Source organism: Streptomyces sp. NPDC020681 (assembly GCF_044334895.1).
In the GTDB taxonomy this organism is placed as follows: Bacteria; Actinomycetota; Actinomycetes; order Streptomycetales; family Streptomycetaceae; genus Streptomyces.
Map to the genome: position 1 here is coordinate 1 of NZ_JBIRTX010000024.1, position 57,671 is coordinate 57,671.

45 protein-coding genes, 2 tRNA genes and 1 pseudogene (1 of these 48 running past the window's edge) are annotated in these 57,671 nt (G+C 70.6%); 11 read left to right on the plus strand and 37 right to left on the minus strand.

What is annotated here, in order from left to right; genetic code table 11:
* Window positions 1-120: 120 nt before the first annotated feature.
* The 5 genes from ACH4YL_RS35245 to ACH4YL_RS35265 all read right to left on the minus strand — a co-directional run bounded on the left by ACH4YL_RS35245 (window position 121) and on the right by ACH4YL_RS35265 (window position 6,310).
* Window positions 121-1,128 (minus strand): adenosine deaminase, encoded by a 1,008-nt coding sequence (locus ACH4YL_RS35245; protein ID WP_398511602.1) that lies wholly within the window; start codon window positions 1,126-1,128, stop codon window positions 121-123.
* A gap of 16 nt (window positions 1,129-1,144) precedes the next feature.
* Window positions 1,145-2,053, minus strand: coding sequence for a ribonuclease Z (locus ACH4YL_RS35250; RefSeq protein ID WP_398511603.1), 909 nt, complete (start codon window positions 2,051-2,053; stop codon window positions 1,145-1,147).
* A 34-nt stretch (window positions 2,054-2,087) separates the two neighbouring features.
* Window positions 2,088-2,447: a histidine triad nucleotide-binding protein gene (locus ACH4YL_RS35255; RefSeq protein ID WP_398511604.1), complete on the minus strand. Its 360-nt coding sequence runs from the start codon at window positions 2,445-2,447 to the stop codon at window positions 2,088-2,090.
* Between the two features lie 93 nt (window positions 2,448-2,540).
* Entirely contained in the window at window positions 2,541-5,750 is a 3,210-nt protein-coding gene (locus ACH4YL_RS35260; RefSeq protein ID WP_398511605.1) for a S41 family peptidase, read from the minus strand.
* A gap of 47 nt (window positions 5,751-5,797) precedes the next feature.
* The gene (locus tag ACH4YL_RS35265) at window positions 5,798-6,310 is read right to left on the minus strand and encodes a hypothetical protein (protein WP_398511606.1); all 513 of its coding nucleotides are present in this window, start codon (window positions 6,308-6,310) and stop codon (window positions 5,798-5,800) included.
* 74 nt (window positions 6,311-6,384) lie between these two features.
* Here ACH4YL_RS35265 and ACH4YL_RS35270 point away from each other — a divergent pair, with 74 nt between their 5' ends.
* A complete protein-coding gene (locus ACH4YL_RS35270; RefSeq protein WP_398511607.1) occupies window positions 6,385-6,771 on the plus strand; it encodes a hypothetical protein in 387 nt (128 codons plus the stop codon).
* Between the two features lie 14 nt (window positions 6,772-6,785).
* Here the strand turns inward: ACH4YL_RS35270 and ACH4YL_RS35275 are convergent, their stop codons facing one another.
* The 4 genes from ACH4YL_RS35275 to hrcA form a co-directional block, all read right to left on the minus strand.
* Window positions 6,786-7,529, minus strand: a complete 744-nt coding sequence (locus ACH4YL_RS35275; RefSeq protein WP_398511608.1) for a 16S rRNA (uracil(1498)-N(3))-methyltransferase — start codon at window positions 7,527-7,529, stop codon at window positions 6,786-6,788.
* Complete coding sequence (locus tag ACH4YL_RS35280) at window positions 7,529-8,599, minus strand: nitronate monooxygenase (RefSeq protein ID WP_398511609.1); 1,071 nt, start codon at window positions 8,597-8,599, stop codon at window positions 7,529-7,531. Before ACH4YL_RS35280 ends, ACH4YL_RS35275 begins: the two co-directional genes overlap by 1 nt.
* A 105-nt stretch (window positions 8,600-8,704) precedes the next feature.
* Complete coding sequence (gene dnaJ, locus ACH4YL_RS35285) at window positions 8,705-9,844, minus strand: molecular chaperone DnaJ (RefSeq protein ID WP_398511610.1); 1,140 nt, start codon at window positions 9,842-9,844, stop codon at window positions 8,705-8,707.
* Window positions 9,845-10,870, minus strand: a complete 1,026-nt coding sequence (gene hrcA / locus ACH4YL_RS35290; protein WP_398511611.1) for a heat-inducible transcriptional repressor HrcA — start codon at window positions 10,868-10,870, stop codon at window positions 9,845-9,847.
* Between the two features lie 169 nt (window positions 10,871-11,039).
* Here hrcA and ACH4YL_RS35295 point away from each other — a divergent pair, with 169 nt between their 5' ends.
* Together ACH4YL_RS35295 and ACH4YL_RS35300 are read left to right on the plus strand one after the other, a co-directional pair.
* Window positions 11,040-11,771, plus strand: coding sequence for an MBL fold metallo-hydrolase (locus ACH4YL_RS35295; RefSeq protein ID WP_398511612.1), 732 nt, complete (start codon window positions 11,040-11,042; stop codon window positions 11,769-11,771).
* 10 nt (window positions 11,772-11,781) lie between these two features.
* Window positions 11,782-12,591 carry a DUF3097 domain-containing protein gene (locus ACH4YL_RS35300; protein ID WP_398511613.1) on the plus strand — a complete coding sequence of 270 codons (810 nt, stop codon included), beginning with the start codon at window positions 11,782-11,784 and terminating at the stop codon, window positions 12,589-12,591.
* A 231-nt stretch (window positions 12,592-12,822) separates the two neighbouring features.
* On the opposite strand, the gene hemW is transcribed toward ACH4YL_RS35300, so the two are convergent.
* On the minus strand, window positions 12,823-14,055 hold the full coding sequence (gene hemW / locus ACH4YL_RS35305) for a radical SAM family heme chaperone HemW (protein ID WP_398511614.1): 1,233 nt from the start codon (window positions 14,053-14,055) through the stop codon (window positions 12,823-12,825).
* A 51-nt stretch (window positions 14,056-14,106) separates the two neighbouring features.
* Entirely contained in the window at window positions 14,107-16,062 is a 1,956-nt protein-coding gene (locus tag ACH4YL_RS35310) for a SpoIIE family protein phosphatase (protein ID WP_398511669.1), read from the minus strand.
* A 229-nt stretch (window positions 16,063-16,291) separates the two neighbouring features.
* On the opposite strand from ACH4YL_RS35310, the gene ACH4YL_RS35315 reads away from it, so the two are divergent.
* Together ACH4YL_RS35315 and ACH4YL_RS35320 are read left to right on the plus strand one after the other, a co-directional pair.
* Window positions 16,292-20,392 (plus strand): HAMP domain-containing protein, encoded by a 4,101-nt coding sequence (locus ACH4YL_RS35315; RefSeq protein WP_398511670.1) that lies wholly within the window; start codon window positions 16,292-16,294, stop codon window positions 20,390-20,392.
* A gap of 10 nt (window positions 20,393-20,402) precedes the next feature.
* On the plus strand, window positions 20,403-20,987 hold the full coding sequence (locus ACH4YL_RS35320; protein WP_398511615.1) for a two-component system response regulator: 585 nt from the start codon (window positions 20,403-20,405) through the stop codon (window positions 20,985-20,987).
* 247 nt (window positions 20,988-21,234) lie between these two features.
* Here ACH4YL_RS35320 and ACH4YL_RS35325 read toward each other — a convergent pair whose 3' ends face one another.
* Both ACH4YL_RS35325 and lepA read right to left on the minus strand, forming a co-directional pair.
* On the minus strand, window positions 21,235-23,124 hold the full coding sequence (locus tag ACH4YL_RS35325; protein ID WP_398511616.1) for an AMP-dependent synthetase/ligase: 1,890 nt from the start codon (window positions 23,122-23,124) through the stop codon (window positions 21,235-21,237).
* Between the two features lie 332 nt (window positions 23,125-23,456).
* On the minus strand, window positions 23,457-25,322 hold the full coding sequence (gene lepA / locus ACH4YL_RS35330; RefSeq protein ID WP_398511617.1) for a translation elongation factor 4: 1,866 nt from the start codon (window positions 25,320-25,322) through the stop codon (window positions 23,457-23,459).
* 210 nt (window positions 25,323-25,532) lie between these two features.
* On the opposite strand from lepA, the gene rpsT reads away from it, so the two are divergent.
* A complete protein-coding gene (gene rpsT, locus ACH4YL_RS35335) occupies window positions 25,533-25,799 on the plus strand; it encodes a 30S ribosomal protein S20 (protein WP_398511618.1) in 267 nt (88 codons plus the stop codon).
* Between the two features lie 328 nt (window positions 25,800-26,127).
* Here the strand turns inward: rpsT and holA are convergent, their stop codons facing one another.
* Window positions 26,128-27,114, minus strand: coding sequence for a DNA polymerase III subunit delta (gene holA, locus ACH4YL_RS35340; protein WP_398511619.1), 987 nt, complete (start codon window positions 27,112-27,114; stop codon window positions 26,128-26,130).
* Window positions 27,115-27,171: 57 nt separating this feature from the next.
* Here holA and ACH4YL_RS35345 point away from each other — a divergent pair, with 57 nt between their 5' ends.
* Window positions 27,172-27,417 carry a hypothetical protein gene (locus ACH4YL_RS35345; RefSeq protein ID WP_398511620.1) on the plus strand — a complete coding sequence of 82 codons (246 nt, stop codon included), beginning with the start codon at window positions 27,172-27,174 and terminating at the stop codon, window positions 27,415-27,417.
* Here ACH4YL_RS35345 and ACH4YL_RS35350 read toward each other — a convergent pair.
* The 6 genes and pseudogenes from ACH4YL_RS35350 to leuS form a co-directional block, all read right to left on the minus strand.
* Complete coding sequence (locus ACH4YL_RS35350) at window positions 27,414-28,196, minus strand: arylamine N-acetyltransferase (protein WP_398511621.1); 783 nt, start codon at window positions 28,194-28,196, stop codon at window positions 27,414-27,416. The two genes, ACH4YL_RS35345 and ACH4YL_RS35350, sit on opposite strands and share 4 nt — an antisense overlap.
* A gap of 107 nt (window positions 28,197-28,303) precedes the next feature.
* Window positions 28,304-30,895: pseudogene (locus tag ACH4YL_RS35355) on the minus strand (ComEC/Rec2 family competence protein); the annotation flags it as partial.
* Window positions 30,892-31,935, minus strand: coding sequence for a helix-hairpin-helix domain-containing protein (locus ACH4YL_RS35360; protein ID WP_398511622.1), 1,044 nt, complete (start codon window positions 31,933-31,935; stop codon window positions 30,892-30,894). The gene ACH4YL_RS35360 and the pseudogene ACH4YL_RS35355, both read right to left, overlap by 4 nt.
* 130 nt (window positions 31,936-32,065) lie before the next feature.
* Window positions 32,066-32,911 carry a DegV family protein gene (locus ACH4YL_RS35365; protein WP_398511623.1) on the minus strand — a complete coding sequence of 282 codons (846 nt, stop codon included), beginning with the start codon at window positions 32,909-32,911 and terminating at the stop codon, window positions 32,066-32,068.
* A 325-nt stretch (window positions 32,912-33,236) separates the two neighbouring features.
* Window positions 33,237-34,046, minus strand: a complete 810-nt coding sequence (locus ACH4YL_RS35370) for a hypothetical protein (protein WP_398511624.1) — start codon at window positions 34,044-34,046, stop codon at window positions 33,237-33,239.
* Between the two features lie 223 nt (window positions 34,047-34,269).
* Window positions 34,270-37,122: a leucine--tRNA ligase gene (gene leuS / locus ACH4YL_RS35375; RefSeq protein WP_398511625.1), complete on the minus strand. Its 2,853-nt coding sequence runs from the start codon at window positions 37,120-37,122 to the stop codon at window positions 34,270-34,272.
* Window positions 37,123-37,674: 552 nt separating this feature from the next.
* Between leuS and ACH4YL_RS35380 the strand changes: the two genes are divergently transcribed.
* Together ACH4YL_RS35380 and ACH4YL_RS35385 are read left to right on the plus strand one after the other, a co-directional pair.
* Window positions 37,675-39,048, plus strand: a complete 1,374-nt coding sequence (locus ACH4YL_RS35380) for a hypothetical protein (protein ID WP_398511626.1) — start codon at window positions 37,675-37,677, stop codon at window positions 39,046-39,048.
* On the plus strand, window positions 39,045-40,631 hold the full coding sequence (locus ACH4YL_RS35385; protein WP_398511627.1) for a ferredoxin: 1,587 nt from the start codon (window positions 39,045-39,047) through the stop codon (window positions 40,629-40,631). Before ACH4YL_RS35380 ends, ACH4YL_RS35385 begins: the two co-directional genes overlap by 4 nt.
* Before the next feature lie 74 nt (window positions 40,632-40,705).
* Here the strand turns inward: ACH4YL_RS35385 and ACH4YL_RS35390 are convergent.
* The 4 genes from ACH4YL_RS35390 to ACH4YL_RS35405 form a co-directional block, all read right to left on the minus strand.
* A tRNA-Ala gene (locus ACH4YL_RS35390) sits at window positions 40,706-40,778 on the minus strand.
* Between the two features lie 156 nt (window positions 40,779-40,934).
* A complete protein-coding gene (locus ACH4YL_RS35395; protein WP_328400676.1) occupies window positions 40,935-41,168 on the minus strand; it encodes a hypothetical protein in 234 nt (77 codons plus the stop codon).
* A gap of 3 nt (window positions 41,169-41,171) precedes the next feature.
* A complete protein-coding gene (locus tag ACH4YL_RS35400; RefSeq protein ID WP_398511628.1) occupies window positions 41,172-41,342 on the minus strand; it encodes a hypothetical protein in 171 nt (56 codons plus the stop codon).
* Window positions 41,343-41,414: 72 nt separating this feature from the next.
* Complete coding sequence (locus ACH4YL_RS35405; RefSeq protein ID WP_398511629.1) at window positions 41,415-42,887, minus strand: MFS transporter; 1,473 nt, start codon at window positions 42,885-42,887, stop codon at window positions 41,415-41,417.
* 111 nt (window positions 42,888-42,998) lie between these two features.
* On the opposite strand from ACH4YL_RS35405, the gene ACH4YL_RS35410 reads away from it, so the two are divergent.
* Window positions 42,999-43,859, plus strand: a complete 861-nt coding sequence (locus tag ACH4YL_RS35410) for a helix-turn-helix transcriptional regulator (RefSeq protein ID WP_398511671.1) — start codon at window positions 42,999-43,001, stop codon at window positions 43,857-43,859.
* A 49-nt stretch (window positions 43,860-43,908) separates the two neighbouring features.
* On the opposite strand, the gene ACH4YL_RS35415 is transcribed toward ACH4YL_RS35410, so the two are convergent.
* From ACH4YL_RS35415 to ACH4YL_RS35440, 6 genes are all read right to left on the minus strand, one after another.
* Window positions 43,909-43,981 (minus strand) — tRNA-Ala (locus tag ACH4YL_RS35415).
* 147 nt (window positions 43,982-44,128) lie between these two features.
* Window positions 44,129-44,788, minus strand: a complete 660-nt coding sequence (locus ACH4YL_RS35420; protein ID WP_398511672.1) for a histidine phosphatase family protein — start codon at window positions 44,786-44,788, stop codon at window positions 44,129-44,131.
* 29 nt (window positions 44,789-44,817) lie between these two features.
* A complete protein-coding gene (rsfS, locus tag ACH4YL_RS35425) occupies window positions 44,818-45,249 on the minus strand; it encodes a ribosome silencing factor (RefSeq protein ID WP_398511673.1) in 432 nt (143 codons plus the stop codon).
* A gap of 173 nt (window positions 45,250-45,422) precedes the next feature.
* Window positions 45,423-47,132, minus strand: a complete 1,710-nt coding sequence (locus tag ACH4YL_RS35430) for an LCP family protein (RefSeq protein WP_398511630.1) — start codon at window positions 47,130-47,132, stop codon at window positions 45,423-45,425.
* A gap of 19 nt (window positions 47,133-47,151) precedes the next feature.
* A complete protein-coding gene (nadD, locus tag ACH4YL_RS35435; RefSeq protein ID WP_398511631.1) occupies window positions 47,152-47,787 on the minus strand; it encodes a nicotinate-nucleotide adenylyltransferase in 636 nt (211 codons plus the stop codon).
* A 38-nt stretch (window positions 47,788-47,825) separates the two neighbouring features.
* Entirely contained in the window at window positions 47,826-47,987 is a 162-nt protein-coding gene (locus ACH4YL_RS35440) for a hypothetical protein (RefSeq protein ID WP_398511632.1), read from the minus strand.
* Window positions 47,988-48,276: 289 nt separating this feature from the next.
* On the opposite strand from ACH4YL_RS35440, the gene ACH4YL_RS35445 reads away from it, so the two are divergent.
* Window positions 48,277-49,389 (plus strand): M48 family metallopeptidase, encoded by a 1,113-nt coding sequence (locus tag ACH4YL_RS35445; RefSeq protein WP_398511633.1) that lies wholly within the window; start codon window positions 48,277-48,279, stop codon window positions 49,387-49,389.
* Window positions 49,390-49,405: 16 nt separating this feature from the next.
* On the opposite strand, the gene ACH4YL_RS35450 is transcribed toward ACH4YL_RS35445, so the two are convergent.
* From ACH4YL_RS35450 to ACH4YL_RS35480, 7 genes are all read right to left on the minus strand, one after another.
* Window positions 49,406-50,488, minus strand: a complete 1,083-nt coding sequence (locus ACH4YL_RS35450) for a hypothetical protein (protein ID WP_398511634.1) — start codon at window positions 50,486-50,488, stop codon at window positions 49,406-49,408.
* Window positions 50,489-50,600: 112 nt separating this feature from the next.
* Window positions 50,601-51,200, minus strand: coding sequence for a hypothetical protein (locus ACH4YL_RS35455; protein WP_398511635.1), 600 nt, complete (start codon window positions 51,198-51,200; stop codon window positions 50,601-50,603).
* A gap of 135 nt (window positions 51,201-51,335) precedes the next feature.
* Window positions 51,336-52,628, minus strand: a complete 1,293-nt coding sequence (locus ACH4YL_RS35460; RefSeq protein WP_398511636.1) for a glutamate-5-semialdehyde dehydrogenase — start codon at window positions 52,626-52,628, stop codon at window positions 51,336-51,338.
* Window positions 52,629-52,692: 64 nt separating this feature from the next.
* Entirely contained in the window at window positions 52,693-53,229 is a 537-nt protein-coding gene (locus ACH4YL_RS35465) for a hypothetical protein (RefSeq protein ID WP_398511637.1), read from the minus strand.
* Between the two features lie 133 nt (window positions 53,230-53,362).
* Window positions 53,363-54,469: a glutamate 5-kinase gene (proB, locus tag ACH4YL_RS35470; RefSeq protein WP_398511674.1), complete on the minus strand. Its 1,107-nt coding sequence runs from the start codon at window positions 54,467-54,469 to the stop codon at window positions 53,363-53,365.
* Between the two features lie 162 nt (window positions 54,470-54,631).
* The gene (locus tag ACH4YL_RS35475; RefSeq protein WP_398511638.1) at window positions 54,632-56,782 is read right to left on the minus strand and encodes a hypothetical protein; all 2,151 of its coding nucleotides are present in this window, start codon (window positions 56,780-56,782) and stop codon (window positions 54,632-54,634) included.
* 125 nt (window positions 56,783-56,907) lie between these two features.
* A protein-coding gene (locus ACH4YL_RS35480) for an SDR family NAD(P)-dependent oxidoreductase (RefSeq protein WP_398511639.1) crosses the window boundary here: on the minus strand, window positions 56,908-57,671 show its 3' portion. Its footprint extends 736 nt past the window's final position; only the last 764 of its 1,500 coding nucleotides appear in the window; its start codon lies beyond the right edge, outside the window; it ends in the stop codon at window positions 56,908-56,910.

A 57,671-nucleotide genomic window follows, 5' to 3' on the forward strand; every position in this document is an offset into this window, starting at 1 on the left:
TCCTCCACACCTACAACCACCACCGCAGCCACACCGCACTCGAAGGCAAACCACCCATCACCCGCGTGAACAACGCTCCAGGGCAATACACCTAGGGCCTTTCGTCTGGGTCAGGCCGGCTCAGTCCGGGCGCCGGACCTCGAAGTCGTACGCGTCGACCTCCGCCAGCAGCCGTGCCCGGCGCTCCTCGTCGTCGTCCAGGAACGACGCCAGGAAGGAGTTGCGGGCCAGCTCCCGCAGCCGCTCCTCGCCCAGCCCCAGCGCCTCGTGCACCGCGTGGAACGTGTCCCCGACATAGCCGCCGAAGTACGCCGGGTCGTCGGAGTTGACCGTGCACAGCAGTCCCGCGTCGATCATCCGCGGCAGCGGATGCTCCTCCAGGATGTCGACGGCGCGCAGCCGCACGTTCGACAGCGGGCACAGTGTCAGCGGAATCCGGTCTCGCGCAAGACGCTCGACCAGTTCCGGGTCCTCCATGCAGCGCAGCCCGTGATCGACGCGTTCGACGCCGAGGATGTCCAGAGCCTCGCGGATGTACTCCGGCGGGCCCTCCTCGCCGGCGTGCGCCACCTTGCGCAGACCGAGCGCGGCAGCCGCCTCGTACACCTCGCGGAACTTCGACGGCGGATGGCCCGCCTCCGCCGAGTCGAGCCCCACCGCCGTGATCCGGTGCAGATGAGGCTTCGCGGCGTGCAGGGTCTCCAGCGCGGACTCCGCGGACTCGTCGCGCAGGAAGCACATGATCAGCCGGGTCGAGATGCCGTGCCGCTCCTCGCTCGCCTCCAGCGCCCGGCCGAGGCCCTCGATCACCGTGCCGACCGGCACGCCGCGCGCGGTGTGCGCCTGCGGGTCGAAGAAGATCTCGGCGTGCCGCACGCCCTGCTCGGCGGCCCGCTCCAGATAGGCGTCGGCGAGCTCGGCGAAGTCGTCCTCGGTGTGCAGCACGGCCATCAGGCCGTAGTAGAGGTCCAGGAAGGACTGCAGATCCTCGAAGAGATAGGCGCGGCGCAGCTCTTCGGTGTCCTTGTGGGCGAGCTCGACGCTGTTGCGCGCGGCGAGCGCGAAGGCGAGTTCGGGCTCCAGGGTGCCTTCGATGTGCAGATGCAGTTCGGCCTTGGGGAGGGGCATGAGCCGTTCGCCTCGCTCACTGCTGACGTTTGGGCAGGGGCACGCGCAGCAGGTCCTTGGCGACGGTCAGCTCGCCTTCGAACCCGGCGGGGCGCGCCTGCCGCTCGAATTCCTCGGCGTCGTTGTAGCGCTGCGAGAAGTGGGTCAGTACCAGATGCCGCACACCCGCGTCGCGGGCCACGCGCGCGGCCTGTCCGGCGGTCAAGTGGCCGTGGTCCGTGGCCAGTTGTTCGTCCTCGTCGAGGAAGGTGGACTCGATGACGAGCATGTCGCAGCCGTCGGCGAGCGCATGCACGCCGTCGCACAGCCGGGTGTCCATGACGAACGCGAAGCGCTGACCGGGCCGTGCCTCGCTGACGTCCTCCAGCCGCACCCCGTTCACCTCGCCCTCGCGCTGGAGCCGGCCGACGTCCGGGCCCTGGATGCCGCGGGCGGCGAGCGCCTCCGGCAGCATCCGGCGGCCGTCCGGCTCGGTCAGACGGTAGCCGTACGACTCGACGGGGTGCGAGAGCCTGCGCGCCTCGAGTGTGTACGAGGCGGTCTCGGCGAGCACCCCGTCGGCGGCGACGGACGCCTCGGTCAGCCGCACGGTCTCGCGGTACGCGGTCGCGTACCGCAGCCGCTCGAAGAACCGCTGCCCACTGGCCGGATAGTGGGCCGACACCTCGTGCGGGACCCGGTCGAGGTTGATCCGCTGGATCACTCCGGCGAGGCCGAGGGAGTGGTCGCCGTGGAAGTGGGTGACACAGATCCGGTTGATGTCGTGCGCGGCGACCCCGGCGCGCAGCATCTGCCGCTGCGTGCCCTCGCCGGGGTCGAACAGGATGCCTTCACCGTCCCAGCGCAGCAGATAGCCGTTGTGGTTTCGGTGCCGGGTCGGGACCTGGCTGGCGGTGCCGAGCACCACCAGTTCGCGTACGGACAAGATGCGTTGCCTCGTTACAACTCGGTCTGAGGGGTTATCCCGGAGGCCACTCGAGGCCGCGGCCGCCGAGCAGATGGGCGTGGGCGTGGAAGACGGTCTGCCCGGCGCCCGCTCCGGTGTTGAAGACGATGCGGTATCCGGTGCTGTCGGTCTTCTCCTCGGCGGCGACCTCGCCCGCCTCGCGCAGCACGTCGGCGACCAGCTGCGGCGCCGACGAAGCGAGGTCGGCGGCGTCCCGGTAGTGCGCCTTCGGGATGACCAGGACGTGGGTCGGGGCCTGGGGGTTGATGTCACGGAAGGCGAGGACGGTCTCGGTCTCCCGCACGAGGGTGGCCGGTACCTCCCCCCTGACGATCTTGCAGAACAGGCAGTCGGCCTGCGGTTCACCCGCCATGCGTGGGGTCCTCCTCGCGTGTGTCCCTTACGCGCCTCATGCTATCGGCCAACTCCACCCACGCCCCTCGCCCGTCCTGGGCCCCGGGAGCCCTCAGTCGAGCGGATCGAGCGCCGGGGGCGACTTGGGCGGGTTCTCCGTCATGACGGCCAGGCCCATCCTCACTGCCTCGTCCAGTTGTGGATCCCGGCCCGCGGCATGGTCCTGCGGAGCCATCACCACCTCCACGTCCGGATCCACTCCGTGGTTCTCCACCCGCCACTCGTAACCCTCCAGCCAGAACGCGTACTTCGGCTGTGTCACCAGCGTCCCGTCCACCAGCGAGTACCTGCTGTCGATGCCGATCACGCCGCCCCAGGTCCGGGTGCCGACCACCGGGCCGATGCCGAGCGCCTTGATCGCCGCGTTGACGATGTCGCCGTCCGAGCCGGAGAACTCGTTGGCCACCGCGATCACCGGCCCGCGCGGCGCGTCCCGCGGATAGCTGAAGGGCTGCATCCCGCGCGGCAGGTCCCAGCCGACGATCCGGCGGGCCAGCTTCTCGACGACCAGCTGGGAGGTGTGGCCGCCGCGGTTCTCGCGTACGTCCACGACCAGGCCGTCCCGCGCGACCTCGACCCGCAGATCGCGGTGGATCTGGGCCCAGCCGGGCGCCTGCATGTCCGGGACGTGCAGATAGCCGAGCCGGCCGCCGGACTTCTCGTGGACGTAGGCGCGCCTGTCGGCGACCCAGGCGTGGTAGCGCAGCGGTTCCTCGTCGGCGAGCGGCACGACGACCGCGTGCCGCGGATCGCCGCCGCCCGCGGGCGAGACGGTCAGCTCGACCGGCTTACCGGCGGCGCCGACCAGCAGCGGCCCGGGGCCGGTGACCGGGTCCACCGGCCGGCCGTCGACCGCCAGGATCGCGTCGCCCGCGCGGATGGCGACGCCGGGCGCGGCGAGCGGCGAGTGCGCGTGCGGGTCGGACGTCTCGGACGGCAGGATGCGGTCGATGCGCCATGTGCCGTCCGCGGCACGGGAGATGTCCGCGCCGAGGAGGCCCTGGCGTGCGGAGCGCAGGCCGTTGCCGCCGCGCGGGGTGACATAGGCGTGCGAGGTGCCGAGTTCGCCCTGCACCTCCCAGAGCAGATCCATCAGATCGTCGTGGGTCGCCAGGCGCGAGAGCACCGGACGGTAGCGGTCCAGTACGCCGTCCCAGTCGACGCCGCCGAGGTCCGCGCGCCAGAAGTTGTCGCGCATCAGCCGGCCGGCCTCGTCGTACATCTGCCGCCACTCGGCCGCCGGGTCGACGAAGCGGCGTACCCGCGACAGGTCGACCGTGATGTTGGTGTCGCTGTCCTCGTCGCGCGATGCCCTGCGGTCGCTCGGCACGACCTTCAGCTTGCCGTCGGTGTAGAGCAGCACCCGCTTGCCGTCGCCGCTGACGGAGAAGCTGCTCGCGTCCGCGGAGAGCTCCTCGCTGCGCTGCTGGACGAGGTCGTACCGCTCCAGCGCGGTCTTCGGGCCCGGGTCGTCCGGCGTGGCACGGGTCGCGCCGAGGGCGCCGCGCAGCGGGTGGCGCAGCCACAGCAGGCCGTCCTTGGCGGCGCGCAGCGTGGAGTAGCGGGCGGCCTCGACGGGGAAGGGCACTATCCGGTCGGCGAGCCCTTCGAGGTCGATACGGGTGATGGACACACCGTTCTCGTCGTCGTCCTGGGCGCGGTCACGGTCCTTGTCGGCCTCGAAGGCCCTGCCGTGCCGCTGCGGACCGAACGGCGACGGCGTGGTGGCAGCCAGAGTGATCAGATGCGGGCGGCAGCCGCCGACGAAGGCCAGGTCGAAGACGTGTGTGTCATAGACCGGGTCGAAGGCGCGCTCGGACAGGAACGCGAGGTGCTTGCCGTCGAGCGTGAAGGCGGGCTGGTAGTCGCAGAACCGCAGCGGGGTCGCCTCGGAGACGGACAGATCCGCGGTGTTGGCGAGCTTGAGATGGCGCAGCGGCGACGGGCCGGGGTGGGACCAGGCGAGCCAGCCGGAGTCCGGCGAGAAGGCGAGGCCGGTGGCTTCGCCGTGCTCGCTGCGGTCGACCAGGCGTACTTCGCCGGACTCGCGCTCGACGAGCAGGACCCGCCCGTCGTGCGAGGCGACGGCGGCGCGGCTGCCGTCGGGCGCGACGGCCAGGCTCAGCACGCGGCCGAGCTGTCCGGCGCCGAGCCTGCGCGGCGGCGTACCGGGCGCGGGACCGGTGGCGGGCGCGAATTCGAGGGCGTCGTCGCCTTCGGCGTCGGTGACCCAGACGACATGCTCCTCGCCGTCGGCCCGGAAGGTGCGCGGCAGCCTGGCCCGTACGCCGGGCTCCGCGGCCAGCGTGCGGGCGGGCCCTTCGCGGTGGGTGACCCAGTGGATGCCGCCGCGGATCTCCACGGCGCTGCCGCGGCCGGTGTGATCGGGCGCGGCGGTGCCGAGATGGCGGTCGGCGTTGACGGGCCGCGGCCGCAGGTCGGTGCGCTGGCCGCCGAGCCGGATGTCGAGGCGGCGGGGCTCGGCACCGTCGAGGTCGTCGACGATCCACAGTTCTCCTGCGGACGCGTAGACGACGCGGGTGCCGTCGGTGGCGGCGTGCCGTGCGTAGAAGCTGTCCGTGGGGGTGTGCCGCCGCAGACCGGATCCGTCGGGCAGCGACGAGTAGAGCGCTCCGACACCCTCGTGGTCGGAGAGAAACGCGACCCGCTCCCCCACCCACAGTGGGTACTCGACATTGCCGTCGAGCTCCTCGTGCAGGCGGACGAACTCTCCGTCGCCCTGCCCGTCGATCCACAACTTGCCCGCTGTGCCGCCCCGGTAGCGCTTCCAGGCGGCGGCCTCACGGCCCATCGTGGCGGACAGCAGCAGCATGCGCTGCCCGTACGCGACACCGCCGACCGGCCCGTACGGCAGCACGGCAGCGGGCCCGCCGTCGAGCGGCACGGCCCGCGCCCAGGTGCGGCGCAGCGAGGCCTGGCCGTGTGTGCTGAGCGCGAGGACTTCACCGTCCGGGGTCCAGCCGCGTACGGACGTCTTGAGGCTGCCCCAGTACGTCAGCCGGTCCGCGGGACCGCCGTCGACGGGCGCGAGATGCACCTCGGGCGCGCCGGCCCGGCGGGACGTCCAGGCTATGTGCGTGCCGTCGGGCGAGATCCGCGGATGGTCGACGGGCACGCCGTCGGCGCTGACGCGCCAGGCCCGGCCGCCGTCGAGCGGGGCGACCCAGACGTCGTCCTCTGCGGTGAAGGCGATCAACTCGCCGTGGACATGCGGATACCGGAGGTAGGCAGGCTGCGTCACACGGTCACCCTAGGCAGGCCGGTGCCACCCGGTCACGGCTTTGGGGATCACTTGTCGGGCGCGTCGGGCGCCTTTGTCACGGTCTCGGTCACGGTGACCGTGACGGTGGGGCGCGGGCCGCCGGGCCGCGGCGGCGAACTGGTGGGCTTGGCGGTGCAGTTGCCGAGGACGGTGGCCTCGAAGACGACCTTGCGGTCCACCTTGGCCATCAGGTTGCCGCGCACGCAGCTGCCGGAACGTTCCTCCGTCACCTTGCCCTTGAGCGTGATGTCCTGCCCGGAGTCGGTCTCGCCCTGGCAGTCGACGGTGGCGACGCTCGCCTTTGTGGGCGACTTCGTGGCGTTGCCCGCACTGGTGGTGGCGGTACAGCTGAGCCAGCGCACATCGAAGCCGATGCGTTCGAGGGTGCTGGTCCCGGTCTTGTCGGTGGTGACGGCGACGGCGGCGGAGTTCAGCCCGCCGGCCGTCGGCTCGCATGCCGCGATCCCCGCAACTGCCGCTCCGGCGACGGCGATCACGGCGAACCGTCTGTGCCTGAAACTCCGTTCCATTCCCCGCATGGACGGCAGAGTGGCACCCCGCGCCAGGAAGGAAAAGAGTGGTTGCGGCCACCTTTCCACCGTACGGTCGTGGAATGACCAGGAAGCTGATCCGCCCGCGCCGGCTCGTCGTCGACGAGGACACGGTCTATGTGTGGACGGTGCGGCACCGGCACACGTCGGACCGGGGAGCGGTCAGCGACTGCCGCACGCTGCTCGCGGTGCGCCGCGAGGGTACGACGGCGCGGCTGGAGTTCACCTTCCGGCAGGTCAAGGGCCGGTACATCGCGGAGACTTACTTCAGCTCGGGCGACGTCGGCGACACCGCGCAGAACTGGCTGAACCTGTACGAGCCGGGTGTGGTGCGTCGTCTTGTCGACGAGGCGACGACGAGAGGGCTGCTGCCGGCGGCGTACGGAACGACGGAGGTCGACGGCTGGCCGCTGTTCGACGCGGTGGTGGCGGCAGCGTCGGAGGACTAGGGCCGGATCTGGCCCTAGGACCAGCGGCCGGTGCGGCCGAGCAGCAGGGCCGCCGCCGCCGTGCCCGCCGTCGACGTTCGCAGAACACTGCGACCAAGGCGGTACGGCTTTGCTCCCGACTCCGCGAACAGCGCCAGCTCCTCCGGCGAAACGCCGCCTTCCGGGCCGACGACCAGCACGATCGAGCCCTCCGCCGGGAGTTCCGCCGTGGCCAGGGGCTCCGCGCCCTCCTCGTGGAGCACCGCCGCGAAGTCGGCTTTGGCCAGAAGTGCCGCAACCTGCTTGGTCGTTGCTGCGTCCGCGACCTCCGGGAAGCGGAGCCGGCGCGACTGCTTGCCCGCCTCGCGAGCCGTGGCCCGCCACTTGGCGAGGGACTTCGCGCCGCGCTCGCCCTTCCACTGAGTGATGCAGCGCGCCGCGGCCCACGGCACGACTTCGTCCACACCGGTCTCCGTCATGGTCTCGACGGCGAGTTCGCCGCGGTCGCCCTTCGGGAGGGCCTGGACGACGGTGATACGGGGCGAGGGCTCGGGTTCCGTCGGGAACTCGAACGGCTCCACGATCAGCCGGTCCTTGCCCTCCGTCCGCAGGACGACACCGGCCGCACCGCGCCCGTGGCCGTCGGTCAGCACGATGTCCTCGCCGGACTGCAGCCGGCGTACGGACACGGCGTGCCGCCCCTCGGGCCCGTCCAGCGTGAGGACCGAGCCCGGCCCCACGCCATCGAGTGAGTCGACGAGAAAGACGGGCGCGGTCATCAGCTGCCGCCCAGCGCCAACGCGGCGCGCGCGGAGTCCAGTTCGGCGGCCAGCACCTCGACCAGCTGCGCGGCGGGCAGATCGCGCGCCAGCCGGTGGCCCTGTCCGGCCCACAGCGCCATGCCCTGCGGGTCGCCCGACTTGGCCGCCGCCTTGCGCAGGCCGCTCGTCAGATGGTGCACCTGCGGATAGGCGGCCGGGGCGTACCGGCCGTGCTCGCGCATGAAGCGGTTCACCAGCCCGCGGGCCGGCCGCCCGGAGAAGGCGCGGGTGAGTTCGGTGCGTACGAACAGCGGGTTGGTCATGGCCTGCTTGTGCAGCGTGTTGGCGCCGGACTCCGGACAGACCAGGAACGCCGTGCCGAGCTGCGCCCCGACCGCTCCGGCCGCGAGCGCGGCGGCGATCTGACCGCCGCGCATCAGGCCGCCGGCCGCGATGACCGGCAGCTGCACGGCCTCGCGGACCAGCGCAATGAGCGTGAGCAGGCCGACGCCGGTCCCGTCGGCGGCGATGTCGTCACGGTGCGTGCCCTGGTGTCCGCCGGCCTCGATGCCCTGGACGCACAGAGCGTCGGCACCGGCCCACTGCGCGGCCTGCGCCTCTTCGGGCGTGGTGACCGTGACGACGGTGAACGTGCCGGCCTTGGCGAAGGACTTGAGCACATCGCGGCTCGGGCAGCCGAAGGTGAAGGAGACCGCGGCCACCGGGTCGTCGAGGAGGATCGCGAGCTTGGCCTCGTAGCCGTCGTCACGCCCGGAGTCGGGGTCGCCGAGCGGGGTGTCGTACCAGGTGGCCTCACCGGCGAGCTGATGCCGGTAGACCTCGACGGCGGCGGGGTCCGCGGTGTTCGGCTGCGGCATGAAGACATTGACGCCGAAGGGCCGTCCGGTGAGGCCCCGGATCTGTTTGACCTCCTGGTACATACCGTCCGCGGTCTTGTACCCGGCAGCGAGAAACCCCAGCCCACCGGCCTCGGACACGGCCGCTGCGAGCTGAGGGGAGGAGGCACCGCCCGCCATGGGGGCCTGCACGATCGGATACCGGCAAAGATCGGTCAGTGCGGAGGACATGCGTGCATGGTGCCATGCCACTCCGCGCCCATCGAATCCGGAGGCGGGCCGCACTCCGCAAGGGGGTGCGCCCCGCCCTGTCCGGGCACCGGCAGACGCCTCGGGCTACCGACCGTTGAACGCGTCCTTGAGCCGGGAGAACAGGCCCTGCTGACCCGGCTGGAACTGGCCCAGCGGGCGCTCCTCGCCGCGCAGCTTCGCGAACTCACGCAGCAGCCGTTCCTGCTCCGGGTCCAGCTTGGACGGCGTCATCACCTCGACGTGCACGATCAGGTCGCCGCGGCCGCCGCCGCGCAGATGCGTGATGCCGCGCCCGTGCAGCGGGATCGACTGGCCGGACTGCGTGCCGGGACGGATGTCGACCTCCTCGAGGCCGTCGAGCGTCTCCAGCGGCACCTTCGTGCCGAGCGCGCCCGCCGTCATCGGGATCGTCACCGTGCAGTGCAGATCGTCGCCGCGCCGCTGGAACACGGCATGCGGCAGCTCGTGGATCTCCACATAGAGGTCACCGGCGGGCCCGCCGCCGGGGCCGACCTCGCCCTCGCCCGCGAGCTGGATCCGGGTGCCGTTGTCGACGCCTGCCGGGATCTTCACGGTCAGCGTGCGACGGGACCGGACGCGGCCGTCGCCGGCGCACTCCGGGCACGGCGTCGGGACCACGGTCCCGAAACCCTGGCACTGCGGGCACGGCCGCGACGTCATGACCTGGCCCAGGAACGAACGCGTGACCTGGGAGACCTCACCGCGGCCGCGGCACATGTCGCAGGTCTGCGCCGAGGTCCCCGGCGCCGCGCCCTCACCGGAGCAGGTCGTACAGACCACGGCCGTGTCGACCTGGATGTCCTTCGTCGTGCCGAAGGCGGCCTCGTTGAGGTCGATCTCCAGGCGGATCATCGCGTCCTGGCCCCGCCGCGTACGCGACCGCGGGCCCCGCTGCGACGCCGTCCCGAAGAACGCGTCCATGATGTCCGAGAAGTTTCCGAAGCCACCGGCTCCGAAGCCGCCCGCGCCACCGGCGCCGCCGGCCTGGGACAGCGGGTCGCCGCCGAGGTCGTAGACCTGCTTCTTCTGCGGGTCCGACAGCACCTCGTACGCTGCGTTGATCTCCTTGAAGCGCTCCTGAGTCTTCGGGTCCGGATTCACATCCGGGTGAAGCTCACGCGCCAAGCGCCGAAACGCCTTCTTGATCTCGTCCTGAGATGCGTCGCGGCGCACGCCGAGTACGGCGTAGTAGTCCGTGGCCACTTACGACTCCGCCAGGATCTGTCCGACGTAACGTGCCACTGCGCGTACCGCTCCCATCGTTCCGGGGTAGTCCATGCGGGTCGGTCCGACCACGCCGAGTTTGGCTACTGCCTCGTCGCCCGAACCGTAGCCGACCGAGACGACGGACGTGGAGTTGAGGCCCTCATGGGCGTTCTCATGACCAATCCGTACCGTCATGCCCATGCCGCCCGATTCCTTGGCCTCGCCGAGGAGCTTGAGCAGCACCACATGCTCTTCGAGCGCCTCCAGCACCGGCCGGATGGTCAGCGGGAAGTCGTGCCCGAAGCGGGTGAGATTGGCGGTGCCGCCGATCACCAGACGCTCCTCGGTCTCCTCGACCAAGGTCTCGAGCAGCGTGGAGAGCACCGTGGAGACGGCGCCGCGGTCCTCCGGCTCGAAAGAGTCGGGCAGGTCCTGCACCAGCTGCGGCACATCCGCGAACCGGCGTCCGACGACCCGGCTGTTGAGCCGGGCCCGCAGATCGGCGAGCGAGGTGTCGCCGAACGGCGCGGGGCAGTCGATCATGCGCTGCTCGACCCGTCCGGTGTCCGTGATCAGCACGAGCATCAGCCGGGCGGGCGCGAGGGAGAGGAGTTCCACATGCCGGACGGTCGACCGGGTCAGCGAGGGGTACTGGACGACGGCGACCTGTCGGGTCAGCTGCGCCAGCAGCCGTACCGTACGGCCGACGACGTCATCCAGGTCCACCGCTCCGTCCAGGAAGTTCTGGATGGCGCGGCGCTCGGGCGACGACAGCGGCTTGACTCCGGCCAGCTTGTCGACGAACAGGCGATAGCCCTTGTCCGTCGGAATCCGTCCGGCGCTGGTGTGGGGCTGGGCGATGAAGCCCTCCTCCTCCAGCACGGCCATGTCGTTGCGCACGGTGGCCGGTGAGACCCCGAGCTGGTGACGCTCGGTGAGCGCCTTGGAGCCGACGGGCTCCTCGGTGCCGACATAGTCCTGGACGATGGCGCGCAGCACTTCGAGTCTGCGTTCGCTGAGCATCGCGCACACCTCCAGCTGTGGATCCTCGGTGGGGACTGCCTTGGCACTCGATACGTCCGAGTGCCAGCATTTCCCCGTGCCAGTGTACGGCCGTGGGGTAGGCACCTAGCAAGGGCGGCCGGCCACGCTACCGCGCGCTTGTGCTGGTCGTTGCCAGTAGCGTCGCCGTATGGACGTCAGTTGGGAAGACTTCGGCTGGGAGCGGCTGGCCGACGGGGTGGGGCGCCGACGGCTGCCGGTCTGGGACGCGACCATTGGTTTGATCGCCGGCGAGGACGCCGTCCTGATGTACGACACGGGTTCCACGCTCCGCGAGGGCGCCGAGCTCCGCACCCAGGCGCAGGCGCTGCTGGGCGGCCGCCGGGTGACGCATATCGCACTGAGCCATCCGCATTTCGACCATGTGCTGGGGACGGCGGCGTTCGCGGGGGCCGAGGTGTACGGGGCGGTCGGCGTGGCCGATCTCATGCGGCGGGACCGGGACGAGCTCCGGGCCGAGGCCGTCCGGGAGGGTGTCGGCGTGGAGGACGCGGCGGAGGCGACCGATCTGATGGTGACGCCGCAGCATCTCGTCTCCGGCGAGTGGACGCTGGACCTCGGTGGCCGCCAGGTGCTCCTGGCCAACGTCGGCCCCGGCCACACGGGTCACGATCTGGCCGCGCTGGTGCCGGCCAGCGCGGCCGGCCCGGAGGTCGTGTTCTGCGGCGACCTGGTGGAGGAGTCGGGCGAGCCGCAGGCGGGCCCGGACGCGATTCCGTCGCGCTGGCCGGCGGCGCTGGACCGGCTGCTGTCGCTCGGCGGCGAGGACGCGGTGTATGTGCCGGGTCATGGCGCGGTGGTCGACGCGGACTTCGTCCGGGCACAGCGTGAAGCGCTGGCGGAGCGCTTCGGGGTGTCGTAGCGTCGGCCAAATGCGCAGCTACAGCCCGGACCTGACGCCCCCGTGGAAGCGGTCGACACCGGTCCCCGAGGTGCCAGCGGAACCCGATCTGGTCGTGGAGGAGGTCGCCACGGGCTTCTGCGGGGCGGTGATCCGCTGCGAGGCGGGGACCGTGACGCTGGAGGACCGCTTCGGCAAGCACCGGGTGTTCCCCCTGGCCCCGCGCGGCTTCCTGCTGGAGGGCCGGGTGGTGACCCTGGTCCGCGCGTCCACGGCGGCCCCGTCCGCTCCGGCCCGCACGGCCTCGGGTTCGGTCGCGGTCCCCGGCGCGCGGGCCCGGGTGGCGCGGGCGGGCCGCATCTATGTGGAGGGCCGGCACGACGCGGAACTGGTCGAGAAGGTCTGGGGCGACGACCTCCGCATCGAGGGCGTCGTCGTCGAATACCTCTCCGGCATCGACGACCTCCCGTCCATCGTCGCCGACTTCGCCCCGGGTCCCGACGCCCGCCTCGGCGTCCTGGTGGACCACCTGGTCCCGGGGTCGAAGGAGGACCGGATCGCGGCCCGCGTCACGAGCGCCCACGCGCTGGTGGTGGGCCACCCGTACATCGACGTCTGGGAGGCGGTGAAGCCGTCGTCCGTTGGCATCCGGTCCTGGCCGACGGTCCCCCGGGGCGAGGACTGGAAGACGGGCATCTGCCGCGCACTGGGCTGGCCCGAGAACACGGGCGCGGCATGGCAGCACATCCTGTCGCGGGTGACGACGTACAAGGACCTGGAGCCGGAGCTGTTGGGGCGGGTCGAGGAGCTGATCGACTTTGTGACGTCGCCGGCGGGGTGACGGTCCCGGGAGTCTTTCCCCACCACGCCGCTTTCCCGAATCGGGGGCAGATCCCGGCCCCCGGACCACGTCGGCTGCGCGCCGCGGTGGCTGCGGGTCCCGGCCGCCGGAGGCGGCCTTCGCCAGCGCCCTCCCCCGCCGCCGACGGCGCGCAACCACCCACCGGAGGCGGTCACTGAACGTGACCCTGAAACGGGTGGGCGGGTGGGACAGGACGACCGCCGAAGGCGGTCAGTCCACCAGGTCCCGGACCACCGCGTCCGCGAGGAGCCGGCCGCGCAGCGTCAGGACCGCCTGGCCCGTCTCGTACGGGCCAGGCTCGAGCAAGCCGTCCTCCAGGGCCTTGCGCGAGGCCGACAGGCCGGACGGCCGCAGCAGCGACAGCGGTACGCCCTCGATGAGCCGGAGCTCCAGCAGGATCCGCTCCACCCGGCGGTCCTCCAAGGACAGGATTTCCCGCCCCGCCCCCGGTGACCTGCCTTCCGCCAGCGCCGCCGCATACGCCCCCGGGTGCTTCACGTTCCACCACCGCACCCCGCCCACATGGCTGTGCGCGCCGGGTCCCGCGCCCCACCAGTCCGCGCCCCGCCAGTAGAGCTCGTTGTGCAGGCACCGGCCCGCGTCGGTGGTCGCCCAGTTCGAGACCTCGTACCAGGAGTAGCCCGCCTCGGACAGCACCGAGTCCGCGATCAGATACCGGTCCGCGTGCACGTCGTCGTCCGTCATCGGCACCTCACCGCGCCGGATCCGCCGCGCCAGCTGTGTGCCCTCCTCCACGATCAGCGCGTACGCCGACACATGGTCCGGACCCGCTCCGACCGCCGCGGCCAGCGACGCGCGCCAGTCGTCGTCGCTCTCGCCCGGTGTGCCGTAGATCAGGTCGAGGTTCACGTGCGAGAAGCCCGCCGCCCGCGCCTCCGCGACGCACGCCTCGGGACGCCCCGGTGTGTGCGTGCGGTCCAGCACCTTGAGGACGTGCTGCTTCGCGCTCTGCATGCCGAAGGAGATCCGGTTGAAGCCGCCCGCCCGGAGCCGCTCCAGATACGCCGGGTCCACCGACTCCGGATTCGCCTCCGTCGTCACCTCCGCGTCGTCCGCGAGCCCGAACTCCTCCCGTACGGCATCCAGCATCCGTACGAGATCACCGGCATCGAGCAGCGTCGGCGTACCGCCTCCGACGAACACCGTCCGCACCTGCCGCGGGTCGTCGCCGAGCACCTTGCGGGCCAGCCGGATCTCGTCGGCGAGCGTCTCGGCGTAGTTGTCGCGGGAGGCGAGGACGCCGCCGGAGCCGCGCAGCTCGGTGGCGGTGTAGGTGTTGAAGTCGCAGTAGCCGCAGCGCGTGGCGCAGTACGGCACATGCAGGTAGAAGGCGAGCGGCCGGTCGCCGGCGCCGTCGAGCGCGGACGCGGGCAGCGCGCCGTCCTCGGGCATGGGCTCACCATCGGGCAGTACGGAAGGCATGCCCCCCATTGTCCGTCACCCGGGACGGCACCCGAACCGGGCAACTGGGACCTACTGCGCCTGAAGCACCAGCAGCGCCAGATCGTCACCCGGCGGCGTGTCCGCGAACTCGTACACCGCCTGCCTGATCCGTTCCGCGACGCCTTGGGCGGTCAGGCCCGCGCACCCCGCCAGCACCTTCGCGAGCCCGTCCCCGTCGTCGAACATCCGCGATCCCGAGCGCCGCTCCGTCACTCCGTCCGTGACACAGAGCAACGTGTCGCCGGGTTCCAGGTCGAAGGTCTGGCTCTGGTACGCCACGTCCTCGACGACCCCGAGCAGCACCTGCGGCTCCGCCGCCGTACGCACGCGGCCGTCGGGCCGCAGCAGCAGCGGCAGCGGATGGCCGGCGCTGGCCAGCGTGCACCGGACGCTTCCGCCGGGCCGCGGAGAAGGCACCAGCTCCCCGTACAGCAGGGACAGAAAGCGCGGCCCGTCGGGCACGCCGGGTCCACCCGCTCCCGCCACCAGCAGCGCCGCCGACTCCGCCGCCTCCATCGCGTCGTCGAGCAGCAGTCCGTTCAGCCGGTCGAGCACCTCGCCGACCTGGTAGCCCTCGCGGGCGAGCAGCCGCAGCCAGGGCCGGGCGAGGCCGGTGACGACGGCGGCCTCGGGGCCGCTGCCCTGGACGTCGCCGAGCATGAAGGACCAGCGGTTGTCGACCCCGGCCAGGAAGATGTCGTAGAAGTCGCCGCCGGCGAGGCCGTCGTCGCTCGGCTCGTACACGAGGAACCGGTCGACGCCGGGGATCCGGCCGACCTTGCGCGGCTGCAGCCCGCGCTGGAGGACCTTGCTGATGGTGGCCTGCCGGGTGTACTGGCGGGCGGCACCGATCGCGTGGGCCACCCGGCGGGCGAAGTCCTCGGTCAGCGCGGCCACTTCGTCCGGCACCCGGGACAGGTTCTGCTTGGCGATCAGCAGCGTGCCGACGCCGCGGCCGCCGGCCACGAGGCGGTAGGCGATGGCGGTGCCGTCGCGGCCGCCGCCCTGTTCTGTCCCGGCGGGCCACGGGATCGGCACGGGACCGCCGCTCGTGGAGTCCGCCAGCGGCGGCGGCTCCTTGGCCAGGACCTCGCGGAGCTTCTCGATGCGGGACTCGTCGCCGTGCCAGACCCGGGCGAGACGCTGTCCGAAGCTCTGACCGGGCGGCGGGTGAGGGCCGCCGCCGTCGAGCCAGATGGCGCACCAGTCGGCGAGCCGCGGCACGAGCAGCTGCGCGGCGAGCGCGGCGACCATGTCCTCGTCGAGCTGTCCGGCGAGCAGGTCGGAGGCCTCGGCGAGGAAGGAGAGCGCGCCCCGGCCGGCCAGGCTCTGGTCCACGCGGTCACCGCGGTCGTCCCGTACGCCGCCGCGGGGAGCGGGCGCGAGGATCTCGGCGGCGCGCAGTCCGCGGTGCAGGGCCGGTTCGGCGCCGGGCAGCGGGCAGGAGTCCCAGCCGTCGACGGGCAGCCGGGCCCAGACGGTCTTGAGGGCGGAGAGATAGGTGATGCCCCAGCGCTCGGCGAGCGCGCCGACGAGATGAAGTCCGCGCCCGTACTCGGGATCGCCGGAACGGTCCGACGCACCGTGGTGTTCGTTGCGTACGGAACGGGTGGGGTGGTGGTCGGAGACCTCGATGACCAGCGCGGCGGGCTCCTCGTCCACGGGCTGTTCCAGACGGCAGAGAAGCTCGACGGTGGTGCCCGCGTGCACAACGGCGTTGGTGACGAGCTCGTTGACGATGAGCACGGCGTCGTCGGCGAGGCGGTCGGTGCTGTGCTGCCCGGGCGGGCAGCCGCCGGTGCCGCGGCAGAAGCCGCAGGTGGCGAGCAGCCCGAGGTTGGTCCAGTCGGCCAGCGCGGCCCGCACGAAGCGGCGTGCGGCGGACGGCGCGAGCGGATTTCCCGGAAGGCTGGTACGCGAAACCGACCGCGTGTCACTCCGCAGTGGGTACAACGGAGTTGAGCGGATGACGGTGTCGCGCTGCATCGGAATGGACCCCACGTGCGGCTCCCGGTCGGTTCTGGCAATGCGCCGCTTTCGACACCGACAGAGTGACAGACTGAGCCTGCCCATAAGCGCCGAGTCACTGAAGTGGGCGGATATGAACAAAGACAGTGCGTTGCCGCCCGCCCAGCCGGCCTCCCGGCTGTCCGACCGGCCGCCGTCCGACGGGGCCTGGATCCGGGTGTCCGAACTACGTCCGCTGCTGGCGGCGATGACAGCACTTCGGGACGGTGACTTCCGGGTCCGTGTGGCAGAGACCCATGAGGACATGTCCGCGGAGCTGGCGGCGATGTTCAATCAGATCGCCGTCCGCAATCAGCACTTCGCGGACGAACTGACGCGCGTGCGCCGAGAGGTCGTACGACACGGACGGCTGGACGACCGGCTGTCCGCGAGCCCGGGGCAGGGCGCCTGGACCTCCGGCGTCACCAGTACGAACGCTCTGCTGGACGCTCTGGTGGTGCCCGCGGCGAACGCGACGCGGGTGCTGGACGCGGTCGCCGGCGGCGATCTGACCCAGCGGGTCGATCTGCACGACGGGAACCGGCAGTTGCGCGGCGACCTGCGCCGCCTCGGGCGCGCGGTCAACAAGATGGTGGACCAGCTCTCGCTGTTCACGGGCGAGGTGACACGGGTCGCGCGCGAGGTCGGCACCGAGGGCCGGCTCGGCGGACGGGCCAAGGTACAGGGCCTGTCGGGCAGTTGGCGGGACGTCACGGAGGCGGTCAACACGATGGCCTCCCGGCTGACCGCGCAGGTGCGTGACATCGCGGCGGTCACGACGGCTGTGGCACGCGGCGATCTGACCCGTACGGTCACGGTCGAGGCGACCGGTGAGCTGCTCGAGCTGAAGCTGACGGTCAACACGATGGTGGACCAGCTCTCCGCGTTCGCCGACGAGGTGACCAGGGTGGCCCGCGAGGTGGGCACGGAGGGCCAGTTGGGCGGCCGCGCGCAGGTCCGCGGCGTCTCCGGCGTCTGGAAGGACCTCACCGACAACGTCAACTTCATGGCGTCCAACCTGACCTCACAGGTCCGCAACATCGCCCAGGTCACCACCGCCGTCGCCAACGGCGACCTGTCGCAGAAGATCACGGTCGACGCCCAGGGCGAGATCCTGGAGCTCAAGTCGACCATCAACACCATGGTCGACCAGCTCTCCGCGTTCGCCGACGAGGTCACCCGCGTCGCCCGCGAAGTCGGCACCGAGGGAAACCTCGGCGGCCGCGCCCAGGTCCGCGGCGTCTCCGGCGTCTGGAAGGACCTGACGGAGAACGTCAACTTCATGGCCGACAACCTCACCTCACAGGTGAGGAACATCGCGCTCGTCTCGACGGCCGTCGCACAGGGCGATCTCGGCAAGAAGATCACGGTCGAGGCGAAGGGCGAGATCCTGGAGCTCAAGTCGACCATCAACACGATGGTGGACCAGCTCTCCGCGTTCGCCGACGAGGTCACCCGCGTCGCCCGCGAAGTCGGCACGGAAGGAAACCTCGGCGGCCAGGCCCAGGTCCGCGGCGTCTCCGGCGTCTGGAAGGACCTCACCGACAACGTCAACTTCATGGCGTCCAACCTGACCTCACAGGTCCGCAACATCGCCCAGGTCACCACCGCCGTCGCCAACGGCGACCTGTCCAAGAAGATCACCGTCGACGCCCGCGGCGAGATCCTGGAGCTGAAGGACACCGTCAACACGATGGTCCAGCAGCTGCGGGCCTTCGCCGACGAGGTCACCCGCGTCGCCCGAGAGGTCGGCACGGACGGCCGGCTCGGCGGCCGCGCCCAGGTCCTCGGCGTGACGGGCCTGTGGAAGGACCTCACCGACAACGTCAACTACATGGCCGACAACCTCACCTCACAGGTGCGGAACATCGCGCAGGTGGCGACGGCCGTGGCCCAGGGCGACCTGTCGAAGAAGATCGACGTGGACGCGCGCGGCGAGATCCTGGAGCTGAAGACCACCATCAACACCATGGTGGACACGCTCTCCTCGTTCTCCTCCGAGGTCACCCGCGTCGCGCGCGAGGTCGGTTCCGAGGGCCAGCTGGGCGGCCAGGCGCGCGTCGAGGGCGTGTACGGCACCTGGAAGCGGCTCACCACCAATGTCAACGAGCTCGCGCTCAACCTCACCACTCAGGTCCGCGCGATCGCCGAGGTGGCCTCCGCGGTCGCGCAGGGCGACATGTCCCGCTCGATCACCGTGGAGACCCGCGGCGAGGTCTCCGAGCTCAAGGACAACATCAACCTGATGGTGTCCAACCTCCGTGAGACGACCCGGGCCAAGGACTGGCTGGAGTCCAATCTGGCCCGGCTGGCCGGTCTGATGCAGGGCCACCGCGATCTGATGGAGGTCGCCGACCTGATCCTGCGCGAGCTGACGCCGCTGGTGAACGCGCAGTACGGCGCGTTCTTCCTGGCCGACCCGGACGGCGACGGCACCCCGTCCCGTACGACATCGACCACCAAGGGCCTCGCCTTCATCGCCGGTTACGGCTCCGCGCAGTCGGCGACCATCGACACCACCGGCATGCCGGGCCACGGCCTGGTCCGGCAGGCGGCGCTGGAGAAGAAGCGGATCCTGCTGGAGGAGGCGCCGCCGGACTACATCAAGATCAACTCAGGTCTGGGCGAGGCGTCTCCGGCCAGCGTCGTCATCATCCCGATCCTCTTCGAGGACAAGCTGCTCGGGGTGATCGAGCTGGCGTCCTTCTCCCGCTTCTCCGATGTCCACCTGGCCTTCTTCGACCAGTTCGTGAACACCATCGGCGTCGCGATCAACACGATCATCGCCAACTCCCGTACGGAATCGCTGCTCGGCGAGTCGCAGCGGCTGGCGGTCCAGCTCCAGGAGCGCTCGGACGAACTCCAGCGGCAGCAGGCCGAACTGCAGCGCTCGAACGCGGAACTGGAGGAGAAGGCCGCGCTGCTGGCGACCTCGTCGCAGTACAAGTCGGAGTTCCTGGCGAACATGTCGCACGAGCTGCGCACCCCGCTGAACTCGCTGCTGATCCTGGCCAGGCTGCTCTCCGACAACCCGGACGGCCATCTGTCCGGCCAGGAAGTGCAGTTCGCGACCACGATCCACCGCTCGGGCTCCGATCTGCTCCAGCTCATCAACGACATCCTCGACCTCTCCAAGATCGAGGCCGGCCGGATGGACGTACGGCCGAAGAAGCTGCCGCTGATCAAGCTGCTCGACTACGTCCATGCCACCTTCCGCCCGATCACGCTCGACCGCGGTCTTGCCTTCGAGGTCGGGGTCGGCGAGGACGTGCCGCGCGAGATGTACTCCGACGAGCAGCGGCTCCAGCAGATCCTGCGCAATCTGCTGTCCAACGCGATCAAGTTCACCTCCAGCGGCCGTGTCGAGCTGAGCGTGCGCCGGGTCAAGGACCCGGACGACGTACTGCTCAAGGGCATGGACGATCTGATCGCCTTCGCCGTCACGGACACCGGCATCGGCATCGCGCCGGAGAAACTGCCGGTGATCTTCGAGGCGTTCCAGCAGGCCGACGGCACCACCAACCGCAAGTACGGCGGCACGGGTCTCGGCCTGTCCATCAGCCGGGAGATCGCCGGTCTGCTCGGCGGCCGCATCATCGCGGAGAGCGAGCCCGGCAAGGGCTCCACCTTCACGCTGTACGTGCCCGTGCTGTACCCGGGGCACCTCGGCGCGGAGAGCGACGGTTCGTACGACGGGCACGACGTGCAGGAGCTGCGCTCGGGACCGCTGACCGCGCCCGAGCGCCAGCACGCCGACCATCTGCCGTCCCGTCCGGACGTGGACGACGGCTGGCCCACGACGACCAAACTGGAGGAGTGGAAGTCGGGCCGGGCGGGTCAGATCCTGTCCGGCCGCCGGGTCCTGATCGTCGACGACGACATCCGCAATGTCTTCGCGCTCACGCATGTGCTGGGCCGGGTGGGCATGCCGGTGCTGTACGCGGAGAACGGCAGGGAAGGCATCGAGACGCTGGAGCGGAACCCGGACGTCGAACTGGTCCTGATGGACATCATGATGCCGGAGATGGACGGCTACGAAACGATCGAGGCGATCCGGCGCAGCCCGCTGTGGACCGACCTGCCGATCGTGGCGCTCACCGCGAAGGCGATGCCCGGAGACCGCGAGAAGTCGATCGCGCAGGGCGCGAACGAGTATGTGCCGAAGCCCGTCGACGTGGACCGGCTGCTGACGGTCGTCTGCGCCGTGCTCGACCCCGAGGGCCAGGGCGACTCGGCCGAAGCAGCACACGAAGTACCGGCGCAGCCGAACGGCGAAGGGGAGCCGGCTGCACCGCCGACCATCACGTGAGGCAGACACGATGAGCACAGAGGCACCCATCGCCGACCGCGCGAGCATCCTGCTCGTGGACGACATGGAGGACAATCTCGTCGCCCTTGAGGCAGTCCTCGGGTCCCTCAACGAACCGCTGGTGAGGGCGCGTTCGGGAGAAGAGGCAATGAAGGCGCTGCTGCGGCAGAAGTTCGCGGTGGTGCTGCTGGACGTACGGATGCCGGGCATGGACGGCTTCGAGACGGCGTCCAACATCAAGCGGCTCGACCAGACGAAGGACGTACCGATCATCTTTCTGACCGGGACGGAGGCGGACAGCGGCTATGCGTTCCGCGGGTACGCGACCGGAGCGGCGGACTTTCTGACCAAGCCCTTCGACCCGTGGGTGCTGCGGGCGAAGGTGAACGTGTTTCTCGATCTGCACCGCAAGAACCGGCAGTTGGAGCGCGCGCTGGCGCGAGAGCAGGAACAGCTCGGGGAGATAACGGAGCGCCTGACGGCGATCGAGACGGAGCTGGGCCGCAGCGGCCCGAGCGATGTGCCGGAGCTGCGGATGCAACTGGCGAGGATGGAGGAGATCCTCCAGGACCTGCGCCGCGGCAGGGGTGTGTGACCGAGGCTGTGCCCGGGCCCGCACCGGGCCTGCTGGGGCAACGCTGCGGGGTCCCCGACGCGGTACGGGGATGGCCATCCCCGCGCAGGGGGCTGGGTCCCGGGGCAGAGCCCCACTGGTTGTCCCCCGCGCCCGGCAGGGCGCAGGGGGCTGGGGCCGGGCAGAGGCCCCGGTGATCCCCTGCGCCCGCCGGGGCGCAGGGGACGGGGTTCGGGGCGGAGCCCCGAGGGCCCGGGCTCCGCTCCGGTCAGGCCTCGCGCGCGCCGTCGTACATGTCCTCGATCAGGTCCTTGTACTCCCGCTCGACGACCGGCCTCTTCAGCTTGAGGCTCGGCGTCAGCTCGCCGTGCTCGATGTCCAGGTCGCGCGGCAGCAGCCGGAACTTCTTGATCGTCTGCCAGCGCTGCAGCCCCTCGTTGAGGCGCTTCACATAGCCGGCAATCAGCTCTTCGACTTCCTTGGTGGCCACGACCTCGGCGTATGTCTTGCCGTCCAGGCCGTTCTCCTTGGCCCAGCCGAGGATCGTGGGCTCGTCCAGCGCGATCAGCGCGGTGCAGAAGTTACGGTCCGCGCCGTGCACCAGGATGTTGGAGACGAACGGGCACACCGCCTTGAACTGGCCCTCGACCTCCGCCGGCGCGATGTACTTGCCGCCCGACGTCTTGATCAGGTCCTTCTTGCGGTCGGTGATCCGCAGATAGCCGTCGGCGGAGAGTTCGCCGATGTCGCCGGTGTGGAGCCAGCCGTCGGACTCCAGGACTTCCGCGGTCTTCTCCGGCAGCCCGTGGTAGCCCTCCATGATGCCGGGGCCACGCAGCAGGATCTCGCCGTCATCCGCGATGCGCACCTCGGTGCCGGGCACCGGCTTGCCGACCGTGCCCGTGCGGTACGCCTCTCCGGGGTTGACGAACGACGCGGCGCTCGACTCGGTGAGGCCGTAGCCCTCGAGGATGTGGATCCCGGCGCCGGCGAAGAAGTAGCCGATGTCCGGGGCGAGCGCGGCGGAGCCGGAGACGGCGGCACGCAGCCGCCCGCCGAAGGCCTCCCGCAGCTTGGAGTAGACGAGCGCGTCGGCGACCTTGTGCTTTGCGGTCAGGCCGAAGGGCGCGGAGGCCGTGCCCGTACGCCGGAAGTTGTCCTGCGAGGCCTTGGCGTACTCGCGCGAGATGCCGGCCGCCCACTGGAAGATCTTGTACTTGGCGCCGCCGGCGGCCCGTGCCTTCGCCGCGACTCCGTTGTAGACCTTCTCGAAGATCCGCGGCACGGCCGCCATATAGGTCGGCTGCACCACCGGCAGGTTTTCGATGATCTTGTCGACACGGCCGTCCACCGCGGTGACATGGCCGACCTCGATCTGGCCGGAGGTCAGCACCTTGCCGAAGACGTGGGCGAGCGGCAGCCAGAGGTACTGGACGTCCTCCGGGCCGATCAGCCCGGTGGCGGCCATGGCTTTGGCCATGTACGACCAGTTGTCGTGCGGCAGCCTCACACCCTTGGGCCGGCCGGTGGTACCGGAGGTGTAGATCAGCGTCGCCAGCTGGTCGGACCTGATCGCCCCGATCCGCTCCTTGACCGCCTCCGGGTGCTTCTCCAGGTACTGCGCACCGCGCGCCTCCAGGTCGGCGAGCGAGACGACCCAGCCCTCGGGGTCGCTCTCGTCCGGCTCCACACCCGTCATGTCGAAGACGACGACATGCTTGAGACCCTCCAGCTCGGCGCGCCGCTCGCGCGCCTTGGCCAGCTGGGATGCGTCTTCCGCGATCAGCACCCTGCTGCCGGAGTCGGAGAGAATGTACGCCGACTCCTCGGCGTTCGTGGACGGGTAGACCGTCGTGGTCGCACCGCCTGCGCACATCACACCGAGGTCGCAGAGGATCCACTCGATCCGGGTGGCCGAGGCGAGCGCGACCCGGTCCTCGGACTGCACGCCGAGGTCGATCAGACCTGCCGCGACGGCGTAGACCCGCTCCGCGGCCTGCCCCCAGCTCAGCGACTTCCAGTCGTCGGGCCCGTGACCGGCGGCGGGAGCCACCGGATAGCGGTATGCCTCGGCGTCCGGCGTGGCCGCCACCCGCTCGGTGAACAAGGTCGCCACCGAGGCGGGTCGGTTCTCGATCAGGGTCTGTGTGTCGCTCATCGACGTCCTCCGGGCCTGCGGCAGCACTGCACGACTGGCTGTTTCTAACTGGCGAGTAACCTTCGAGCCGTGATCAGAGTAGAGCGCAGTTTGCCTGTACGAAAGAGGCTGCAGGCTGCCGCTTGATAACGAACGGGCCGGATGGACCGCCGCTCCAATCCGATGATCGGTGCAATGGCCATCTATTGAGGGATGCGACCGGAGACTGGCCGGAAACATACGAAGAGCGCCCTTCCGGATGAACGGAAGGGCGCTCTTCGCGAACTGTTGTGACGCCCGTGACGGGCGGGGCCCGCTCGACGGGCGGGGGCTGCGACGAGGCGGGCCGGGGGCTACTTCTTGCCCTTGGGCGCCTCGTCGCTGGACAGCACGGCGATGAAGGCCTCCTGCGGGACCTCCACATTGCCGACCATCTTCATCCGCTTCTTGCCTTCCTTCTGCTTCTCCAGCAGCTTCCGCTTACGGGAGATGTCACCGCCGTAGCACTTGGCGAGCACGTCCTTGCGGATGGCACGGATGGTTTCGCGGGCGATGACGCGGGAGCCGATGGCGGCCTGGATCGGCACCTCGAATGCCTGCCGGGGAATGAGCTCGCGCAGCTTGGCCACGAGCCGCACGCCGTAGGCGTACGCCGCGTCCTTGTGCGTGATGGCGGAGAACGCGTCGACCTTGTCGCCGTGCAGCAGGATGTCGACCTTCACCAGGCTGCCGGCCTGCTCGCCGGTGGGCTCGTAGTCGAGCGAGGCGTAACCGCGCGTCTTGGACTTCAGCTGGTCGAAGAAGTCGAAGACGATCTCGGCGAGGGGCAGGGTGTAGCGGATCTCGACCCGGTCCTCGGAGAGATAGTCCATGCCGAGCAGCGTGCCGCGGCGGGTCTGGCAGAGCTCCATGATCGAGCCGATGAACTCGCTCGGGGCGAGGATCGTGGCCCGTACGACCGGCTCGTGAACGTCGGAGATCTTGCCCTCGGGGAACTCGCTCGGGTTGGTGACCGTGTGCTCGACCCCGTCCTCCATGACGACGCGGTAGACCACGTTCGGCGCGGTGGCGATCAGATCGAGGCCGAACTCGCGCTCCAGCCGCTCACGGATCACATCCAGGTGCAGCAGGCCGAGGAAGCCGACGCGGAAGCCGAAGCCCAGGGCCGCGGAGGTCTCCGGCTCGTAGACCAGCGCGGCGTCGTTGAGCTGGAGCTTGTCGAGCGCGTCGCGCAGCTCCGGGTAGTCCGAGCCGTCCAGCGGATAGAGGCCGGAGAAGACCATCGGCTTCGGGTCCTTGTACCCGCCGAGTGCCTCGGTCGCGCCCTTGTTGAGGGAGGTGATCGTGTCACCGACCTTGGACTGACGCACGTCCTTGACGCCGGTGATGATGTAGCCCACCTCGCCGACGCCGATGCCGTCGGCCGGGGTCATCTCCGGCGACGAGACGCCGATCTCCAGCAGCTCGTGGGTGGCCCCGGTGGACATCATCCGGATCCGCTCACGCTTGTTGAGCTGGCCGTCGACGACTCGCACATACGTCACGACACCGCGGTACGAGTCGTAGACCGAGTCGAAGATCATCGCGCGGGCGGGCGCGTCGGCGACGCCGACCGGTGCGGGCACGTCGCGTACCACCCGGTCCAGCAGCGCCTCGACTCCGAGACCGGTCTTCGCGGAGACCTTCAGGACGTCCTCGGGCTGGCAGCCGATGAGGTTCGCCAGCTCCTCGGAGAACTTCTCCGGCTGGGCCGCCGGCAGGTCGATCTTGTTCAGCACCGGGACGATGGTGAGGTCGTTCTCCATCGCCAGATAGAGGTTGGCGAGAGTCTGCGCCTCGATGCCCTGAGCGGCGTCGACGAGCAGGACCGTGCCCTCGCAGGCCGCGAGCGAACGGGACACCTCGTACGTGAAGTCCACGTGCCCCGGGGTGTCGATCATGTTCAGGATGTGGGTCGTGCCCTGGTCCGGACCCTCGCTGGGCGCCCACGGCAGCCGGACCGCCTGGGACTTGATCGTGATGCCACGCTCGCGCTCGATGTCCATACGGTCGAGGTACTGAGCGCGCATCTGCCGCTGCTCGACCACGCCGGTCAGCTGGAGCATCCGGTCGGCAAGGGTCGACTTGCCGTGGTCGATGTGCGCGATGATGCAGAAATTGCGGATCAGCGCCGGGGCGGTACGGCTCGGCTCGGGCACGTTGGTAGGAGTCGCGGGCACGCAGGGTCCTGATTCTTGAGACGCGGGGCGTCTCGTCTCGGGCGATGTCGGATCGATACGTAGCCTCTATCGTCCCATGGGTACGGGACTGCGCCCGGTTTGGGCCGGTCGATCGGTGGCTGGTAGCCTGGGCAGCTGTGTCTCTCGCGCGCTCTCAGCGCGGGGCGCAACCTCAGAATCAAGTTTCACCGAACCTGAAAAGGCTCTTTCGTGGCGAACATCAAGTCCCAGATCAAGCGGAACAAGACGAACGAGAAGGCGCGCCTGCGCAACAAGGCCGTCAAGTCCTCGCTCAAGACCGCGATCCGCAAGGCCCGTGAGGCTGCCGCCGCGGGTGACGTCGAGAAGGCCTCCGTGGCCGCTCGCGAGGCGACCCGCAAGCTCGACAAGGCTGTCTCGAAGGGCGTCATCCACAAGAACGCCGCCGCCAACAAGAAGTCGGCGCTGGCTTCCAAGGTTGCCTCCCTCCAGGGCTGAGCCAACTTGCTGTAACTCCCGGGGGCGACCCCCGGACCCCCGGCAGCCACCCTCACAGGTGACGCGCCGGACGACTTGATCGCCGGAACGGACTCAGCGGGCCCTCTCTACCGCTCCTGACCGGCACCTTCGCGCCGCACACGGCCTGCGTTCGCCACGCGGGTGCGGCGCACCATCTTGAACCGCAGGGCCCCGGCCGACCGTCCTTCCCCAGGACGGTGGCCGGGGCCTTCGGCGTGTACGGGGAGTGTGGGGCGGGGGCGCACGGGGGCGTGGGAGGGCGCGGGCGGCCGTTCGGGTGGGCGTCCGGCGTCGCGCGGGCCAGAGGCTAGCGGCGGGAGCGGGCCGCGCGGGCGATCGCGACGACCGCCTTCTCCAGCGCGTACTCCGGGTCGTCACCGCCGCCCTTCACACCCGCGTCCGCCTCCGCGACGGCGCGCAGCGCCACCGCCACGCCGTCCGGAGTCCAGCCACGCATCTGCTGCCTGACCCGGTCGATCTTCCACGGCGGCATGCCCAGCTCACGGGCAAGGTCGGCGGGCCTGCCGCCGCGGGCCGAGGAGAGCTTGCCGATCGCCCGGACCCCCTGCGCCAGCGCGCTGGTGATCAGCACCGGCGCGACCCCGGTCGACAGCGACCAGCGCAGCGCCTCCAGCGCCTCCGCCGCCCGGCCCTCCACAGCACGGTCGGCGACCGTGAAGCTGGAGGCCTCGGCCCGGCCCGTGTAGTACCGCCCGACGACCGCCTCGTCGATCGTGCCCTCGACGTCCGCGGCAAGCTGGGACACCGCGCTCGCCAGCTCCCGCAGATCGCTGCCGATGGAGTCGACGAGCGCCTGGCACGCCTCCGGCGTCGCCGACCGCCCCAGCGCGCGGAACTCGGACCGCACGAAGGTGAGCCGCTCGGCCGGCTTCGTCGTCTTCGGACAGGCGACCTCGCGAGCCCCGGACTTGCGGGCCGCATCCAGCAGTCCCTTGCCCTTCGCGCTGCCGGGATGCAGCAGGACGAGGGTGATCTCCTCGGCCGGTGCGTCGAGATACGCCTTGATGTCCTTGATCGTGTCGGCGGAGAGATCCTGCGCGTTCCGCACGATGACGACCTTGCGCTCGGCGAAGAGCGAAGGGCTGGTCAACTCGGCGAGGGTGCCGGGCTGGAGCTGGTCGGCGGTGAGGTCGCGTACGTCCGTGTCGGCGTCGGCGGCCCGCGCGGCCGCCACCACCTGCTGCACCGCGCGGTCGAGGAGCAGATCCTCCTGGCCCACGGCGAGCGTGACGGGGGCGAGCGGGTCGTCGGTCGAGTTTCTCCTGGTGGCCATCGCGGTCCAGCATCCCACGCGCCACTGACACTCCGTCCCGTACCGGAGAATGGCCGAGTGAGTGAAGGACGACATGTACTGGTGCTGCCCGACCGCGACTCTGCGGAGGAGGTGGCGGTAGAGCTGGCCGGCCGGTTCGGAGTGACCGACGAGCCGAAGCTCGTACGAGACGCGCTGGCCGGTGAGGACGACGCCGAGGACGCCCAGTGGCTGGTCGTGGTGGAGGACCCCGCGGCACGCCTGGACCCCCTGGCGCTGGACGACTTCGCCGCGGAGTACGAAGGCTGGCTCGAGGCGCCTTAGCCGGTGCCTGCGGGGCGCGGGTCGGGCGGCAGGCGGTCCAGGTCGAGACCGAAGTGGTCGCGGTAGGCAGCGAGGACTGCGGCGTCGTCGGCCAGCGGCTGCTCTTGGCGCTCACCGCCCACGGTGGTGACCAGCTTGCGGCCGCTGAGCGTGATCCGGCCCTCGGGGGTGAGCCGGGAGCAGACGATGGACTTGGGGAAGTGCGATTCCGGTGAGGTGCGGTGCCACCAGGCGCCGGCCCGGAAGTCGTCCAGGCTGTGGGGCCGCGTCTCAAGCCGGAACTGCGGCTTGCCGTCGCGGTGGACATCGAGGTCACCATGCTCCGCAGCCTCGACGATGCGGAACGTGCCCGCCGGGTCGCTCTGGTCACCGCGCTCGTCGAACAACAGCGGATGGTGCGCATGGTCGCCGAAGCCGACGTCGGCCAGCCAGCGGCCCGTGTCGTCCGCCGCCTCGACGAGCAGCGCGAGATGGTCGTACGGGATGCCGAGCCGTCCGTCGCCGCCGAACACGCGCCCCTGCAGCAGGCTGACCGTGAACCCGAGATCGCGCAGCAACGCGGCGAACGCACCGTTGAGTTCGTAGCAGAATCCACCGCGGCGCGCCTCCACGATCTTGGCGAGCAGCGCCTTCTCCTCCAGCACGATGTCCTCGCCGAGGTGGATGGAGAGGTTCTCGAAGGGGACCGCCTGCAAGTGGCGCAGCTGCAGATCGCGCAGCGCGGCTGCGTCGGGACGGGCCGGGCGGTCGGCGCCGATGCGGCGGAGGTAGTCGTCCATGGGCAAAGTGTGACGCGTGGCGCCTTCGCGCACCATGGACCGGTGGTCCTAGGGCTGTCGCCCGAGAGGTGCACGCGTCCGGCGCGCGGCCTGCGCCGACGCAGATTGGCCCGGAGCCCACGTCCGGTCCCGGTCACCGCGATCGGCCCGTCCGTGTCGGTGCGCAGCACCACGGCTCCCGCCGCACGGAGCGCGCCCACTGTGCTCGGCGCAGGGTGGCCGTACAGGTTGTCCCGCCCGACGGAGATCAACGCCAGCCTCGGGCGCACGGCGCGCAGCAGGCCGGGATGCTGGTGAGCGGAGCCGTGGTGGGCGACCTTGAGGACGTCCACCGCCGGGAGTGCGGGATACGCACGTAACAGCCCACGTTGTGCCGGTGGTTCGAGATCTCCGAGCAGCAGGAGACTCGGGCCGCGCTCGATCCGCACGAGCACCGTGACGCTGGCGTCGTTGGGCCCCTCGGGCAGGAAGCCGGGGCCGAGGAGGCCGGTTGGCCGGGGCCAGAGGACCTGCCAGGTCAGCCCGCCCAGCCGGCGCCGCTCCCCCAAGCCCGCACGGATCACCGGCACCCGCGCCTCCGCCGTCGCTCTGCGGACGAACGCGCTCTGTTCTCGCGGCTCGTCGAACGTCGTCGTCTGCACCGCGCCGACCGCTCTGCCCCGCAACACCCCGGGCAGCCCGCGGACATGATCCGCGTGGAAGTGCGTCAGGAGGACCAGCGGGACGGTGGTGACAGCGAGGTCGCGCAGACACCGGTCGACGAGCTCCGGGTCGGGGCCGGCGTCCACGACCACAGCCGCGCCGTGGCCCGCGGCCAGCACAGCCGCGTCACCCTGCCCGACGTCGCACATCGCGAACGTCCAGCCGGGCGGCGGCCAGCCGGTGAGGACCCTGGTGAGCGGGGCCGGGCGCACGACGGCGAGCAGCAGCACCAGCACGCAGGCGGCGGTAGCCCATGGATGCCGCGACAGCTTCCGGCCGAGCAGCACGACCACGCCGGTGAGGGCGGCGAGCAGCAGGCCGCCGCGCCAGCCGCCCGGCCAGTCGGTCTGCGCTCCGGGCAGCGCCGCTCCGGTACGTGCGACCGAGGCGATCCATCCGGCGGGCCAGCCTGCGCACTGGGCCAGCAGCTCGGCGAGCGGCATCGCCACCGTGGCGGCGGCGAGTGCGGCGAAGCCGAGAACCGTCGCCGGAGCGACCGCGAGCTCCGCGATCAGGTTGCAGGGGATCGCCACCAGGCTGACTCTGGCCGCGAAGACCGCCACCACAGGTGCGCACACGACCTGCGCCGCGGCGGCAGCGGCCAGCGCCTCGGCGAGCCTGGGCGGCACCCTTCTGCGTTGCAGCGCCGCGCTCCAGCCGGGAGCCACGGTGAGCAGTGCGCCGGTGGCCAACACGGAGAGCAGGAAGCCGTAACTCCGGGCGAGCCAGGGGTCGTACAGGACGAGCAGCAGCACGGCGGCCCCGAGCGCGGGGATGAGTGACCGGCGTCGGCCCGTCCCGATGGCGAGCAGCGTGACCGCCCCGCAGGCCGCCGCCCGCAGCACGCTCGGCTCCGGCCGGCACACGATCACGAAGGCGAGTGTGAGCGCGCCACCGAGCAGTGCCGTGCCTCGCAGGGTGATGCCCAACCGTGGTGCGAGTCCGCCCCGTTCGGCCAGCAGGGCCGTGCCCGGCGGGCCGATCAGCAGCACGAGGACGATGGTCAGATTGCTTCCTGACACGGCGAGCAGATGCGTGAGGTCGGTCGCTTCGAATGCGTCCCGCAGCTCCGGTGTGATCCGCGAGGTGTCTCCGACGACCAGCCCGGGCAGCAGGGCCCGGGCGTCCGGCGGCAGCCCGTCCGCGGCCTGCCGCAGTCCGGCCCGGAGGCCTCCGGCCGTGCGCTGAAGGCCCGTTGGCGGGCCGATGATCTCAGGCGGACCGGCTCGCGCTCTCAGCACGGCCGCGAACCTGTCGTCGGCGTGCAGCGGCGGCGCGAGCCGTCCCGCGAGCCGCAGCCGGGTCGATGGCAGCAGCCGCTGCCACCGCGCGACGGACCCGGAGGACGGCGCGTCGGCCCGCACGACCACCAGGACGGGCGTCCGGATCGCGGTGACCGCACCGTCCGACGTCGTCACCCGGATCGCTTCCGCGTCCAGCACCAACGATCCTGGCGCCATGTGGGCACCGCTGACCCGGGGCCGGACGATCCGTGGATCGGAGGTGACCTTCAACTCCACTGTGGCGTGCGCGTATCGGTCAGCCAGCGCGGGAAGCGGCCCACGGCGCAGGTCCGCGCCATGCAGCCCGGCCGAGGCCGCACCGGCGGCGGCGCACAGCAGGATCGCCGCCAGAGCGGTGGCGTTGAGCCGTCGTCGACGTCGAGTCCCTCGAGTGTCCGGTTCAGCGTCGCCTTCCGAGCCTTCCGAGCCTTGGGAGCCTCTCGACGGACGGCCGCCGGAACCGGCGCTCACACGCGCCGCACGCCCCGCACACACCGCACGTACCGCCGCCGGAGTCAGCAACAGCAGCCCCGCCACAACGCAGACCGCCACGCCGACCGCCGTCCACCAGCCGCCCGCGCCAACCGCGAGAGCGGCGGCGCCCCAAGCCGCCAGGGCCGGCGGCACCAGCCGCAGATCGGCCGGCCCTTCCTGCCGCGGGTCGGCAGCTCCCAGGCGGTGGCCCGACGCGGCGTGGACCGTCTGGCGCGTCATGGCCGTACGAGGGTCTGGAGGTCCGCGAACCGGCGGTCGCCGATCCCGTTGACCTCGCGGAGTTCGTCGACGGACCGGAACCCACCGTGCTGAGTGCGGTAGTCGACGATGTGCTGCGCCAGCACGGGTCCCACTCCCGGCAGCGTGTCGAGCTGCTCCACGGTGGCCGAGTTGAGACTCAACGGCCCCGCCTGGGCGCCGCCCGAGCCGGAGCCACCCGAGCTCAGGCCGCCCGCAGCGGTTCCGGAGTTGCCCGATCCGGCAGGGTGCGCTCCCGGCGGACCGCCCACCACTACCTGCTCCCCGTCCATGAGCACCCGCGCACGGTTGAGACCTGTCAGGTCTGTGCCCGCCTTGACGCCTCCCGCCGCACGGAGCGCATCGGCGACCCGGGACCCGGCGGGCAGCTGCAACACCCCTGGCCGCCGCACTTTGCCGCTGACGTCGACGACGATCCGGGCGCCAGGACCGGCCCCGGGCTGCGGCGCCGGACCCGGTGAAGGCCTCGGCTCCGATGTGGCCGCGCCCTGCTGGACCAATTGCGGCGCGCTTACGGTCTGCGGCCGCCCCGCCCAGAAGTGCTGCACGGCGAACACCGCCGCCACCACGAGCACAACCGCCAGCGCCGCGAGCGTCCTGGGCTCGAGCCCGCATCTGAGCTGCATCCACAACGGCAACCGCTCCCGCACCGCGAGCCCCGCCCGTCGGCGCATCCCCGTGCCCGCGGCCAGACCGGCATCGGCACTGCCGCGGCCGGCGGAATCGACGGGCGGCGCGGGCCCAACAGCCGTGCCCGCACCGCCCACCGGCCCCACGAACAGGGCATCCCGGCGATGCAGCGCCGCGGTCGAAGCGACAGCCACGCGTCTGCCTCGCACGCGGGTCGGACCACCCCTGGCCGTCGGACCACCCCTGGTCGAGCCACCATGCGCGGAGCGGACCCGGGTCGGACCGCCCCGTGCGGGTCCGACGCGGGCGCGGCCGTCCGAGGCCGGAGCGCGGCCCGGCCCACTGGTTGCGGAACGTGATCGAAGTGCCATGTCACAGGACGGTAGGCACATCCGTCCGGACCCGCTGAGCGGCTCCAATTTCCGTGGACAACCGGCCTGTTGTGGATAACTCGGTCACCCACGCGAGCGACAGAACGGCAGACCAAGCCCACGACGCGCCTCAGCGCGGCGAGACCACAGCCCCCAGCAGCCCCGGACCCGTGTGCGCTCCGATCACCGCGCCCACCTCGCTGACATGCAGATCGGCCAGGCCCGGCACCCGCTCACGCAGCCGTTCCGCAAGCGCCGCGGCCCGTTCCGGCGCGGCCAGATGGTGCACGGCGATGTCCACGCCACTGGTGCCCGCCCGTTCGACGACGATCTCCTCCAGACGCGCGATTGCCTTCGACGCCGTACGCACCTTCTCCAGCAGCTCGATCCGGCCGCCGTCCAGCTGCAGCAGCGGTTTCACGGCGAGCGCCGAGCCCAGCAGCGCCTGCGCGGCTCCGATCCGGCCGCCGCGCCGCAGGTAGTCCAAGGTGTCGACGTAGAAGAAGGCGGACGTGCCCGCCGCCCGCTTCTCCGCGGCCGCCACCGCCTCGTCCAGCGTGCCGCCGCCCTCGGCCGCCTCCGCGGCCGCCAGCGCGCAGAATCCCAGTGCCATCGCGACCATCCCGGTGTCCACCACGCGCACCGGCACCGGGGCGTCCTTGGCGGCGAGCACGGCGGCGTCGTACGTCCCGGAGAACTCCGACGACAGATGGAGTGAGACGATGCCGGTCGCGCCGGCCGCCGCGCTCGCACGGTACGTCTCGGCGAACACTTCGGGGCTCGGCCGCGAGGTGGTCACGGGACGTCGCTTCTGCAACGCCAGCGCGAGCGAGCGGGCCGAGATCTCGGTGCCCTCTTCGAGTGCTTGATCGCCAAGTACGACGGTCAGCGGCACCGCGACGATGCCGTGGCGCTCCATCGTCGGCGGCGGCAGGTAGGCCGTGGAATCGGTGACGATCGCGACATGGCGGGACATGAGCGGGAGGTTACCCGCAGCGGCCGCCGGACGGCAGCCCGGGCCCTCGCCGGTGATCGCGTCGCCCTCTCTCATGGCCGGTCCGCAACGTCAGTTCGCGCGGTCGGTCCACTCTGTCCGCCCGCATCGCGCGTCCCCGCAGCCGGTTCACAGGTCCGCCGTATTGCGGGTGCCCGTCGCCGGTTCACAGTGTCCGCGCGCATCGCAGCTTCCCGCCGTCGGTTCACAGTGTCCGCGCGCATCGCAGCTTCCCGCCGTCGGGTTCGCACGGTCCGCCCGCAACGCAGACTTCCCGCCGCCGGTACGGTCCACTCGCGTCGCGCCGTCAGTTCGTGGTTTCCGGCCGGGCGGCCTTCTGCCAGGGATAGGTCTGCTGCCGGGGATCACGCGCCGTGATCGCCTGCGGCTGCTGCCGCGGCTCGTCAGGCGACTCCTGCGGCGCCTTCGAATCCACCTCGGGATCCGCCTCCGGCCAGGTCTGCTCGGGGGCAACCCCGTCGCCCGCGCTCGCCCCGGCCTCCGGCCATGCAGTACCCGCAGCCGTACCCGCAGCAGTCTCCCCCGCAGCCGCCCCGGAACCGGCAGCATCCGGCTCCGACCAGTGCCGCAGCGCCCCTGCCTCCACGTCGATCTGGCTGCTCAGCGCATCCAGATCGTCTTCGGCGAACTTCCGCGCCCGGTCCCGCGCCGCCCACCGCAGCGACTCCGCCGAGTGCACGATCCGCTCCGTACGCTCTCGCAGCCCGGGCAGCAGCGAGGCGACCGTCGCCCGGTCGGGCTCGCGCTCCAGGCGCTTGAGCTCGTCGTCCAGCTCGTGCCCGTGCACACTCAGGCGCTTGAACAGGCCGAGGGACTCGGACAGCGAGGCGTCCTCGTCCGCGCCGGCGTTCAGTGCGTCCTGCGTCGCCCGCATCGACGTGCGCAGCGTCAGCCGCAGCTGGGCCAGCTCGGCGACGACCCCGCCCTGTCCATAACTCTTCGCCCGCAGCGTGGTCTCCTCGACCGTGCGGCGCGCCTGGGTGACCGTGCGCTCCACACCGCGCTTGGCGGCGCCGACGACCTTCACGGTCACGTACACCCCCAACGCCACAAAGGCGAAGAAAAGCAGCGCCAGAATCAGAATCGCGGCTTCCATGTGCGCCCCTCCGGCGTCGGATGTTGTCCTTCCACGGTAAACGGAACGGGCAGGCAGAGGGTTCCTTCGAAACCCCCAACCTGCCCGTAAGGGATACCCCGCAGCCCGTCGGCGCCCGGACCACGGGCCACCCGCAGCCCGCCCACGCCTGGACAGCAGCCCGCTCAGGCCCGGAGCGCAGGCCACCCGCACCCCGCTCGCAGCCCGCCGAGCCCGCGGCGTCCTACGCGGGCACGATGTTGACCAGCTTCGGCGCCCGCACGATCACCTTGCGGATCCCCGCGCCGCCCAGCGCCGCGACCACCGCCGCGTCACCCAGCGCCAGCGTCTCCAGCTCCTCGTCCGAGATCGACGGGGAGACCTCCAGCCGCGCCTTCACCTTGCCCTTGATCTGCACCACGCAGGTCACGGTCTCGTCCACGACATACGCCGGGTCGGCGACCGGGAAGTCCTGGTGCACGACCGAGTCGCCGTGGCCCAGCCGGTGCCACAGCTCCTCCGCGATGTGCGGGGCCAGCGGCGCGATCAGCAGCACCAGCTGCTCCGCCACGCTCCGCGGCAGCGGCCCGCCCACCTTGGTCAGATGGTTGTTCAGCTCGGTGATCTTGGCGATGGCCGTGTTGAAGCGCAGCGCGGACAGATCCTGGCCCGCGCCGTCGATCGCCTTGTGCAGTGCACGCAGCATCGCCTCGCCGGCCTCGGTGTCGACGACGGTGACCTCGCCGGTCGCCTCGTCGACGACGTTGCGCCACAGCCGCTGCAGCAGCCGGTACTGGCCGACGACCGCACGGGTGTCCCACGGCCGGGACACGTCCAGCGGGCCCATCGCCATCTCGTACAGGCGCAGCGTGTCGGCTCCGTACTCGGCGCAGATCTCGTCCGGAGTGACCGCGTTCTTCAGGGACTTGCCCATCTTGCCCAGCTCGCGCTTGACGGGCTCGCCCTCGAAGAAGAACTTTCCGTCCCGCTCCTCGACCTCGGTCGCCAGGACAGGGAAGCCGCGGCTGTCCCGGTAGACGTACGCCTGGATCATGCCCTGGTTGAACAGCTTGTGGAACGGCTCCGGGGACGAGATGTGGCCCAGGTCGAACAGCACCTTGGACCAGAACCGCGCGTACAGCAGATGCAGTACGGCGTGCTCGGCGCCGCCCACGTACAGGTCGACGCCACCGTGCGGCATGCCTTCGCGCGGCCCCATCCAGTACTGCTCGATCTCGGGGTCGACCAGCTTCTCGCTGTTGCGCGGGTCCAGGTAGCGCAGCTCGTACCAGCACGAACCGGCCCAGTTGGGCATGGTGTTGGTCTCGCGCCGGTAGCGCTTGACGCCGTCGCCCAGGTCCAGCTCGACATTGACCCAGTCCGCATTGCGCGACAGCGGCGTCTCGGGCTGGGTGTTCGCGTCGTCGGGGTCGAACGTGCGTGGCGAGTAGTCGTCGACCTCCGGCAGCTCCAGCGGCAGCATCGACTCGGGCAGCGCGTGCGCGACCCCGTCCTCGTCGTAGACGATCGGGAAGGGCTCGCCCCAGTAGCGCTGCCGGCTGAACAGCCAGTCACGCAGCCGGAAGTTGACGGTGGCCTCGCCGATGCCCTTGGCGACCAGCCACTCGGTGATCTTGGCCTTGGCCTCGGCGACGTCCAGGCCGTCCAGCGAGATCTCGTCGTTCGAGGAGTTGATCGCCGGCCCCTGGCCGGTGAACGCCTCGCCCTCCCAGCCGTCCGGCGGCTGCACGGTGCGGATGATCTCCAGGTCGAAGGCCTCGGCGAACTCCCAGTCCCGCTCGTCCTGTCCGGGCACGGCCATGATCGCGCCGGTGCCGTAGCCCATCAGCACATAGTCGGCGACGAAGACCGGGATCCGTGCGCCGGTGACCGGGTTCACGGCGTACGAGCCGGTGAAGACGCCGGTCTTGTCCTTGTGCTCGGTCTGCCGCTCGACATCGCTCTTCGTCTGGGCCTGCTTGCGGTACGCCGCGACGGCCTCGGCCGGAGTGGCCGCGCCGCCGGTCCAGGTGTCCCTGGTCTCCTGCGGCCACTCGGCCGGCAGGATCGAGTCGATCAGGCCGTGCTCGGGCGCCAGCACCATGTAGGTCGCGCCGAACACGGTGTCGGGGCGGGTGGTGAACACCGTGATGCCCGCGGCGTCGTGACCCTCGACGGAGAAGTTGACGCGCGCGCCTTCGGACCGGCCGATCCAGTTGCGCTGCTGCAGCTTGATCGCCTCGGGCCAGTCCAGCGCGTCCAGGTCGTCCAGCAGGCGGTCCGCGTAGGCGGTGATGCGCATGTTCCACTGGCGCAGCTTGGCCTTGAAAACCGGGAAGTTGCCCCGCTCGGAACGGCCGTCGGCGGTGACCTCTTCATTCGCCAGTACGGTGCCCAGGCCCGGACACCAGTTGACGGGCGCGTCGGAGGCGTACGCCAGGCGGTACTGGCTCAGGACTTCGGAGCGCTCGACGGCGCTCAGCTCACTCCAGGGGCGCGCGCCGTCAACGGCGCGCTCGCCGCTGTCGAACTGCGCCACCAGCTCGGCGATCGGACGGGCCTTGTCCGCGTCCTGGTCGTACCAGGAGTTGAAGATCTGCAGGAAGATCCACTGGGTCCACTTGTAGTAGTCCGGGTCGATCGTCGCGAAGGAGCGGCGGTTGTCGTGGCCCAGGCCCAGCCGGCGCAGTTGGACCTTCATGTTCACGATGTTCGCCTCGGTCGACACCCGCGGGTGCGTGCCGGTCTGCACGGCGTACTGCTCCGCGGGCAGGCCGAAGGCGTCGAAGCCCAGGGTGTGCAGGACGTTGTGCCCGGTCATGCGCTGGTGACGGGCGAAAACGTCGGTGGCGATGTAGCCCAGTGGGTGTCCGACGTGCAGCCCCGCGCCCGAGGGGTACGGGAACATGTCCATGATGAACTTCTTGGGCCTGGCCGCCAGGGCCGGGTCTCCGGCCAGGTCGCCGCTCGGGTTCGGCGCTTCGTACGTGCCTTTGGCGTCCCAGACGTCCTGCCAGCGTGCCTCGATGTCGGCCGCCATGGCGGCCGTATAGCGGTGGGGCGCGGCCACCTCGGCAGCAGAATTCGTCTCGCTCATGATCCTTAAAGCTCCATCGATCGTCTCTGCCAACGGGTCAAATGAAAAATCCCCTCGCACAGGAGGGGACGCCGCGCCGATTCCGACCGGATTCTTCATCCGTCGGGACTGATCAGCGCGGCTCGCTAAGCAGAAGGCGTACGGCACGCATGGCGTCAGGGTACCGCAGGGAGCGAACCGGCCGCGTACCGCCGGGCTCGAAGGCCGCTCGGGCGTCACCGGATCCCGCCGTCAGGACCGCGACAGGACGGCCGCCAATAGCGATCACATACAGGCACCGAAAGGTTCCGGATAGCTCCGGAGTCGCCCGGGTTACCCCGCGTATCGCCCCTATCCGGGGCAACCCCAGAGTCAGTTGGCTGTGGTTCCGCTCTCTAAACGCAGAAACCTCGTACCGCCTGGTATGGGTCGACCTAGCATGCGTCAACGGGACCGCATTTCCCGCACCTTCGGAGTCGACCCATGAACCCTCGTCGCAAAAGCCGTTCGTCGCCCGCCCCGAGTACCGGGCTCAGCCGCCCTGTGCAAGGTGGCCTGACTGTCGCGGCGTTCGTGCTCATACCCCTGCTCGCCGTGGGCGGGAGCGAAAGCTTTCGTGCCGCTCTCGACTTCGCCGCCGGGGTCCTGTCCTTGGTGTCCCTGACCGCGTCCGTCGCGTGGGGCCTCATCGCCACCGACCGGCTGCTGCTCACGACCCGCCAGCGCCTGATCTCGCAGGCCATCCACCGCACCACCGCGACCGCGTCGCTCGGCTTCCTGGTGCTGCACGCCACCGTGAAGGTGACGCTCGGGCATGTGGAGGTGGTCGGCGCCCTGATCCCGTTCGGGCTCGGCGTCTCCGGCACGGCCGGCCTGATCGGATTCGGCTCGCTGGCCGGCTATCTCATGATCATCGCTGCCACGACCGGCGCGCTGCGCAGCGCGCTCGCCGGAAACATCAAGGTGGCGGGCCGCTGGCGGCCGCTGCACATGCTGGCCTACCCGGCGTGGTGTTTCGCGCTGGTGCACGGTCTGTACGCGGGCCGTCCCGCCGCCACCTGGGTCACGACCATGTACTGCCTGGCGCTCGCCGCGGTCACGGGCGCCGTTTCGCTGCGGCTGCTGCCGCGTCCCATGAAGCGCCGCATCGCCAACAAGATCCTCTCCCTGACCGGCGGCGACCCCGACGGCCCCTTGGACGAGGACCTGGTGCGCGACCAGACCGGCCCCCTCCCCGGGATGAACTCACTGACCGGACCGGCCGGCCTCAACCGCATGAACGGCATCCCGTCCCAGCGTTCGTACGAGTACGAACAGGACCTCCAGCGCACGTCCCCCCTGGGCCAGCCGTCCTCGCTCGGCCCGTCCCGCCAGCAGCCCCGCCTCGCGGCCCCCGCGCCCCAGCTCTACGAAGCGCCGCCGCCTCCCCAGGCCGAACCGAACATCGGCAGCGTCCCGGGCAACAGCGCGGGCACCGGAATATCCGCCGCCTACCGCGCGGTCTCCCTCGGCAGCGACCCGAACGCTCCGCTGGCCGAGCGCATCCCGATGACCGAGGAGATCCCCGTCATCTCGGAGACCGGACCCGCCCCGGGCATGTGGCCCACACCCTCGCCGCGCCCGCCCGCACAGGCCGTCCCGTCCGAACCCGCGGCTCCTGCGGCGTACGAGCCTCCCGCTCCGCCGGTCTACGAGCCGCCGATCGCGTACAACCCCGCGGAGACCTACGCCCCCGAGGCCTCCGCCGGCACTTCCTTCTCGTCTTTCGAGACACCCCTGTACGACCCTCTTTACGAAGCCCCTTCCACTCCCCCGTACGAGACACCCCCGTCCCCGTACGAAACCGGCACCGCCGGTGTGTACGACGACACGGCGCCGATGCCAGGACCCCTCTACCCGCCCCCGGCAGGAGAACCCTGGAACGCGCCCGCAGGAGAGCGACCTTGAACACCCCCCTCCCCGATGTCCCCGAGGTCCGCGTCGTCGGTCTTCCGCAGCTGACCCAGGGGTTCGACCTTGTCGAACGCCTCGATCTGCAGATGCACCTGAAGGTGCACGGTCCGCTGGAGCCGATGACCGGAGAGCTGCTCGCCCAGCTGGCCGAGGAGATAACCCTCCGAGGCCGCGGCGGTGCAGGATTCCCGTTCGGCCAGAAGCTGCGTGCCGTGGCCAAGTCCGCCATCAGACGCGGGGTGCGGCCCGTCGTCGTGGTCAACGGCAGTGAGGGCGAGCCCGCCTGCCGCAAGGACACCGTGCTGCTCAACCGCGCGCCGCATCTGATCCTGGACGGCGCGCTGCTGGCCGCCGAGGCGCTCGGCGCGCGCACCCTGGTCGTCGCGGTGACCCGTAACTCCACGGAGATCTCGATGCGTGCCGCGCTCGCCGAGCGCGGGCTGTCCGACCGGCGCGGGCAGCAGCTGCGCGCGCGGATCGTGCGTACACCGGAGCGCATGGTCTCCGGCGAGGCATCCTCCGTGATCCGCGCCGTGAACGGCGGCCCTGCGCTGCCGCCCGGCCGCCGCGAGCGGGCGTCCGACACCGGCGTCGGCGGCGCTCCGACGCTGCTGTCCAACGCGGAGACGTTCGCGCAGCTGGCCATCGCCGCCCGCATCGGCTCCCGCCGCTACGGCAACACCGGCACGGGTTCCGAGCCGGGCACGGTCATGCTGACGATCTCCGGGGCCGTCGCACGCCCGATGGTCGTCGAGGTGCCCACAGGCGTGCCGCTGCGGTACGTACTGCAGCTGGCGGGCGCACCGCCGCTGCCGCAGGGCGTGCTCACCGGCGGCTACCACGGCAACTGGATCGACTCGGTGGCCGTCCATGAGTCGGTGGTCTCGCGCGAGTCGCTGGCGGCCGTGGGCGGCTCGCTCGGTGCGGGCGCGATCCTGCCGATCGGCCCGGAGACCTGCCCCCTGGGCGAGGCCCTGCGCGTGGCGAACTGGCTGGCCGCCGAGACCGCGGGTCAGTGCGGCCCCTGCAAGCTCGGGCTGCCCGCCGCGGCCGGCGGCCTGGCCGACGTGATGAACGGCGGCGGTCCGGCGGCCCTGGAGGCGCTGCGCGAGGTGACCCAGGCCGTGAAGGGCCGTGGCGCGTGCAAGCACCCCGACGGCTCGGCACGCTTCTTCGCTTCGACGCTGTCCGCCTTCACGGACGATCTGGCGGCGCATGTGCTGCACGGCGGCTGCGGACGCGAAACGATCGGCGTGCTGCCCCTGCCGATGCCGGGCTACGAGGAAGCGGAAGAGTCGATCCCGAGCGGTGAGAAGGTCGCCGTGGACTGGACGCTCTGCCAGGGCCACGGTCTCTGCGCGGACATCATCCCGGAGCTGATCCGCCTCGGCCCCGACGGCTATCCGTCGGTCGCGGACGCGGTCGTCCCGATGCACATGCGGGGCCGTGCCCAGCGGGCCGTACGCCGCTGCCCGGCACTGGCGCTGCGCATCGAACAGGGCGCGCCGCCGATCCCGAAGTCCCGCCCTGAGCTGCCGTCGAGCAACCGCAAGGCGCTTGGCAGCGGCCGCGGTTGACGGGACAGCACCAGCTGAACGAGAAGATCCCCCCGGTCCTGCAGGACCGGGGGGGATCTTCTTCAAGGATGCTGTGGAGCTAAGGAGAATTGAACTCCTGACCTCCTGCATGCCATGCAGGCGCTCTACCAACTGAGCTATAGCCCCTTGCGATGTGCCGCCCTGATCGGAGGTTTCCTCCGCGGCGGCGACGTCGACAACATTAACGCCCTCCCTGGTCCATCACCAAATCGTTTCCGATCTGTACGGACAAGGCCGGTAACATCCCGTTTCTTCGCCGTGTCTACGCCGCCGACGCGGTGCTCATGCCGTGGCGAACGAGTAGAACCGCTTCAGCGTGCAGTGCTCGTCCAGGAGCCGGCCGTAGATGGGCTCCCCTTCGAGCTCACGGTAGGTCTCGATGGGGTCGCCCTTTATGATCAGCGCTCGCGCGCACTCCTCGCACCAGTACTGGTAATCGGGATTGATCGGGTCCATGTCCCGGACGATGGGCGTACCACTGCCGCACCAGTCGCATTTCCGCCTGTGTGCACCCATCACTCAGCTCCAGCTGTGGCCGCAGGCCGTGCACACGTAGGAAACTCCGCCATTGTCGCCGAGGACTTGGGCGACATGCGCCGATCCGCAGGACGGGCAATTGAGACGAGCGCGCACCTCCGCCGTGGCAAGCAGTTCATCGGCCTCTTCGGCCTCCTCGCTGCTGGCGGACATCGTGCTCTCCCTCCCGTGCCTGGCCGGTGTCCCCATCCGGCCGTCCGATTCTGCCATGGCCACGCAAGAGGGTCAGCGGCGTTTGCGTACGAGACCGGCCACAGCGCCCAAGATCGACGCGGCCGCCATGGCCAGCGCGCACGCCCACAGCCCGTCCGCGGACCCTTCGGCTCCGGGAACTGTCTGGCGATTCAGGAACAGTGTGCCGAAAACAGCCACTCCGAGCACCTGTCCGAGCTGAGCCACGGTGACCAGCAGCCCGCTGGCGTCCGCCGCGTCCTCCTGGCGGACAGTCGCCAGCGCTCCGGTGAGCGTGGGGCTGAAAGCCGCCGCAAGGCCTGCGCCGATGCCCAGGAACGCGACGTACGCAAGCGGCCCGCCGTCGCCGCCGTCGTGCAGCAGCGCTCCCACGGCGAAGCAGGACAGCCCCGTCAGCGCGAACCCGCCCGGGACCAGGGCCCTTTGCAGGTACGCGGGCCACCGGCGCCAGGTCAGTCCGACCGCTCCGAAGACCAGCGCGGTCGGCGCGAAAGTCAGGCCCGTGCGCAGCGCGCTGTGGCCAAGACCACTCTGCATGTGCAGGGTGAGAGCAAAGAGGAAGCCCGCGTTCACCGACATCGCGAGCGTGATCCGCAGGACGGCCCGGCCCATGCCGGGGATGCGCAGGACGCGCGGCGCGATCAGCGGGGCGCCGCCGCGACGGGCCAGCCGGGACTCGTAGGCGAGGAAGCAGCAGAAGAGAACCGCGGACGCGGCCAGTGACAGCCAGGTCCAGAGCGGCCAGTCCTGTTCCTGCCCGAGCACCAGGGGCACGGTGAACAGCGACACGGCGGCGGCGAGGAGCACCAGGCCCGGCAGATCGAGGCCGCGGGCGCGCTCGGGCCGGTCCCGCCGGTCCTTCGGCAGCACCCGCGCACCCAAGACCAGCAGGGCCGCGCCGATCGGGACGTTCACCAGAAAGACCGGCCGCCAGCTCGCGCCGAAGAGGTCGGCGCTGACCAGGACGCCGCCCAGGACCTGCCCGGCGACGGCTCCGGTGGCCAGGACCGCGGAGTACGCGCCGAGCGCCCGCACCCGGCCTTCGCCGGTGAAGTTCCGCTGGATCAGGCTGAGTACCTGCGGGATCATCAGGGCCGCACCCGCGCCCTGGATCAGCCGGAAGGCGATCAACTGGCCGGTGTCCGCGGCGAGTCCACAGGCGAGCGATGCGACCGTGAAGATCCACAGCCCGCCCAGGTAGGCCCTTCGGTGCCCGAGGAGATCGCCGAGCCTGGCACCGGTGATCAGCAGCACGGCGTACGTGATGGTGTAGCCGGCGATGACGAGCTGCAACCCGGCGCCGGACGCGTCGAGTTCGGTACGGATGGTGGGGGCCGCGGTGTTGACGATGAAGGTGTCGAGCAGCGCCATGAACTGCGCGGCCAGCACGATAGCGAGCAGCAGCCGCGGCCGGTTGTCAGTGCCCGAGGCTTTACTGGGTGGTGGAGTCTCCCGTGGCCTTTCACGGAAGGTGTCCTGAGGGGATTCCTGAGGGGTCGTCGTCATGTCCCTGAGCCTGACGGCGGTTCGGTACGGGTAATGAGAGCCCGCTGATGCTGGTACTGACAGCACCTGGCAAGCACGGGCCAGGGCCTTGACCATGGGGGTGTGACCACGATGACGGCGACGACGAACGGCAGCGGCGCGACGGGCCACCGCCGCAGACCCGAGCTGGCCGCGTTCCTGCGCAACCGCCGGGCGCGGGTGACACCCGCCGATGTCGGCATGCCGCCGGGCCTGCGCAGGCGCACCCCGGGGCTGCGCCGCGAGGAGGTCGCGCAGCTCTCCGGCGTCGGCGTCACCTGGTACACCTGGCTGGAACAGGGCCGTCCGATCAACGCCTCGGCCCAGGTCCTGAACGCCGTGGCGCGCACGCTGCGGCTCGACCGGACCGAGCGCGAGCATCTCTACCACCTGGCGGAGGTTCCGTACGCGCCGGAGACCCAGGCTGACGTGCAGAGCGTGAGCCCGGAGATCCAGGGCATCCTCGACGCACTCGACCCGCATCCGGCCGTGGTCTACAACTCGCGGTACGACGTGCTGGCGATCAACTGCGCCTACCGCGAACTGTTCGCGGTGGACAGCCTGGAGGCCTCCGGCATAGGCAACGTGCTGTGGACGCTCTTCACGGTGCCGGAGCCCAACTGCCCGCTGGTCTTCCGGGAGTCGGAGCTGCCGCTGATGGTGGCCCAGCTGCGCGGGGCGTACGGACGCCATGTGGGCGAGCCCGCATGGGAGTCGTTCATCCACCGCCTCTCGGCGGCGAGCGATTTCTTCAGCAGGCTGTGGGAGAGCGGAGACGTCGTGCCACCGGGCCCGCGGGTGAAGACCTTCCGCCACCAGGCGATCGGCGAGGTTCGGATGACGTCCGTGTCGCTGTCGATCAACGGTATGCCCGAGTGCCGGATCGTCGCCTACACGCCGGACGACGAGGAGAGCCGGCGGCGGATCGAGGCGCTGCGCGCACGTCAGACATGACGAAATCCCGCCCTCTGCTGAGGACGGGATCCGGGTGATGAAGCGATTGTGGAGCTAAGGAGAATTGAACTCCTGACCTCCTGCATGCCATGCAGGCGCTCTACCAACTGAGCTATAGCCCCGCGTGTTCTTCGCGCTCGGCGCTGCGAACAAGAAGAACTTTAGCCTGCGACCAGCCGGAAAGTGAAATCCGGGGGCGCAGGACTGAAGGCCTGTGCGAGCCGGGTCAGTCGCACCCGTCCGTCGCTGTCAGTCATCGTCAGTCGTCGTCAGTCGTCGTCGCCGAGGACCGGCTCCGGGAGGGTGCCGGCGTTGTGCTCGAGCAGCCGCCAGCCGCGCGCGCCCACGCCGAGCACCGACCAGCAGCAGTTCGAGAGTCCGCCGAGGCTTTCCCAGTGATGCGACTCCAGGCCCAGCAGCCGGCCGATGGTGGTGCGGATGGTGCCGCCGTGGCTGACCACGACCAGCGTGCCGTCCTCGGGGAGCTTCTCGGCGTGGTGGAGCACCACGGGAGCCGCCCGGTCGGCGACCTCCGTCTCCAGTTCGCCGCCGCCGCGCCGCACGGGCTCGCCGCGCTTCCAGGCGGCGTACTGCTCGCCGTAGCGCGCGACGATCTCCTCGTGCGTCAGCCCCTGCCAGGCGCCCGCGTAGGTCTCGCGCAGGGCCGAGTCGTGCGACACGTTGAGGCCGGTGATCTGGGACAGCTCGCCGGCCGTGGCGGCCGCACGCCGGAGATCGGAGGCGACGATGGCGTCCGGCTTGAGCGAGGCGAGCAGCCGGGCGGCCCGGCGCGCCTGGGCGACGCCGGTCTCGGTCAGGGCGATGTCCGTCGAGCCCTGGAAGCGGCGCTCCAGGTTCCAGGAGGTCTGGCCGTGCCGCCACAGGACGACACGGCGTCCCGTGGGGCGCTTCGCCGTGTCGCCGCTGATCCGGCCGCCGCTGTCCTTGTCGCTGCCGTTCAGCTCAGCTCACCGTCCGGGCCGCCGGTGAGCCGGGCGTGCTCCTCGGCCTTTCCGCGGGTCTTCAGGGCGTCCTCGGGCAGCGGGAGCTCGGGGCAGTCCTTCCAGAGCCGCTCCAGGGCGTAGAAGACGCGCTCCTCGCTGTGCTGGACATGCACGACGATGTCGACGTAGTCGAGAAGGATCCAGCGGGCGTCACGGTCGCCCTCGCGGCGCACCGGCTTGGCGCCGAGCTCCTTGTTCAGCCGCTCCTCGATCTCGTCGACGATCGACTTGACCTGGCGGTCGTTGGGCGCGGAGGCGAGCAGGAATGCGTCGGTGATCGACAGCACGTCGCTGACGTCGTAGGCGATGATGTCGTGCGCGAGCCGGTCGGCAGCCGCCTGGGCGGCGGTGGTCACGAGCTCGATGGAGCGGTCCGTAGCGGTCACAAGCAGGCTTTCGTCGACGGTCGGGTACCCCTCAAGGGTCTCACGGACCACTGACAGCCCCTGCCGGGATTATTCGGCCGGGACATCAGCTCTCAGTCCATCGGCTCTTGATCGGTCGCCGACCGTCCGGCCCCGGTCGGTCGTGCGGGACCAAGGCCGGACGATCACGATCGTCACCCGCTCTTGTAGTCCTTGCCGAGGACCACGGAGACGTCGGCGTTGGCGGCCGTCGTCCCCTTCTTCACTGCGCTCGCCGGCAGCCCCAATGTCTTGGCGACCTCTTCGGCCTTCGCCTTCTGCGCCACGGCACCGTAGGTGACCTGCGAGGACGAGGCGGTGTCGGCCTTGCCGCCGTCGACGACCGTGTACCCGCCGTTGACCAGCGAGATCCGGGCGGTCTCCGCGGCGCTGGTCTTGCCGGTGGCGTTCTTGATGCCGACGCGGACGGCCGCGTCCTTGTCAGGTGCGGTGACCGAGCCGCCGAGGATGTCCTTGACGACGCTGTTGGAGGCCTGCTCGGTGAGCGTGCCGTCCGGCTGGACCGGCAGCAGCGCGGACTTGTAGTCGCCGCCCTTGGCGTGCTCGGCCAGCTTGGCGAGCGAGGCGCCGAGGTCCTTCTCGGTGAGCGACGGGTCGAGGATCTGCGCCAGGGTCTCCACGGTGACCGTCGCGGAGCTCGGGTCGTCCGGGAACTTCTTCAGGACGGCCTGCATCACCTGGCCGAAGCGCTGCAACTGCTTCGCCTCGGCCTCGCCGGGCCCGAGATATGTGGCGTAGGCGACCGCGCTGCGCCCGTTGAGCGTCTGGTTCTCGCCCTTCTTGACCAGCGGCGCTTCGCCCTTCTTCACGCCCGGCACCTCGACGTCGGTGGTCAGGTCGATGGTGCCGACCAGCTCGACCAGGTTCTCCAGGTACGGGGTGTCCAGCCGCCAGGTGCCGGTGATCTTCGCGCCGAGCAGCGTGCCGATCGACTCACGGGTGCCGGTCGAGCCGTCGTCTTCGACCGACTTGGCGAGCGTGGTGGCGGTGCCGTCGTCGTTGGCGACGAAGAGGGAGTTGGGGAGCAGAACGGTCGTGCCCTGCTTGGTGGTGGCGTTGTCGACAAGGAGAGCTGTCGATGTGCCCTTTTTCTTCGTGTTGTGCAGATGCAACACGATCACGTCCCGCTTCTGCGGTCCGGTGGCCGTGCTGCTCTTCTTCTCGGTGCCCGAGAGCCCGGGCAGTTTGCCCGCGTACCAGAGGTAGCCCACGCCGCCGGTGAGTGCCAGCGCGAGGACGACGAACAGGGCGACGAAGCGGTTGCGGCCGCGGCGCTTGGCCTCCTCACGCCGTTCGGAGCGGCTCTCGCTGAACTTCAGCCAGTCGATGACGTCTTCGGAGTCCTCGTCCGGCTCCTCGATGAAGGAGAACTGCTCGGTCCGGTAGTCGCGGTCGCCGGCCGGGCGGCGCTGCCCCGGTACGGCGGCCTCGGGCTGCGCATGCGGGCGCGCCTGCGGGGGCGGCCCGGCGGGGGGCTGCTGCTGCTGGACGCTCCACTGCTGGGTGGTGTCGACGGCGGCGGGCTGCTGGCTCGTGTCGTAGCCGTACGCGTCGTACCCGTATCCCTGCTGCTGGCCTTGGCCGCCCTGCTGCTGCTGACCGTACGGGTCGTACTGCTGGGGCCTAGGCGGCTGCTGTGGCCTCTGCGGCTGCTGCGGCTGCGCGTACGGGTCGTAGCCGTACCCCTGCTCAGGGCTCTGCGGTTGCTGAGGGTGCTGCGGCTGCTGCTGCGCGTAGGGATCGTACTGCTGGGGCTGCTGATAGACCGGCTGTCCGTACTCGTCGTAGCCGATGATCTGCGGCTGCTGGTAGTACGGGTCGTACGGGTTCTGCTGGTCGTTCACCGGTGCCCCTCTCCGTGGCTCACTCGCCGCGGTACAACTGGCGCTTGTGGATGTAGCGCACCACGCCGTCCGGCACGAGGTACCAGACCGGATCGCCCTTGGCGACCCTGGCCCGGCAGTCGGTCGACGAGATGGCCAGCGCCGGAACCTCCACCAAAGAGACACCACCCTCGGGCAGCCCGTCGTCGGTGAGATCGTGACCCGGGCGGGTCACCCCGATGAAATGGGCGAGCGAGAACAGCTCTTCGGCGTCCCGCCATCCCAGGATCTGTGAGAGCGCGTCCGCTCCGGTGATGAAGAAAAGATCCGCGTTCGCATTGAGGGAGCGCAAGTCCCGCAGCGTATCGATCGTGTACGTGGGCCCGCCGCGGTCGATGTCGATGCGGCTCACCGAGAACTGCGGGTTGGACGCCGTGGCGATGACCGTCATCAGATAGCGGTCCTCGGCCGGAGACACCGCCTTGTGGGTCTTCTGCCACGGCTGCCCGGTCGGTACGAACACCACCTCGTCGAGGTGGAAGAGGGCGGCGACCTCGCTGGCGGCCACCAGGTGTCCGTGGTGGATCGGGTCGAATGTCCCGCCCATCACGCCGAGTCGACGCCTGCCGGAACCCGAGCCCGTGGGCGAACCCGTAGGCACTTCCTGCTCTCCCATGCGTGCAGAGCCTACTGGTACGCCTGCTCGGGCCGGTCTCAGCGGTCGCGGTTGAAGCGGGTGGTGATCCACAGCAGCAGGAGCAGCGCGAAGAGCGCACCGCCACCGGTGAGGTAGGGGCTGAGGCTTTCGTGGTTGCCACCGTGCTCGCCACCCTCGGCGAGAGTGACCAGGTTGGCGGCGGTGCTGGCGATGCTCATCTTCAGCAAGACCTATCGATCGGCGGACAGACGTCGCGCACATCGTAAGCGGGCGGCCCGGGCACGCTCACGCCGACTCAGACGTTGTCGTTGTCACCGGCGCTGTTCTGGCGGTGGTGGCACAGCGGAAAACGGGGTTATCCACAGCCCCCGGCACGCGGTGGCTCCAGCGCCTACGCTGGGGGCCGTCAGGGGGACGAGACCGGTATTCGAGTATTCGAGTCAGTACGCGCACCAAGGTCCACAAGGACGAACAAGGTCAAGGCAACAAGGTCAAATGGGGGCATGAATGACCGACAGCAGTCATGAGAACGTACCGAGCAGGCAGCGCAAGCGCTTCGCGGGCATCTCCTCACGGGCGTACGAACATCCCGCTGACCGCTCGGCGCTGGTGGCTCTGCGCAAGCTCAGCGGCTTCGACACCGTCTTCAAGGCGCTGAGCGGACTGCTGCCGGAGCGCAGCCTGCGGCTGCTCTTCCTCTCCGACTCGGTGCGGGTGAGCGACGCGCAGTTCGCGCACCTCAACACCATGCTGCGGGACGCCTGTTACATCCTGGACCTGGAGAAGGTCCCGGCGATGTACGTCACGCAGGACCCGCGTCCCAACGCCATGTGCATCGGTCTGGACGAGCCGATCATCGTGGTCACCACCGGGCTGGTGGAGCTCCTCGACGAGGAGGAGATGCGGGCGGTCGTCGGCCACGAGGTGGGCCATGCGCTCTCCGGCCACTCCGTCTACCGCACGATCCTGCTGTTCCTCACCAATCTTGCGTTGAAGGTCGCCTGGATCCCGCTCGGCAATGTGGCGATCATGGCGATCGTCACCGCGCTGCGCGAGTGGTTCCGCAAGTCGGAGCTCTCGGCGGACCGCGCCGGACTGCTGGTCGGCCAGGACCTGCAGGCCTCGATGCGCGGCCTGATGAAGATCGCCGGCGGTAACCACCTGCACGAGATGAACGTGGACGCGTTCCTCCAGCAGGCCGAGGAGTACGAGGCGGGCGGCGACCTGCGCGACTCCGTGCTGAAGATTCTGAATTTGCTGCCCCGCTCGCACCCGTTCACCACGGTGCGCGCGGCCGAGCTGAAGAAGTGGGCCGAGAGCCGCGACTACCAGCGGATCATGGACGGCCACTACCCGCGGCGCGACGAGGACAAGGACACCTCGGTGAGCGACTCCTTCCGGGAGTCGGCCTCGCACTACGCGGACACGGTGCGCACCAGCACGGATCCGCTGATGAAGCTGGTCGGCGACATAGCCGGCGGGGCGGGCGACCTGGGCGGCAAGCTGCGGGACAAGTTCACGGGCGCGAGCAGTGGCGGGAGCGGGAGCGGCAGCTCGGGGTCCGGCGGAAGCAACGGCAGCGGCAGCGGTAGCGGCACGGAGAGCAGCGGCCAGAGCTAGGTCCAACTCGGGCAGGTCAGGGCTTCGGCTGGGGCAGGACGCTCGGGGAGAGTGCGCCGCAGAGCGCCGCGGTGGCCTCTCCCGTCGCGTACGGGTCGGTGCCTGCCGGGCCGCCCACGGTGGCCCGCTGGCCGGCGAGCAGCGGACGCAGCGTGCCCGACGTGTCGTCCGCGCAGGCCTGCGGCCCGGCCTGGACATAGCTGACCAGCAGCTCGGCCCGGTGCTGGTGCAGGTCGTCACGGTCGAAGCGGAAGTGCAGCTCTCGCCGGACGGTGAAGAGCGAGGCCTCCCCCGCCTCGGACCCGTTCTGCACGGCCGGCCGCAGCGCATAGGCGAAGGTGTGGTCCGACGTCACCTCCAGGGCGTCGGGCCCCACCTCGGCGACGCGCATGGTGCCCTTCACCCGCACCTCGGGGTCGGCCAGCGCCACCTTCGCCGGGTCGAAGCGGACCAGCCAGCCGGTGGCGGCATGGTGGCCGTCGGCGACCGGTGAGGACATGCTCCGGTCGAACTGCGCCAGCTGATCCGGGTCGAGCAGCATGCGCACCGGTCGCACCGCACCGCCCGTGAGGACGTCGGGGTCGAGCGAGGACTCCACGAGATAGTCCTTCGCGGTGGTCAGGGCGGTCATCACCTGGCCCTCCGAGAAGTTCCTGGTGCGCTTCGCCTCGGGCAGCGCGATGCCCGAGGCACCCACTCGGAACTGCGCGGCGGGGCTGTCGGCATAGAGATCGGCGGGCGCGCCACCGGGGACCGGGCCCTGGGGTGCGAGCGGGATCAGGGTGATGCGCAGCGGCTCGGCCTGCTTGACGACAGGTGTCTGGTAGGGATGGCGGACGCCCAGATAGATCGCGGTGCCGAAGGCCAGCGCGACCAGCAGCACAAGCACCAGGACCTGCTTGGAGCCCGTCCTCATGCTCCAGACCGGGAGGCTGCGGACAGCCTGCGCATGGTCGCCCATCCGCTCCTGCGCGGAGAACTCCTGAAGCCGCGCAGCCCGTACGAACGATTCGTCGAAGACGACGGATCGGTACTCGTCCTCACCACCGCCGGGGAGTCCCTCGGGTGTCCCCTCAGGCGGGTCTCCGCGCCCAGCCATACCTTCAGGGTAGGTCTGTCTGGGCCCTGGTAAACGCGGTGGTACGCGACAAACTCTGACGAGTTCTCACGCAGTCGTTCAGGGGGCCGTGGGGGGCCTGGCCAGCGGCTGGTCAGGGCGTACGCGGGTCCGCGGAGACGGCGGGCGCGGAATACTCCGCGGAGGCGGACGGCCCGCCGACGCGCTCCGGCACGGAGCCGCCCGACGGCGTGGCGTCGACGCCGGTGGTGGCGGGCGGGGGCACCGTGTCCTGGCGGTTGCCAGCGGCGCCCCGGTAGACGGCGGTGAAGGCGAGGGCGACCATGCCGATGCCCATCAGGAGGGCCAGGATCCAGGCCACCGGCCGGTGCCAGCGGGCGCTGCCGCGGTAGGGGCGCAGGGCGCCGCCGTGCCTCCCGTACGGGCCGGGGTCGTCGTCCGTGCAGTCGTCCTCGTCCCAGGCCCGCTCACGGCCGTACTCCGCGCCGTACCGGTCGTCGTAGAGGTCGTCCTCGGTGACTCCGCCGCCCGATCCGGCGCGGGCGGCCTCGGCCTCGGCGCGGGCCTGGGCGGCGGCGAGCAGCCGCTCGACGGCGGTCGGTTCGTGGAACTCGGCGGCCCGGACGAAGTCCTCGTCGAACACCACGGAGGCGAAGTCCTCGTCCGCGCCTCCGCGGTCGTCGTCGGGCTCCCAGCCGTCCGGGAACGGCCTGCCCCCCACGTCGTCCGGCACGGAATCAGAGTAAACCTGGCCGGTCGGTTTGGGCAGGCGGAGTTGGAAGTCTCCCCGGCAGGGTGACTCTCCGCCCGGCTGACGTCCGCAACTCGTCAGCAACTCGTCAGCGACTCGTCAGCGACTCGTCAGCGACTACCGAGTGTGACCGTCGCCGGTCACGATGTATTTCGTCGAGGTCAGCTCCGGCAGGCCCATCGGACCACGCGCGTGGAGCTTCTGCGTGGAGATGCCGATCTCCGCGCCGAATCCGAACTCACCGCCGTCCGTGAAACGCGTGGACGCGTTCACGGCGACCGTGGTCGAGTCCACCAACTGGGTGAAGCGGCGGGCCGCGGCCTGCGAGGTGGTCACGATCGCCTCGGTGTGACCGGAGGACCAGAGCCGGATGTGCGCCACGGCCGCGTCCAGCGAGTCCACGACCCCGGCCGCGATGTCGTACGAGAGGTACTCGGTCTCCCAGTCCTCGGCCGTGGCCGCGACGACCTTGGCCTTGGAGGCGCCGGCGTACTCCTGCACCCGCTCGTCGCCGTGCACGGTCACGCCGGCCTCCGCCAGGGCGTCCAGGGCGCGCGGCAGGAAGGCGGCCGCGATGTCCTGGTGGACCAGCAGCGTCTCGGCGGCGTTGCAGACGCTCGGGCGCTGCGCCTTGGAGTTGATCAGGATGTCGACGGCCATGTCGAGGTCGGTCTCGGCGTCGACGTACACATGGCAGTTGCCGGTGCCCGTCTCGATCACCGGGACGGTGGACTCCTCGACGACGGTACGGATCAGGTTCGCGCCGCCGCGCGGGATCAGCACGTCCACCAGGCCGCGGGCGCGCATCAACTCCCGTACGGAATCCCGGCTTTCGCCCGGCACGAGCTGCACGGCGTCGGCGGGCAGGCCCGAGCCGCCGACGGCGTCCCGCAGGACCCGCACCAGAGCGGTGTTGGAGGAGTACGCGGACGAAGAGCCGCGCAGCAGAACGGCGTTGCCCGACTTGAGGCAGAGGGCGGCGGCGTCCACGGTGACGTTCGGCCGGGCCTCGTAGATGATGCCGACGACGCCGAGCGGAACGCGGACCTGGCGCAGGTCGATGCCGTTGGGCAGGGTCGATCCGCGGACCACCTCGCCGACCGGGTCGGGCAGCGCGGCCACGTCCCGGACGTCGGCGGCGATGGCACGCACCCGCTCCGGGGTGAGCGTGAGCCGGTCGATGATCGACTCGCTGGTGCCGGCCTCGCGGGCGCGGGCGATGTCCTCGGCGTTGGCCTCGACGATCTCGCTCGTACGGACCTCCAGCGCGTCCGCGATCGCCAGCAGCGCGTCGTCCTTCGCCGAGCGCGGCAGTGGCGCGAGGTCGGCGGCGGCGCCGCGGGCCCGGTAGGCGGCCTGCGCGACGGGCGAGAGGTTGTCGTACGGCGAGAGCGGCGAGGACGTGGTCATACCCGCAGGGTAGTGCTCTGCCCGCGGACGTCCCGCACGTATTCCGTACTGCGAGACAAGAGCCTCAGAAGGGGTGGACGCCCACCGGCGCCGCGGGCGGCGGCCCGTACCCCTCCGCGATGCGCTGGTGGTAGGTCTGGCGGTCGATGACCTCCAGGCCGACGATCTCCCACGGGGGCAGGCGTGCGCTGGAGCGGTGCTCGCCCCACAGCCGCAGCGCCACCGCGGCGGCGTCGTGCAGGTCGCGCGCCTCCTCCCAGTAGCGGATCTCGGCGTGGTCGTTGGCATAGCGGCTGGTCAGCAGGAAGGGGTGGTCGTGCGCGAGCTGTTCGAGGCCGCGCCGGACCTCCTTCAGCGGTGTTTCGGTACCGGAGACGCTGAGCGTGATGTGCCAGAGCTTCGACTGCTCACGGTTTTCGCCGTACGCGTCCGTCGTCGGTCCGGTCGATCCGGTCGCCTCCCCCGGCTCCGTGCCCTCGGCGCCGTCGAAGTCGGCGCCCGCTCCGACGCTCGTCAACGCCCTTTCCTCGCCCACGGCCCTACGGGCTTGGGGGATGCCCCCGGTCCCGCGGGGCACATCCCCTGGGCGCGCTCGTCTCACCGGCGGCCTCCTGTTGCATGTGTCGTCCTGCTGTACCCCCGCCATTCCCCCGCAACAAAGTTGACCAGTCCTGGGCGGAACATGCGGCCCTTTTGGTGAAGGTCTCTGTCGGATGACTGGACTTTCAGCCGTTTCAGGGGTGCAGGACGACCAGATCGTCCCTGTGTACGACTTCCCTCTCGTACGCCGGGCCGAGCTCCTGCGCGAGCTCGTGGGTGGAACGGCCGAGGAGCTGCGGAATCTCCTTGGCGTCGAAGTTCACGAGCCCGCGGGCCACGGCCCGGCCCTCGGAGTCGCGCAGTTCAACCGGGTCCCCGGCGGTGAACTCGCCCTCGACGGCGGCGATTCCGGCCGGCAGCAGCGACTTCTTGCCGTGCACGACGGCCCGGACCGCGCCGTCGTCGAGGATCAGCGCTCCCTGCGGCGTCGAGGCGTGCGCAAGCCAGAGCAGCCGGTCGGCGGAGCGGCGTCCGGTGCTGTGGAAGTACGTGCCGGTGACGCGGCCGGCGAGCGCGTCGGCGGCGCGGCTGGCGGAGGTGAGGACGACGGGCACGCCGGCGGCCGCGGCGATCCTGGCGGCCTCGACCTTGGTGACCATGCCGCCGGTGCCGATGCCGGCCTTGCCCGCGGACCCGATGGAGACGCCTTCCAGGTCGGCCGGGCCGCGTACCTCCTCGATCCGTGACGTGCCGGGGCGGGCCGGGTCGCCGTCGTAGAGACCGTCGACGTCGGAGAGGAGGACCAGCAGGTCGGCCCGCACGAGATGGGCGACGAGGGCGGCGAGCCGGTCGTTGTCGCCGAACCTGATCTCGTCCGTGGCGACGGTGTCGTTCTCGTTGACGACGGGCACGGCGCCCATGTCGAGGAGCTGGTCGAGCGTCCGGTAGGCGTTGCGGTAGTGGGCGCGGCGGCTGGTGTCGTCGGTGGTGAGGAGCACCTGGCCGACGCGTACGCCGTAGCGCGCGAAGGAGGCGGTGTAGCGGGCGACGAGCAGTCCCTGGCCGACGCTGGCGGCCGCCTGCTGCCTGGCCAGGTCCTTGGGCCTGCGGGCGAGGCCCAGCGGCGCGAGACCGGCGGCGATGGCGCCGGAGGAGACGAGCACTATCTCCTTCTCGCCGCCGCTGCGGGCCTTGGCGAGCCCATCGACGAGGGCGTCGACGCGGTCGGCGTCGAGCCCGCCGGATGCGGTGGTCAAGGAGGACGAGCCGATCTTGACGACGATCCTGCGGGCCTCGGCCACCCGCTGCCTTACGTGCTGTCTTGCCACTGTCACAGGCCGAATCTATGTCAGGGCGCGGACGGGGTGCGCGGCCATTTCACCGGCTGGACGCGCGCGCCCGCCGCGCAGCGCGCGGCGAGCGCGGTACATCGGGTATGCCGCCGGAGGCCGGCGGCCCGGAGCTCATGCCCGGGCGACCGGCGCGTCCAGTTCGCTCAGCGACTCCGACTTCGACGCCGACCTGGCGGCAGGCGCAGCCGCCGCGGTCTCCCGCTCCGGCTCCGGCTCGCCGTCACCGGCCAGTACGGCCTCCGCCACGTCCTCGTCCGACACCTCGAGGAGTTGTTGCCCGGCCCGGGCGTTGCGCTGTTCCGCACGGGCGGTCAGCGCCGCAAGCGCCGCGTTGAACTGCTCGATGGAGGTCGGCTCGTCGGGCCCGAGCAGATACCGCTTCAGCACGCGCCGCTCTTCGGCCAGCTCGTCCGCGGCCGGGTCGGCGACGGCGTCCAGCAACTCGCCCAGTTCCTCGGCGCTGTTGGAGAGGATGACCGCGGCCCGTACGGCGGTGTTCTGCCGCCTGAACTCCTCGGCACCGAGCGCGGCCGAGTCGGTCACCGCGTACGGCTTGCCGCTCGCGATGAAGTCCGAGACCACGCTGGAGATGTCGGACACCATGCCGTCCGACTCGTTGAAGCAGTCGTACAGATGCGGCTGCGAGCCGGTGATCGTCTTGTGCTCCCACCAGCCGAAGGAACGCCAGTACGCCTCGTTCCTCTCCGCTTGCAGCCGCTTCATCTCCGCCAGCCGCTCCGGGTCGGCGAGCGAGACCCGCGAGACCTCTGACTCGTCGCCGCCCGACCGGCCCGGCTTGGACAGCTCGGCCAGCCGTGCCTCGACGCGGGCCAGGGTGGCCCGTGCGGCCTCCTGGCCGTCCTGTGCCGCGGCGGCCTCCTTGGCCCAGCGCGGCTCGGCGGCGCGCTCGGCCGCGGCCTTCTCGATCATCGCCATGATGCGGGCGTGCACCGCCTTGGCCTTGGGGTTGCGCGTGCCGGTGAAGGGGTGCGGCTTGTAGATGACGCGGACCGGGCGCTCGGCGTCCAGCAGGCCCTTGACGATGTTCTCGCCGGCCAGCAGCAGCGAGGTGTTGCCGGGGTTGTCGTCCCAGCCCTCCCAGGTGGGGGCGTAGAGCACGGTCGGGATCGGGTTCTTCGGGGTGCCGGTCCATGTCGTGATGGGCGCCAGCTGCGGGCGGCCCACCTCGACGATGTCCTCGTCGCGCACGCCGACGTCGGCGAGCGCGTACCGGTCGCGGCCCGCCCGGCCGGCCGTCCAGACCTCGTCGTACGCCTTGCTGAACGGGTTGACGCTGGCGATCTTGTCGCTGTCGCCATGACCGACGAAGACATGCTGCATGGTCGGTACGCGCAGGATGTGGATGTTCTTGCCGACGTTGGCCGGATAGAGCGCGACGCGGACCGTGGACAGGTCCATGTTCATCAGATGCACACCGCCGGGTACGCAGATGACCGGCACCGAGGTCTCGCCGAGCTTCGGCACGATGTAGCGCTCACGCAGGATGATCAGCGGCCGGCCCTCCAGCTGCTCCATCGTCTCGATCCACATCTTCACCTGGTACGCCGACTCCTTGGAGCCGGAGAAGTAGAGCACCACGGTGGGCCGGTACTCGCGCAGCCAGCCGTCGATGCCCTTGAGCACCCTGGCCGCGGTCGGCACACGCCGGCTGGGCCGGATGTAGCGGAACAGCGCGGCGGTGTAGAGGACCGCCAGGCCGAGCGTGACGGCGATGCCGATGTACGCGGCGACGTTGGTGTCCATCCGGGTCGCGGCCAGGATGCCGGCCACGGCGGGGATGTCCAGGTGGAGCATCTTCTCGGAGGAGCGGTTCAGCAGGGCCTTCGGCGGGGCGTCCGGGATCTTGAGCCCGTACAGGTCGACATTGCGCGTCACCACCGGCATGGTGCGGCGCAGCCGGATCAAGGTGGCCAGCGCGCCGTGCGGCGCCTGCAGGCCGAAGATCAGCAGGAAGGAGCCGATCGCCACATAGAACAGGGTCTGCTCGGCGAGGTTCATCCGGGACAGCAGCAGCACCAGCAGCAGCTGCCGCACCAGGAAGTGCATCGGCAGCCCGAACTTGATCTTGTTGAGCCTGTTGACCAGGTAGCTGCCGCGCTGGTGCAGATACGCGTCCGCCGCATAGGTGACGACGGCAGCAGCGACGAATCCCCAGAAACTGGGGACCAGCGCGGCGATCAGCGCGCACGGAAAGGCCAGCCCGAGTAGGGCCGCGGCGGCCAATTCTGCTCCGCTGCCCACACGGGCCAGGCGAATGGCGGTCGAAATCACGAAGAACCTGCTCCAAGGGGTGCCGGTTTTACTACGGGTGCCGGAATTACAGCAGTCCCACCGCAAATGCCGTGTTTGCTGCCTTCATGGGCAAATTACACGTCTGCCTGGCGGTCCAGGACCGAAGCCAATGCCGCTTCGAACCCGGACGCTTCACTCGCCTCGCGGGTCGGATCCTGCTGTCGTACGTCGATGACATGGCCGGTCAGCTCGGAGAGCAGGACGTCCAGCGAACTCCTGGCCACCGCGACGGAGGAGAGCAGCGAGCCGTCCGGCTCCTGGCCGAATGCCTTGGTGCGCATCGGGGTCGCGGTGCGCTCCGGATTCAGGCAGTTGACGCGAATTCCGTCTCCCGCCCATTCGTCGGCCAGCGCCTGGGTGAGGTTCACCATGGCCGCCTTGGTGGACGAATAGAGGCTGTACTCGGCGCGACCGCGGGTGTAGCTGGAGGACGTGTAGAGCAGCAGCTGCCCCTTGGTCTCCGCCAGATACTTGTACGAGGCGCGAGCGATCTGGACCGGTGCCAGGTAATTGACGTTCAACGCTTCCTGGATGGTGGCGTTGTCCGCTTCCGCGAGCTTGCCGATGCGCAGCACGCCCGCGGTGTTGATGACGTAGTCGATCCGGCCCGTCTCGGCGTACGCACGGGAGAGTGCGTCGTCGACATGTTCCGGATTCTCTACATGCGTACCGGTGGTGGAGCGGCCCAGCGCGTAGACGCTCGCGCCGTACTGCTCGGCCAGGTCGCAGATGTCGGCGCCGATTCCGTACGAGCCGCCGAAGACGACCAGCGTCCGGCCGGCCAGCATTTCGCGGTACACGCTCTCGTCGGCCTGGCGCGGTGATGCGGTGGAGGCGA

What these genes read in the sequence shown, in the direction of transcription:
- ACH4YL_RS35245 (WP_398511602.1), bottom strand. Translation starts at nt 1,128, where the DNA reads ATGCCCCTCCCCAAGGCCGAACTGCATCTGCACATCGAAGGCACCCTG.
- ACH4YL_RS35255 (WP_398511604.1), bottom strand. Translation starts at nt 2,447, where the DNA reads ATGGCGGGTGAACCGCAGGCCGACTGCCTGTTCTGCAAGATCGTCAGG.
- ACH4YL_RS35265 (WP_398511606.1), bottom strand. Translation starts at nt 6,310, where the DNA reads ATGCGGGGAATGGAACGGAGTTTCAGGCACAGACGGTTCGCCGTGATC.
- ACH4YL_RS35270 (WP_398511607.1), top strand. Translation starts at nt 6,385, where the DNA reads ATGACCAGGAAGCTGATCCGCCCGCGCCGGCTCGTCGTCGACGAGGAC.
- ACH4YL_RS35275 (WP_398511608.1), bottom strand. Translation starts at nt 7,529, where the DNA reads ATGACCGCGCCCGTCTTTCTCGTCGACTCACTCGATGGCGTGGGGCCG.
- ACH4YL_RS35280 (WP_398511609.1), bottom strand. Translation starts at nt 8,599, where the DNA reads ATGTCCTCCGCACTGACCGATCTTTGCCGGTATCCGATCGTGCAGGCC.
- hrcA (WP_398511611.1), bottom strand. Translation starts at nt 10,870, where the DNA reads ATGCTCAGCGAACGCAGACTCGAAGTGCTGCGCGCCATCGTCCAGGAC.
- ACH4YL_RS35295 (WP_398511612.1), top strand. Translation starts at nt 11,040, where the DNA reads ATGGACGTCAGTTGGGAAGACTTCGGCTGGGAGCGGCTGGCCGACGGG.
- ACH4YL_RS35300 (WP_398511613.1), top strand. Translation starts at nt 11,782, where the DNA reads ATGCGCAGCTACAGCCCGGACCTGACGCCCCCGTGGAAGCGGTCGACA.
- hemW (WP_398511614.1), bottom strand. Translation starts at nt 14,055, where the DNA reads ATGCCTTCCGTACTGCCCGATGGTGAGCCCATGCCCGAGGACGGCGCG.
- ACH4YL_RS35310 (WP_398511669.1), bottom strand. Translation starts at nt 16,062, where the DNA reads ATGCAGCGCGACACCGTCATCCGCTCAACTCCGTTGTACCCACTGCGG.
- ACH4YL_RS35315 (WP_398511670.1), top strand. Translation starts at nt 16,292, where the DNA reads ATGACAGCACTTCGGGACGGTGACTTCCGGGTCCGTGTGGCAGAGACC.
- ACH4YL_RS35320 (WP_398511615.1), top strand. Translation starts at nt 20,403, where the DNA reads ATGAGCACAGAGGCACCCATCGCCGACCGCGCGAGCATCCTGCTCGTG.
- ACH4YL_RS35325 (WP_398511616.1), bottom strand. Translation starts at nt 23,124, where the DNA reads ATGAGCGACACACAGACCCTGATCGAGAACCGACCCGCCTCGGTGGCG.
- holA (WP_398511619.1), bottom strand. Translation starts at nt 27,114, where the DNA reads ATGGCCACCAGGAGAAACTCGACCGACGACCCGCTCGCCCCCGTCACG.
- ACH4YL_RS35350 (WP_398511621.1), bottom strand. Translation starts at nt 28,196, where the DNA reads ATGGACGACTACCTCCGCCGCATCGGCGCCGACCGCCCGGCCCGTCCC.
- ACH4YL_RS35360 (WP_398511622.1), bottom strand. Translation starts at nt 31,935, where the DNA reads ATGGCACTTCGATCACGTTCCGCAACCAGTGGGCCGGGCCGCGCTCCG.
- ACH4YL_RS35365 (WP_398511623.1), bottom strand. Translation starts at nt 32,911, where the DNA reads ATGTCCCGCCATGTCGCGATCGTCACCGATTCCACGGCCTACCTGCCG.
- ACH4YL_RS35370 (WP_398511624.1), bottom strand. Translation starts at nt 34,046, where the DNA reads ATGGAAGCCGCGATTCTGATTCTGGCGCTGCTTTTCTTCGCCTTTGTG.
- leuS (WP_398511625.1), bottom strand. Translation starts at nt 37,122, where the DNA reads ATGAGCGAGACGAATTCTGCTGCCGAGGTGGCCGCGCCCCACCGCTAT.
- ACH4YL_RS35395 (WP_328400676.1), bottom strand. Translation starts at nt 41,168, where the DNA reads ATGGGTGCACACAGGCGGAAATGCGACTGGTGCGGCAGTGGTACGCCC.
- ACH4YL_RS35400 (WP_398511628.1), bottom strand. Translation starts at nt 41,342, where the DNA reads ATGTCCGCCAGCAGCGAGGAGGCCGAAGAGGCCGATGAACTGCTTGCC.
- ACH4YL_RS35405 (WP_398511629.1), bottom strand. Translation starts at nt 42,887, where the DNA reads ATGACGACGACCCCTCAGGAATCCCCTCAGGACACCTTCCGTGAAAGG.
- ACH4YL_RS35410 (WP_398511671.1), top strand. Translation starts at nt 42,999, where the DNA reads ATGACGGCGACGACGAACGGCAGCGGCGCGACGGGCCACCGCCGCAGA.
- nadD (WP_398511631.1), bottom strand. Translation starts at nt 47,787, where the DNA reads ATGGGAGAGCAGGAAGTGCCTACGGGTTCGCCCACGGGCTCGGGTTCC.
- ACH4YL_RS35440 (WP_398511632.1), bottom strand. Translation starts at nt 47,987, where the DNA reads ATGAGCATCGCCAGCACCGCCGCCAACCTGGTCACTCTCGCCGAGGGT.
- ACH4YL_RS35445 (WP_398511633.1), top strand. Translation starts at nt 48,277, where the DNA reads ATGACCGACAGCAGTCATGAGAACGTACCGAGCAGGCAGCGCAAGCGC.
- ACH4YL_RS35450 (WP_398511634.1), bottom strand. Translation starts at nt 50,488, where the DNA reads ATGGCTGGGCGCGGAGACCCGCCTGAGGGGACACCCGAGGGACTCCCC.
- ACH4YL_RS35460 (WP_398511636.1), bottom strand. Translation starts at nt 52,628, where the DNA reads ATGACCACGTCCTCGCCGCTCTCGCCGTACGACAACCTCTCGCCCGTC.